We start from the raw sequence: 57,671 nt of genomic DNA, 5'->3' as shown, positions 1-57,671 counted from the left end.
CTATTTTAAAGATTTGGCTTCGGGCGACATGATCACCGACGTGCTTGAAAATACCGAAGGTCGTGTAGTGTGGGCGAACGACAACAAGCATGTGTTCTATATCGCCAAAGATCTAAAAACCTTGCTGGGCTATCAAGTGTATCGCCACGAGCTGGGCACTAAGCAATCGAGCGATGTCTTAGTGTATGAAGAACAAGACGATTCATTTTATATTTCACTTGGTAAAACCTTAGATGAGTCGCAAATTGTGTTGTTCCAAGAAAGCACCACGACGAGTGAAGTGTCTATTCTCGATGCCAGCGAGCCTTTAGGTTTATTCAAGCCAGTATTAGCGCGGGAAGAAGGTCACGAATACAGTGTGTCTAAGCTGGGTGATACTTATTACATTCTCACCAACTGGCAGGCGACTAACTTCCGTTTGATGAAAGTCGCCATTAAAGATGCGGCGGATAAATCTAAGTGGCAAGAAGTGGTTGCGCATAATTCCAATGCCCGTATCGAAGATGAGTTAGTGCTCAAGGATTATCTGATTATTCAGACCCGTGAAAACGGCCTGACGCGGATTAAAGTGATGCCGCTCAATGGTCAAAAGCCCTTCGAGTTGAGCTTTGATGAGCCTGCTTATGTGATGGGTTTAGAGATTAATTCCCAGCAAGACAGCAATAAGTTACGCATATTTTACTCCAGCCTAACGACGCCAGAAGCTGTATACGAATATTCGCTGGTGAATCCCGATAGACGTGATTTATTAAAACAAGATCAAGTCTTAGGCGGCTTCGATGCCGGCCAGTATCGTGCAGAACGGATATTTGTAACGGCCCGCGACGGTGCGAAAGTGCCCGTCTCTTTGGTATATCGCAAAGATAAATTCAAGAAAGATGGCACTAACCCTCTGTATCAATACGGTTATGGATCTTACGGTTACACAGTAGAACCCGATTTTTCTTCATCCGTTATCAGTTTGCTTGACCGCGGTTTTGTGTATGCCATTGCCCATGTGCGCGGCTCAGAAATGCTAGGTCGCCCTTGGTATGACAATGGTAAGTTGTTGAATAAGCAGAATACCTTCAATGATTTTATTGACGTAACAACGGCATTAACGGCGCAAGGTTATGGCGACAAAAACAAGGTTGTTGCCTCTGGCGGCAGCGCGGGTGGTTTGCTAATGGGCGCGATTGCTAATCAAGCGCCGGATAAGTATTTCGCCCTTGCAGCTCATGTGCCTTTTGTTGATGTGGTGACGACTATGCTGGACGAGTCGATTCCGTTGACGACCAATGAGTACGACGAGTGGGGCAATCCGAACGAGAAAACTTACTTTGATTACATGTTGAGTTACTCGCCCTACGACAATGTCACCGAGCAAGAATACCCACACATGTTAGTGACGACAGGCTTACATGATTCCCAAGTGCAGTATTTTGAACCCGCCAAGTGGGTCGCTAAACTGCGCGATGTACAGAATAAGTGGTACAAGATGGACGATAAGGTGTTGTTATTCAATGTGGATATGGAAGCTGGCCACGGCGGTAAGAGTGGCCGTTATCGCCAGTACCAAGACACAGCCCAAGAATATGCGTTCTTCTTGAGTCTATTAGGTATGGCGAAGTAGGTTATTCGCAAGTGACTGAATCAGCCGTCAGCCTAGGCAATACTGACAGAGGCGCTTTACAGCAACATGAGTCACTGGTGGCAGATACACTTGCCCCAGTGGCTAGCGCTGTCGCAACCAAAAATGTTGTTACAGAAGCTTCGCTGAATCCCGTACCATTAAATCCTGCACCACCGAAGCCTACACCCATAAAATCAGCACCCCTCTGGTATTTGTATCTAGTCCGCTGCGCCAACGGGCATTTATACACAGGTGTCACCACAGATGTCACACGACGCTTTAGCGAGCATCAATCGGGTGGTATCAAATCCGCTAAGTATTTGCGCGGTAAAGGTCCGTTAACGCTGATGTATCAAGAGCAGGTTGGTAGTCACGGCGATGCACTGCGCCGTGAAATAGCAGTTAAAAAGTTAAGCCGTAGTCAAAAGTTGGTGTTGATTGAGTCAGGGCGTGAATGACCTTAGTGCTGATAGAGTGTGCATCATGGGTCACGTTGATCTTTTTCGTTATTCTGTAAGGTTTTATAGTTTTACGACAGTAGCAATGATTAAGTACTGTCATTCCAGTGACTCGCCGTAAATATATCCCTATAGGCTCGACGACGGCATCCATGCCGCCAACGGTCACTTCCATGACAGCGCTTAATCCACTTCATCCCTGAGTACACCTGTTCCCAAAGTTATCGATGAGTATCTTTATAAAGTTAATTGTTAAAATTCGGCGGTAAGAGCGCGAACTCTTGATGACCGACTGATGTTATGAAAGGTGATTTATCGATTAACGTGAATCTATTTTGAACAGAAAAGGACATTGACCTTACTAAACTCGAGGCGGCCATACATGTCCTCACTCTTCTTTTTACTGTATGAATGAACAGGTATGTGTGCTATCTTCGTTAACACGCTGATTGAATTAATGTGCTAACCCTAAATGATTTATACTCAAGAGTTGGTGGAAGTTATAGACGTTACTAGTTGGGTTGGAGATGAGCATCATGCAGTTTTCCCTGTGGGCGCTCGTGATAAAGAGATGCTATGGTCCCCAGAGTTAATTGAGGTCGCATATCTTAAACCTAGTTGGCCATATTTATTTAAAGAGTCAATATATCGTTACCCTGATCAATACTGGACAGAGCTAGTAGCATATATTGTGTCTAAGTATCTCGAAGTTGACGTTCCGAGAGTGCTTCCAGCGGTCAAGAAAACTGATGATGGTGTTATTTGTGGCTCGCTAATTGAATGGTTTTATGATGTTAAAACAGAAAGGTTTGTTCATGCAGGTTCCTACTTTAAGCGAATAATTTCTGATTTTGATGATAAGACAGGCAAGCAGCATAACCTCACAGATATGAACTTATTTATACGTGGCTTAGCTATAAATATAGGTTTAGTTACTGATCGTCTAAAGTGGCTAGCTGATATGGCTGTATTCGACTCTTTGATTGGAAACACGGATAGGCACCAAGAAAACTGGGGTGTAGTTTTTCAAAGTGATGAGAAGACCCGCCTCAGCCCATTGTTTGATAATGGAACTGCATTGGGTCATGAGCGTTTCTTAGATAAAGTGCAAGACTGGGATGACAACAAACTTAAAGCGTACTTAAAGAAAGGGTGTCATCACTTGAGAATCTCAAGGGCAGATACTAGAACCAGAATTCAGCACTTTGCTCTAGTTAAAGCTCTCGCGGGCTCTGATGAGACAATCAAAACATATGTACAAAAAAAAATTGAGCGTCTAGATGTAGAAGGTATGTTGGCTGAAATTGAGAGATTGACTGAAATAAAAATTGATGTTCCATTCACTCGCGAGCGATTTGCTTGGATTAAAAGAAATATTATTGCTCGCTTAGAGTTAGTTAAAGAAGAAATAAGAAATGAGAATGATTGAAAACTCAATATATGTAAACACGCTGTTTTTAACTTGGCAGTCAAATAAGGACCGCAATGAACGCCATCTTGTTGGTGCGCTTAAAAGGTTGGATAGTGGTTTTGAGTTTTCATATTTAGTGGAAACTCCAGATTATAATGATGCTTTGGTAAAGGGATTTCAGGGTTACCCTGCATTTCCTTTAAACAAAGGGCCATTTACGAATGATGTTATGGCGACCTTTATGAAAAGGTTGCCACCGCGATCTCGCCGTGACTTTAGAAAATATTTGGTAAATCACCATCTTCCTGAGACATTTGATGGCAGTGACTTCGATTTGATTGCACATACTGGCGTGCAATTGCCAAGCGATGGTTTTGATTTGATTCCAAATCTTGAAGAAGCTGAAGTGCCGTTTGACTATCTCATGCAAGTTGCAGGAACTCGTCACTACTTAACTTATGAACAGGCATCTAAAATTGATCTGTATTCTGTAGTCGAATTAAAACTTGAAGATGATAATAAATTTGATTGCTACGCTGTTGCTGTGTTGGTTGGTGGTGTCGTTATTGGTTATGTGAACAAGCTCTTCTGTGCCACGGTACGTAAGTTAATGGAGCGTAATTTAAAATGTTACATTGCCCAAATCTCTGGCACTCTGGAACGTCCATTAATTTATGTAATGATATCAGCCAATTAAATATTTTTATGAAGAGGTCTATTGCTAAATTGGCTACAGTCATTCTTAAAGGTTAATGAGATTAAGCACTGTCATGGAAGTGACAGTTTGCGGCATGGCCGCTCTTTCGTATCCATGTGATCGCGGCATTTGCACTTCCGTATGCAGCAGATGCCACGGTCGAGCCTATAGTGACACTTCTTGTTAAACGAAAGGGCGGCGAGTCACTGGAATGACAGTGCTTAATAGCTTAACGATTGAATTCAATAATAAATCAATTGGTTACGCTTTAGCTCTCATTTACTGCTCCGCAAAGGTAAGTTTTCCCCAAGTTAAATTCCCACTTAAAATCATTACAGTAATGGTGTTGATTCGTCGCCACCAAAGACTGGTCTGCATTGGGGTTAGAGAAGTAAGAATTAAGAGTTAAAAAAATGCCACTGGCCGGTTTATTGCCGGATTTATTATTGGGGTGAGTCGATGTTTTCTTCTGCTGAGCGATAAGTTTGTCTGCTATTGGTATTCTGAACTCCATTCAACAGATTAAGAATGCCACTTACACAGATCTTTTCACGCTCTCGAACTACATGTCCGGCCTTTTTCTATGCTTAATTTACAATCCCTGGTAGGGCTTCTCTCAAAAGTTCCAACTCCTTTTTGTTTGCTTTAATCCAAAGTTTTTTCAAGTTTGGTATCGAAGCCAAGATTTCTATAGTCTCTTTAGTTTTAATTACATTTGTTTCAACAAGATACAACGAAAAAATATTTTTATTTCCACGTAATTCGTCAATACTGGACAACTGTGGGTTTCCACTGAGGTCTAAAATTTTTACGCTGTCAAGCGTTGAAATGATAGAACCAAAATCTAACTTTTGACATTTATTTAAAGATAAGTAGCTTAAATTCTGGGTGTTTCCGGTAATTTCAGAGAGTTTGCTTGCATGGGACACACTTAATGATTCCACTGAGTCTGAGCATAAATTAATTGACTCTAATGAACGAACAATGGAGCAGTTTAATGAAATTGCGACATCAACTTTTAGATTAATAACTTTGGAGTTGAATATATTTACATGCTTAATCCCGTCAACCAATTCAGATGATTCATTTTGCTCAACATAACCTTTCCGAATGAATGCCATTATGGCTTTCCAATCATCTCGCTGCCACTCAGCGTTATATACATAATCCAATATTGGTAATATAGAATCGAAGGTAGGTAATGAATTTTCCCACCTCTGCCATTCTGAAACATTTTCTGGTGCTAACTTTATATATTTCTTAAAAGATGAAATGTCCATATTATCACTTAATTAAAATTGGGTTGTCGAATTCAGAACGTTGATCTCTTCCGGTATATTTTTGCATTTCTTTTGAGAAACGGCTCTAAATTCTGATGATTTATTCTGTCACGCTATCCCTTTACTCACTCTTATTTGAGCTGACTAAAGCTTTAAAGCGAAGGTCACTCTTGCTCAGAGGGGAAAGTGCCTCGGCTTTGGTGAGATATTGCATAGTGATGTGGATAGCGTCTTGATGGTGACTAAATTCCCTAAAAATACGCTTTGCAATCAGCAGATTTAATTGATGTGCGGCTAATGAGGCATGCTCATGCTTTATCTGTAAAATAACCTCTTCTAGGGAGATAGGTTGAATTTCTCCCAAGGATATAAGAAAGGCTTTTGCGACAGTTCTGGCGTGTGAGAAATAGTCTGAGTGCGCATCTAAGGCGTAAATATGCTTGAAAATGTGTTTGGCTAGGGCTTTATTGCCGTTGCGGTAAAAAGATTCGCCATCAAAACAAATATCCCCTAGTCCTTCCATTATCTGTCTAGGGTTATCTGATAGGGAAAGCGATTCAATTTCTCTTTGGTATTCCGAAAACTGATCCATATTCTCGACCTTACTGGCACTACAGTGTGACTTTTCGACTATTGAAGTGGGAAGGCTGACAATCTTAGCAAATCCACAAGGTTAAAGCGTAACGGTCTGAATAAAATCAATGTCATTTCTGCAAACTCAAGCTTAATTTCGGTATAAAAAAATGCCACTACAAGGGGTTAGTGGCATAAATGCATAAGTCGGGCTTAAGCTTAAAAGGGTGGGTAGAAGACTGACATCTTGGCTGGGAACCGTTGCAACATCAGCCTCTACGCCGGGAAGTGGGTAAAACCTTTGGGAGTAGAGTGGTAAAACGGCGCGTTATTGCATGCTCACTGGGCCGTCGATTTTGTTAAATGTCACATCGCCAGAACCTGCTGCAAGAATCGTTAATCCCTTAGTGTTAAATACATTAATGTTGCCTGAGCCATCTGTGATGGTCACAGCACTTTGCACATTCGCGACCTCTATGTTGCCCGAGCCGTCATCAATTGCGATATTGCCGCGAATATCGGTCACCTTGATGGCACCAGCGCCATCTTCAATGGTTAGGCTGCCGTTGATTTGGCTGATTTCAATATCACCTGAGCCATCCTCTATGTTGATATTGTTACCACCGTTGATAGTGAGTTCACCCGAACCGTCTTTGATGTTCATGTCTGACGTCATCTTGCTGGTCAAAATAGACCCTGAACTGTCATCAATATCCAGTGTAAAGTTCGCAGGGACTTGCAGTTTTAGGTCTATATAGGGCGAGTTATTATTAGCATCTGCTTGCTCAAAGTTGGCCTTGAGCTTGGCCTTATTGGCTTTTTTCTCAAGGGTGAGAATGACTTTGCTGTCATCGTTGCCGTCCTTATTGCTATAGATGTCGGCGACGAGTTTAATTTGGCTGAGGCCTTCGACACCGATAATTTCCAAACTGCCTGCGCCTGTTTCTGCAATCAGGCCTTGTAAATCTTGGCTATCGAGTATGAGTTCGCGTTGTTGGTGGTCTAAGTCTGGCATGCCTGCTGCGTTCACATTAAGAATGCAGCCAGTGAGCGATACCCCAGCAGTAAAAAACACTATAAAAGCGAGGGTGAATATAAATGGGCGTAGTGACATGTTAGCTTCCTTGTTTATCTGGCACTCGATTTTTTGGGTGAGTGCTGAGTAGCCTTGCGATGGGTAAGACACTGCACAGCTTATGCCAATTTTAAGTTTCATTTATAATCAATTAGTTAAGCTAAAAAGTGTCCGAGGCTCACTGTGCGGACATGTCCGCTACATGGGTGATTTACTCATAGATTAGTGAAATTGCTCATTTATTAAGTTAGTTTAAGCTCCGTAAGTCACGCGGAATCAAAAATACAAGAAGGGATGCTGATGGATTATTTAACAACAAACAAAACGGCTTGGGATGCGCGCACTCGGGTACATTTAACTTCTGATTTTTATGATGTTGCGGGCTTTCTTAGTGGTAAGGCTTCGCTGCGGGAAATTGAGCTAGGTGAACTCGAGGTCGCAGGTAAAAGTTTGCTGCATCTGCAATGTCATTTCGGCTTAGACACCTTGTCGTGGGCGCGAATGGGATCCAGAGTCACAGGCGTCGATTTGTCAGAGGTGGCGATTGTTGAAGCGCAAAAGCTGGCAGAACGGACACAGTTGTCCGCCGAGTTTATCTGTAGCGATGTTTACAGTGTGGCGAGTAAGGTTGAGCCTCACGATATTGTGTTTACGTCCTATGGTGCCATTGTTTGGCTGCCGGATTTAACCCTATGGGCGCAGACAGTGGCTGCCTGTTTAACACCCGGCGGACAGTTTTACATGGCCGAGTTCCATCCTGCGCAGCAGTTGTTCGATGGCTATAGCTATTTTAATCGGGGTGAGCCAGACATAGAGCTGGAAGGCACATATACCGAAAATACCGGTGATGATCAGCAAACCTTAATGTGCTGGTCGCACAGTTTATCTGAAGTGATCAATGCGTTATTGCAGGCGGGCTTAGTGTTGGAGTTCTTCCACGAGTTTGATTTCAGCCCCTATAACTGCTTTGAAGGGCTCGAAGCGCAAGCCGATGGTCGTTATGTGTTAACACACCAAGGGCAGAAGGTGCCCTTGGTGTATAGCATCAGTGCGCGTAAGCCCGCTTAATCAATGCCGTTTTGTAATCGCGATGATCAGCGACTACGGTAAACCGGATACTTAAGGTATTGGTTATCGTAGTAAGGGCTGCGTTCATAGAACCAGCGTAGGCGTGCCTCAGGATCGGCGGCAAACTCTGCATTGGTCAGTGCTTTGTCGAACTCAGCTTGTAGCTTAGGAGCATCTTTTAGCATCTTGGCCGCCAGTGGCTCTACCGCATAATCTTCAATGTATTCAGTGCGAGTGAAGATAGGATTGAAGAAACCCCATTGCAGTAAAGAATCAGGTGATTGCGGCTCAAGCAGTAAAATCGCCAGATCGCCTAGCGGTTGATCTGTACTGATTTTAATGGTGCCAGCGGGCAGTGTGGTGCTGACTTTGGTTAACTCTGACTCAGCTTTGACCGTTTGGCGGCCCTCAAAATCCTTAGTGTTAAACACGGGATTGCTGAGAGTATATTGCTGCAATTTCAACTCGGTTGGCTTTTTGAGCGTGGTCATGCGAATGCCATGCACGTTAAGACGATCAATCACTTGAGTCCATTGCGCTGGAATATAGTAAGCACTCGGACGAGTGACCTTAATGTCGGGCACTGTTTCAGCCATCACAGGCAAGTTAGGGTAAAGCTTAGGTTCACCTGTCCAGCGCACAACTTCAGCGCCACTGATGGGGCTCTTTTCAAGTTGATAATCTATGCCTTTAAAATCCCAGCCTTTTTCTAATGGTGCTAATTTCCAAGTAAGGGTGATTAGCGGTGAGGCGCGGTATTTATCTTCTTGAATCGCACTCTTAAGTTTCGTCGCCTGTTCACCCACGGTTTTGAGGGTTTGCGCTAACATCACATAAGTGCCGAGCACCCTTTGCTTAAAGGGCTTTAGGCTGTGGTTTTCAACCAGAATGGTGGGCAAATGGCGAGCATCGCCATAACCGTTAGAGAAGCGCGGGCTTGGATTCCACAGCGACATGCCTTTGTTAATATCGGCGTTATCCACGGCAAAAATCAGTGCGCCGGGAATATGGCCTTGTTCCGTTAATGCGGCTTCAACCGCAGGTCTGTAGCTGTTTTCGAGCCAGCGGTAACTGGCTGGGCTTAAGCCTTGGGCGAGGTTATAACCAAAGGTGACATCGTATTGATAGTCGATGCCGTCAGTAACATGGACATCGATATACAGATCCGGTTGCCATACGTTGATTGCGCGCAGCATGTGCTGCATTTCTAAGCTGTCGGCCTTAGCATAATCGCGGTTAAGGTTGAAATTATTAGCCGTAGTGCGCCAGCCCATATTCACAGGGCCACGTTGATTTACACGATTAAATTCGCCGCTGCGCTCATGGGCATCAACACTAAAAATAGGCACAAACAAGAGGTTGGCTTTATCGAGCAGGGCACTTTTATCGCCTTGGATAATGTCTCGTAGCAGCATCATGCCGGCATCCTTACCGTCGATTTCTCCTGCATGAATTCCCGCCTGCACTAGCACTGTCGGTTTAGTGTTTTGTTTGAGGCGTGCCGATTCATTAATGCCTTCACTGCTGACGATATACATCCAAATATCGCGCCCTTGTGGGCTCTTACCTAAGCTCACCTTTTGTAATTTATCGGTCTCGCCCGCGAGTTTATCGAGCCAAGCGATAGTGGCATCGTAGCTTGGACTTTCAATACCGCCACTTTGCTCAAAGGGAGTCGCCCACTCGCTATCAACACTTAACATGAGCGATTCGCTGGCGCCAGACCAAGTGATGTTTGGCGGTAAAATCGCATCGTTGACAAAGGTGTTGGCTCGTTCAGGAATGGGCGCTGGTTGTGCTTCTGGCGCCGTAACTGTGGTATCGGCCAGTACATTAGTCGCAGTTTCAGTCGCTTGGCTATTCGCTGCTGGACTTGCATCCTGTGACGTTGTGATTACTGGGGAGCCAACTGCCAATGTTTCGGTGGTAGAGGCTTGCGCCATAGTGGCTGCCGGAGTTGTTTGGGTTGTGGTTTTCGCATCATTGGCAAAAGCATTCCCAGGGTACAGATTGCCCGTAGAGAGACAGGCAATGGCGATAACGGAGAAAGAAAACAAGCGCATGAAAAGAGTCCATCTATCGAATTTTTATTAGGACGGTATCTTTTCATTAAACGCCCCGTTAACGCAAGGGCGGCTAAGGGTTATCCGGTATTTCTGACATGGATTTAAGCACTAAGCGGAATGGGACAAATCGACTAAGCCGTTTTGTTGGGCGTTATCTGAGAAGCTGGCCGCTTGTGATAGGCAATGTCGATAATGGCAATGTCTTTATAAAGTGCTTCGACGGCAATCGCGAGCTGATAAATCAGCCAGCTATAACCTGTGAGTGCAAATCCCTGCGGCACTTGGTCGTTTACGGCGGTCACTGGATCAGCGGTTGATGCTTGAGTGGCTGCGACTAGGGCAAGCTGGAGTCTGTGTTGTAATTCTTGATCTAAGCATTCTGGTAGTGTCGGTAATTGTTGAGCTTTACCCGCTACAAATTCTGCAAGTTGTTGCAAATAGAAGGCAAGCTCAGAGGCAACCGCATTAATCTGCAGATAGGCGTCTTTGTCTTCTTCCTGCCAGCGGGTTAAGGGTAAGAGTTCGAGTAAGGTGATTAAGCGCACTTGTTTATTGGCTAACTGCGACAGTAGCACTTTGTGTTTTTTGAGGGTTTGACTTTCCCATTCCAAGGAGAAAAACAGTTTCTTTTGAGTGAGTACGGCCTTCATCGCAGCCTCTAGTCTAGCGCGAAAATCGAGCTCATGATTGGCGGGTGCCTTAAGATGCTCGGCTAATACTTCGGCCATATTGTCGATGGCATGGGTGAGTTGGGAGCGCCAATCTTGTTTAGCTTTAATCGGAAAAATGAACAGTGAGACCAAAATAGCAATCACGCAGCCGGAGAGGATGTTGGCCGTGCGCCATAGTGCCTCAGAGGTGTCATGGTTGGCGTCGCCGACCACGATTATGATGGTAAATCCAGCCACTAAATAGGCATAGCTGTAACGTCCGGCCGAGATAAAACAAATCAAGCTAACGGCTAAGATCAGCAGGCTCATGATTAGCCAATAACTGTCCACTGTGGCAACTAACATCACCCCATAAGCTGAGCCTAAACAAGTGCCTATCGCCCTTTGTAGCGACTTTTCAATCGCGCCGCCTACCTGAGGTAAGCTCATCATAATGATCACTATCGTGACCATGCTCCAAATAAAATGCGGTGGCGCCCAAATGGCATTAATAGTGACAGCAACGAGTAAGGCTAGCCCGAGCTTTAGGGCGTGGATTGAGCGGAAATGGCGATAGATAAAGTCGGCAAAGGGTGTGGCTGGGGCAAATACAGACATAGGGCAAAATTCCTTTGAGCTAACTTAGCGATGTTAATCTGGTGGCAGTATCGCAGAAAAACCGTGTCACTTGCGGCCATAGCGCCATAAAGAAATGTAAATTGCGAAATCTAGCAAATTGAGCTTAGTGGATGGCGCGGGAGAGATCACATTAACACTCAGATTAAATAGGCTTAACTGATGCGTGTAGAGGCAGGCCATTATACCGTGCTGCAGATATAAAAAAGGCTTGAATAAGCATTGCCTATTCAAGCCTATATTTAAAGTGTTTGAGTTAGCTTAAGCTGCGCTCACTATCCGCTTTAACGTCAACTTCTGTGTATTTATCCATGATCAAGGCACAAGCCGCATCGCCAGTGATATTGAGTGCGGTACGGATCATGTCAAAAACCCTGTCTAACGCAAACAGCAAAGGTAAACCATCGATAGGAATTCCCGCAGCTAACAGCACTGCCACTACTAAAAAGGATGGGCCTGGCACACCAGCTTGACCAATTGCACCTAAGGTTGAGGTGAAAATGATGGCCGCATAGGCTGTCATCGATAGATCAACGTTATACATTTGGGCGAAGAACATGGCCACTAAACCATAATAAATCGCGTTGCCGCTCATATTAATGGTGGCGCCTAACGGCAGTACAAAAGCCGTGGTTGCCTTAGAGACTTTAAGATCTTCCTCGCAGGTTTCCATATTCACTGGCAGAGTTGCCATTGAAGAGGCGGTCGATAAGGCCATCACCTGCGGCTTCTTCATTGCCGAAATAAACTGGCGCGCCGACACTCTTGAGAAGAGTTGTACCACTAATGGGAAGAAGATAAAGCCGTAGATCAAAATCGCAGCCACAAACACGGCGAATAACTTAAACACGACTTCTAGTGCATCGAAACCGAAGGTGCCGACAGAATCGGCCATCAAACCAAATACACCGATAGGGGCAATGATCATCACGCAGTTGATCATCCACACAAAGGCATCAACGACTGTGTTGAGTGCGGCCAAAATAGGTTTAGCACCATCGCCTTTAACTTTAGTCAGTGCGATGCCGAAGAAGATACTAAAGACTAAGATTTGTAATATGTTACCGCCGTTCAGCGACTCGAACACATTGGTTGGGATCATGCCGATAAAGGTATCCATTACCCCGGGCAATGCGCCATGTTCCTTGGTTACTTCCATCAAGTCTGTGCTGCTGTGGGCGGTAAAATCAACGCCTGCACCCGGTTGGAACAGATTACCCATCAAGAGTGCAAGCACAACGGCAAAGCCCGACGTGACAATAAAAAAGCCGAAAGTGCCAATGCCAATCTTACCCGCCGATGGGCTGTCACCTAAGCTCGCCGCGCCGCTGATGATAGAAACCAATACCAGTGGTATCACTAGCATTTTGATTAAATGGATGAAAATGGTTCCGAGTGGTGCAAACACACTTGCACTCTCGCCCATGATAAAACCCACCAGTGCGCCGATAATCATGGCAATAACCACTTGCACACCAATGTTACCTAATAAACTCTTGCTCTTCATTCTTGCGAAACTCCCCAGTTGCCGCAGCATTTTGTGTCATGCACAGACGATTTGAACCTAGACGACTCAAGCTTTAATGATTAAGGCTTACTCTAGGCTAAAGGTTCACTCTATGTTAAAGGCAAATGCCCGACATTTTTGACCGAGTAAAGTACCACAATTGCATAGCAGGGGATTGTGAAACATCACTAACCTTGGTTTCAAAATAACCAAAGTCTAAATCACGTTAACGTTAAATGAGGAATGCTTAAATTTATGCGCTTAAAAATGAATAAAGCTTATTTTATTGTGGGATTTTAACTGCCGAATTGATGAATTGTGATTTTTACTTTGATGGGCGCAGATATCCTCTCGTATTCTTTGGGCGGCTTGAGTCGTTGGTCACCCATCTTTTACTTGTATGAATCATGAGAGTGGTTAATAGCTAAAAAACCTCCATGACCATTCAACTCTGTGACTCACTCAGTTTTCCCTATGACAACTCCATTTCGAGGACATTATGAACATCACCTCATTTTTCGGCCCGCCCGAATCGTTACAGTGCTGGATAAGAAAGTGCGTCGAACAACCTGGATTAAGTTATTGGCTGGTTTATCAAGATCTTGATGAAAGTGAATCCCTGCAACTGACCACTCCATTATTCCCGATAGTGAATGATATGAGAGACCTATCGGATGACGAAATCGATGCCTTTGAGGATAGCTTAGGCCGGAGTGACTATGGTTATCTGCTAAACACGGATCAGATTGAGGATGTGATCGATAACCTGATGCAGCAAAAAGCCCTGCCAAGTGAACAGGAACTGCTTGAAGCTATTATCTTTTACTATGAGCGAGATGCGTTTATAGATATTTAAGTGTTTATTTTTATTTTGTTGTTTCTATATAAAATAAAATTACGTGTTGTTAGCGGTAAAATACCGACGGTTAACGTCGGCATTTGCGTTTAAGGCAAGGTAATAAGTTGTGCACCATTTAGTGGTTATTGAGGTATTGAGCGCCTGTTTATGAATTCAATTTCGCAAGCACTCTGAATACCTCTTGAACGCCCTAAGGCATTGCGGGGAAGGAGAGCGAGCTGCCAATCCCTAGAGGCAAGCCTAAGGTCCAATATGCCAGTAAGAAACCGCTCCAAAGTAAAAGAAAACTGATTGAAAACGGTAACATCAGTGCCACTAAGGTGCCGATGCCTGATTCCTTAACGTATTTTTGGCAAAACACCACAATTAACGGAAAGTAAGGCATCAGTGGGGTGATGATATTAGTGGATGAGTCGCCCACTCGGTAAGCGGCTTGAGTCAAATCCGGTGACACACCTAGTTCCATTAACATGGGCACCATAATGGCACCAATTAATGCCCATTTGGCTGAAGCGGAACCCACTAATAGATTGACGAATGCAGTGAGAAACACAATTCCCACCAAAGTCACACCCATAGGAAGGGCTAATTCCTTTAACGCCAACGCGCCTTTAATGGCCATTAATGCGCCTAAATTGGATTGACCAAATGCATAAATAAACTGGGCACAGAAAAAAGCCATGACGATGTAATAACCCATGCCACTCATGGATTTACTCATGCCCTGAATAATGGCTCTGTGGTTGTTTGCCGTGCCAGCGGCATAGCCATACACGATGCCGGGAATGAGGAAAAACACAAAAATAATCGCCACAATGGAGCGCATTAATGGCGCTGAAGCACTGGTTAGGGCGCCGTCAGTAGCACGCCAAGCAGAATGTTCACCATAGGCGGTTAATACTAATCCTAATGCACACAACAACATGGCGGCCATGGCGAATTTGAGTCCGCGGCGCTCATGGGGTTGCAGTTCATCTAGGGTTGGGAGCGTGCTGGGATCGCCATTCACCGCAGTGTTTTTTAGGCGCGGCTCGATAACTTTATCCGTTAAGAACCAGCCAACTAAGATAATTAAAATGGCAGAAGCCGAAGTAAAAAAGATGTTATTCAGTGGGTTAATCGTTAATGTGGCGGCCGCGGGATCGGCTGATAATCTTGCCGCTGCCTGAGTTAAGCCCGCTAACATAGGATCAAGGCTGGATGGCACGCCAACGGTTGCAGAAAAACCGCCGGATACGCCAGCGAAAGCGGCGGCAATACCGGCTAAGGGATGGCGACCAGCGGCATAAAAGATCACCGCGCCGAGCGGGATAACGAGTACATAACCCGCATCAACCGCGACATGGCTTAGAATACCCACTGCTATCAATACCGGAGTGAGTAACATCTTGGGGGTAACAGATAAAATGGAGCGCAGCCCTGCATTAATAAAGCCAGTATGTTCAGCAACGCCTAGGCCCAGCATGGCCACAAGCACCACACCTAGCGGCGGGAAAGTGACAAAGGTCGTGACTATCGCCGAGGTAAAAGCGGTTAACGCACCACCATCAAGCATATTGACGACTTGAATCGGGTTACCAGTACGAGGGTCGATTTCATCAAAACTGACACCCGATAATCCCCAAGAGATCAGCCAGACTAAGCCCAGAAACATCGCAAATAATACCGCCGGATCAGGCAGTTTATTGCCGACGACTTCGACGCCATTGAGAAATCGCTGGAATCCAGTGACAGGTTTATGATTTTCCATTTGGGTGCCGCTTCCTAAAAAATGATGATTGTTATCGGTGATTATAAAAACGTAGCATTAATTTAAGCTTGGTTTAACTAATCGATAAGAAATAAAACATATAAAAATCTATCGCAGTGACTTTAGTGCGGGTGGATTTAATCATCACTAAATCAATTTAGCCGCAAATAAAAAGCGCGGGTTCATGACTGAACCCGCGCTTTTTTATGAAACGATATTTTTGACTAAATAACCGTACCGAACAAATCCACTACGCGCTTATGCTTTTGGGCCTGCATTGCGGATAGCGTCTGACACTTGATACTTAGCGAAGTTTTTAGTGAAAGCTTCGGCCAGCTTCTGGGCATATTCGGCGTATAGCGCTTTATCGCCCCAAGTGTTGATTGGGTTGAGTAAGTTGCTGTCTACGCCTGTGACTGCCACAGGAACGGCGAGGTTCAAGGTGTCTAAGTGGACGGTTTCCACATCTTTCAACTCACCGCTGACAATCGCATCGACGATGGCGCGGGTGGTTGGGATGTCAAAACGTTTACCTACACCGTGTGGGCCACCAGTCCAACCAGTGTTGACTAAGTACACTTGGCTGCCGAAGGACTCAATGCGCTTCATCAACAGTTCTGCGTACACGCCAGCAGGGCGTGGGAAGAAAGGTGCGCCGAAGCACGTTGAGAAGGTGGATTGAATTGCCGAGGTTGAGCCGATTTCAGTCGAACCCACTTTGGCGGTATAGCCAGATAAGAAGTGGTATGCCGCTTGTTCTTTGGTCAGGATAGAAACCGGTGGTAATACGCCAGATACGTCGCAGGTTAAGAATACAACCGCATGTGGCTCAGCGCCGCAGTTGTCTTCTTTACGTTGGGCAATGTGCTCCAGCGGATAGGCTGCGCGGGTGTTTTCCGTCAGGCTGCTGTCTTTGTAGTTAGGTACGCGGTGTTCGTCCATCACGACGTTTTCAAGTACAGTGCCGAAACGAATCGCATCCCAAATCACGGGCTCATTCTTCTGGCTTAAATCGATACATTTGGCGTAGCAACCGCCTTCGATGTTGAATACGCCGCCGGGTGCCCAGCCGTGTTCATCGTCACCGATCAGGAAGCGTTTTGGATCGGCAGAAAGTGTGGTTTTACCTGTGCCAGATAAACCGAAAAACAGCGTAGTGTCGCCATTTTTACCTACGTTGGCCGAGCAGTGCATTGGGAGCACGCCTTGGGCTGGCAGTAGGAAGTTTTGCACTGAGAACATAGACTTTTTCATTTCGCCGGCGTATTTCAGGCCGGCAAGCAGCACTTTACGTTCGGCGAAGTTTAAAATCACGGTCGCATCTGAGTTAGTGCCATCACGTTCTGGTACGCAAACAAAGTCAGGGGCATTGATGATCTGCCAAACTGGTTTGTCTTTACGATTAAATTCTTCAGGAATAATAAATAGATTGCGGGCGAACAGTTGGTGCCAAGCGTATTGCGTAGTAACTCGTACTGGTTGGTAATGTTCAGTGTCGGCACCGACTTCGAGATCAGATACAAACAGTTCTTTATCGGCTAGGTAAGCTTCAACCCGTGCCCATAAACCTTCAAAAGCACCTGGATCGAAAGCTTGATTGACTGTTCCCCATTCGATGTCAGCTTCTGAACTGGGTTCTCTTACAATGAAACGATCGCCAGGTGAGCGACCGCTGCGAGCGCCTGTTTTAGCGACTAGTGCGCCATTGGCTGTCAATTCACCTTCGCCGCGTAGCAGGGCAAATTCGACAAGTTGTGCTGTTGAGGGGTTAAAGTGAACGCGGTTTAATCCATCCGCCATAGTGAGGTCTCCATTTGATTTGTAAGGTTATTTTAATATCGATCGTCTGCCGATTTAATTTTATTTATCGCCTGAGTCGTGCTAGGTGACAAAGTGAGGCGATTGTAGCCTAAGCCGAGTGCAATGTGTGAGGGGATTATAGGTATGAATAAAAAATGGGCGTCAAATAGGGCGCCCATTTTTTAGGGGGAGTCGTTTTACTGCTGGGTTGTTGATGTTTGACCGTTAGCAAATAAGGTTGCTACGTCTATGGCATCAAAGGTGTATTTAGCGTGGCAATATTCGCAACCCATTTCTATCTTGCCATCTTCGGCCAGTATGGCTTCGATTTCTGCTTGATCTAAGGTTTTGATCGCGCCGGCACTGCGTTCATAGGAACAAGTGCATTTAAAGCTCACATCGATAGGATCAAATAAGCGTACTTCTTCCTGATGATAGAGGCGATGTAACACGCTTTCTGCATCAAGAGTAAATAGCTCTTCGGCCTTGATGGTCGACGTCAGTTGGCTCAAGTGTTCGAAGTCGGCGTTGTGATCTTGCTGGCTTGGCAGAATTTGTAGGAACATGCCCGCCGCTTGTTTGCCGTCGGCAAATAACCAAATTCCCGTAGGTAACTGCTCAGATTGATTGAAGTATTCTTCAACACAGGCAGCAAGTGTTGGCTTGTCCAGTGCGACCACACCTTGGTAGCGTTCACCTTCGTCGGGTGTTAAGGTGATGACCATATAGCCTTGGCCGAAGAGTTCTGTGAGGCTAGCATCATCGGCGAGTTCAGCATTCCAGCGAGCCACACCGCGTAACTCTTGTAAATTGTTACCGTTGATCACCGCTAAAGAAACAGGGCCGTTGCCTTGTAACTGTACGCTGATATCACCGCTAAATTTCAATGTAGCGGTTAATAGTGAGGTGGCTGCCATTAATTCACCCAGTAGCACTTGCAGTACGGCTGGGTATTCTTGGGCGCTGATCACTTGTTGATAGCTGTCTTGTAACTGCACCAGTTCACCGCGCACATCGGCATTATCGAACAAGTAGCGGTGTAAAGTATCTTGGTTCATCGTGTATCTCACTGTTAAAGGTCTTTAAAGCGCATGAGCTGGCGTCGTTGCTTTTTATCTGGTTTCTGATCGGGTATCGGGTTATTGAGCATGTGGAGGCGTCGTTGCTCAGCATTAATGGCCCGTTTAGCCAGACTTGTCGCGGTTTCTTCGTACAATTCTTGTGCAATCGAACCACTTTGGCGTAATTGCGATAATTTTTTTATGACTATCTCTTTATCGTCATATCCTTGGCGTATCTTAAGGACGGCGCCTATCTCGGCATTCCTACTAGATTTGGCACGCTGGCCGTTGTAATGTACTTTGCCGCCGTTAATCATTTCTTTGGCGATGGCACGGGTTTTATAAAAACGTGCAGCCCAAAGCCACTTATCGAGTCGAATGTCTGTTTTATCGCTTTGACCTTGAGTCATAGTGTCTCCAGCTAAAAGATCGATGAGTTCACATGCCGAGCAAGAAAATGCGTCAAGAGCATTTCTATTATGTTAAAGGGTGGCGTGCTTCACACCCTTTTATGGCGGGCAAAGTTAGCATAATTGGCCTATTTTCGCCAATTTGAATGCTGTTATGGGCTTGTTGCCAAATGCTGCCTAGGTTAGCATGAGACGGTAATCGCCTAATTATTATAATCAGAACAGAGACCTGTATCGAGGGTCCAGATAAAATATGGATTTATTAGATAAAGTTATCGCAAAAGCCATTGGCATGCCCCATAAGCCCTTAAGCCGGATAGTCTTCTGGTTGGGTTTTATTGTGATCATGTTGTTAGCCGCGCAAATTACATGGAAATTAGTGCCTACTAGCTCATCACCCAGTGCTTGGTCGCCAACGCCCGTTAACCTGACGGGTAAAGGTGCTGGGCAGGTTGATCTTGCGGGTTTACAGCAGCTTGGTCTCTTTGGTAAGGCAGATGCTAAATCTGAAAAGCCAAAAACTGAGGTTGTTGAGACTGTGACCGACGCGCCTAAGACCACACTCTCTATTCAGCTCACTGGCGTTGTTGCATCGACAGCGGATCAGAAAGGCTTAGCAATCATTGAGTCAAACGGCAGCCAAGAGACCTACAGCTTAGGCGATAAAATCAAGGGCACTTCGGCATCACTGAAAGAAGTCTATGCCGACCGTATTATCATCACTAACGCTGGCCGTTACGAGACATTAATGCTCGATGGCTTAGTTTACACTAGCCAAAGCCCAGCCAATCAACAGTTACAACAAGCTAAGACTAATAAGACTGGCTCGGCAGTGAGCCGTGTCGATCAACGTAAAAATGCCGAAATCTCCCAAGAACTCGCCGAATCCCGCACCGAATTGTTAGCCGATCCCAGTAAGATCACCGATTATATTGCCATTTCACCTGTCAGACAGGGTGACGCTGTGGCGGGATATCGCTTGAATCCAGGGAAAGACGCCAATTTGTTTAAGCAGGCGGGTTTTAAAGCTAACGATTTAGCCAAATCGATTAATGGATACGACTTGACCGTAATGAGTCAAGCGTTAGAAATGATGAGCCAATTACCCGAGTTAACCGAAGTTTCTATTATGGTTGAGCGGGAAGGACAATTGGTTGAAATCATGTTTAGTTTGCCGCAATAACACGCGTTAGAGGAAAGAAAAAGAATGAATAACAAAAGGATTCGACGCAAGCTGATTGCTGGGGTTGTTGCGGGTGCAGCCATGTTCTCCTCCCAATTCGCTTGGTCTGAACAGTATGCGGCCAACTTTAAAGGCACGGATATTCAAGAATTTATCAATATCGTTGGTAAAAACCTGAATAAGACCATCATAGTTGACCCGACAATTCGCGGCAAAATCAACGTTCGCAGTTATGATCTGTTGAACGATGAACAGTATTACCAGTTTTTCCTCAACGTTTTACAAGTTTACGGTTATGCCATCGTTGAGATGGAAAATAACGTTATTAAAGTCATTAAAGACAAAGATGCCAAAACCGCTGCAATTCGAGTCGCTAACGATAACGACCCCGGCCTTGGTGATGAAATGGTGACGCGTATTGTGGCCTTGTATAACACTGAGGCTAAGCAATTAGCGCCGTTATTGCGTCAACTTAATGATAATGCGGGTGGCGGCAACGTAGTGAACTACGACCCCTCCAATGTCTTGATGTTGTCTGGCCGTGCTGCTGTAGTGAACAAGTTAGTCGAAATTATCCGTCGAGTAGATAAGCAAGGCGATACCTCGGTGCAAGTCGTGCCGTTAGAATTTGCTTCTGCGGGTGAAATGGTACGAATTATCGATACCCTTTATCGTGCTACCGCTAACCAATCCCAATTGCCAGGCCAAGCGCCAAAAGTGGTTGCTGACGAACGTATCAATGCCGTGGTCGTGAGCGGTGATGAGAAGAGCCGCCAACGTGTGGTCGAGCTTATCCGTCGTCTCGATGCCGAACAAGCCAGCACAGGTAACACAAAAGTTCGTTATCTACGTTATGCCAAAGCAGAAGATTTAGTTGAAGTGCTGACCGGTTTTGCCCAAAAGTTGGAAGGCGAGAAAGATCCGAGCGCTCAGGCTGCAGGTGGTAAACGCCGTAATGAAATCAATATCATGGCGCATACTGAAACCAACGCCTTAGTGATCAGTGCTGAACCCGATCAGATGCGCACTATCGAGAGCGTGATTAATCAACTCGACATCCGCCGTGCTCAGGTACTCGTAGAAGCCATTATCGTGGAAGTCGCCGAAGGCGATAGCGTCGGCTTTGGGGTCCAATGGGCCGCGAAAGCGGGTGGTGGTACTCAGTTTAATAACTTAGGCCCAACCATAGGTGAAATTGGTGCAGGTGTATGGCAGGCGCAAGATCAAGAAGGGACATTCATCACTAACCCGAGCACTGGTCAGGTGATAGGTCAAAACCCGAGTACTAAGGGAGATGTGACGCTACTCGCCCAAGCCTTAGGTAAAGTGAACGGTATGGCTTGGGGCGTGGCCATGGGCGACTTTGGTGCCTTAATTCAAGCCGTGTCGAGTGACACTAACTCAAACGTACTGGCAACGCCTTCTATTACGACCTTAGATAACCAAGAGGCCTCGTTTATTGTGGGTGACGAAGTGCCTATTCTGACAGGTTCTACCGCCAGCTCGAGCAACAGCAACCCATTCCAAACTGTTGAGCGTAAAGAGGTTGGGGTTAAACTGAAAGTGGTGCCACAGATCAACGAAGGCAGCTCAGTGAAGCTGACGATTGAACAGGAGGTTTCTGGGGTTAACGGTAATACAGGCGTGGATATTTCCTTCGCGACTCGTCGCTTAACCACTACCGTTATGGCGGATTCTGGTCAAATTGTGGTACTCGGTGGTTTGATCAACGAAGAAGTACAAGAAAGTATACAAAAAGTACCGTTCTTGGGTGATATCCCTATTCTAGGACATTTGTTTAAATCTTCTTCGAGTAAAAAAACGAAGAAAAACCTCATGATCTTCATCAAGCCAACGATTATACGTGATGGCATCACGATGGAAGGGATTGCGGGACGTAAATATAATTATTTCAGAGCATTACAGCTTGAACAGCAAGAGCGTGGCGTTAACTTAATGCCTGAGACTAAAGTGCCTGTACTAGATGAATGGAATCAGTCTGAGTATTTACCTCCTGAAGTTAACGAGATTTTAGAGCGTTATAAAGAAGGTAAAGGCTTAGATACTCAGATGCGTAAAACGGATCCAACGCTCAAAACGCTCGATGAAAACAAAAACAAAGATAAAACCAATGAGTGAAATTCAACTATCCCAAGTCGATGACCTCAGCCAAGTCTCTAATGAGCTAGGCCTTGAAGCTGAAGGTGATGAGGTATTTCGTTCGAGCAGTAAAGAGCGTTTACCTTTTGCTTTCGCACACCGCCACGATGTGGTGCTCGCGTTGGGTGAAACGGGCGAGTTAAGCTTGTTCTATACGAGTAAAACACCGTTAACGGCTATGCTCGAAGCGCGGCGTTATTCGGGTGTCGATTTGCCTTTGGTTAAGCTCGAAGTGGCGAAGTTTGAGGCCAAACTCACTCAAGCATATCAGGCGAACTCGTCTGAAGCGCAGCAGTTGATGGAAGACATAGGCAACGAGATGGATTTATTCACCCTTGCCGAAGAGCTGCCGCAGACCGAAGACTTGCTCGAAGGTGATGATGATGCGCCTATCATCAAACTGATTAATGCCTTGTTATCTGAAGCGATTAAAGAAGAAGCGTCGGATATCCATATCGAAACCTACGAGAAACAGCTTGTGGTGCGTTTCCGTATCGATGGTGTACTTAAGGAAGTCCTCAAGCCAAACCGTAAACTGTCGTCGCTGTTAGTGTCGCGGATTAAGGTTATGGCTCGCCTCGATATCGCCGAAAAACGTGTGCCACAGGATGGCCGTATTTCGCTGCGAATCGCAGGTCGTGCGGTAGATGTGCGGGTATCGACCATGCCATCGAGCCACGGTGAACGTGTTGTACTGCGTCTGCTGGATAAAAATACTGGCAACCTCGATTTAGAACAATTGGGGATGACAGACAGTATTCGGGTTAAGTTTGAAGATCTTATTCGTCGTCCTCACGGGATCATTTTGGTGACTGGCCCAACGGGCTCGGGTAAAAGTACCACTTTGTATGCGGGTTTGACGGAGATCAACTCCAAAGACACCAACATACTCACAGTAGAAGACCCTATCGAATACGAGTTAGACGGTATTGGTCAGACCCAAGTAAACACTAAGGCTGACATGACCTTCGCTCGTGGTCTGCGCGCTATTTTGCGTCAAGATCCCGATGTCGTGATGATAGGTGAGATCCGTGACTTGGAAACCGCGCAAATTGCGGTGCAAGCATCGCTCACTGGCCACATGGTAATTTCAACCCTGCATACCAACACAGCGTCTGGCGCGATTACACGTTTACAAGACATGGGCGTTGAGCCATTCCTCGTGTCTTCAAGTTTACTCGGCGTGTTGGCTCAACGTTTGATCCGTACTCTTTGTCCTAAATGTAAAATCGAGCATGTGCCCGATGCGCGTGAGCGTGAGTTGCTGGGCATCGCCGCCGATGACGACAGACGTATTTTCCGTGCTAATGGCTGTAAATCCTGTGGTAACAATGGCTACCGTGGTCGAACCGGTATTCATGAGCTATTACTGGTTGACGATAATGTGCGTGAATTGATCCATGGCGGCCGCGGTGAGTTAGCCATCGAAAAGTATATTCGTCAGTTTGTACCGAGCATTCGTCACGATGGCATGAGCAAAGTGCTCGCGGGCATCACCACTCTCGAAGAAGTGCTACGTGTGACTCGCGAGGAGTAATTTATGCCAGCATTTGAATATAAGGCACTGGATGCCAAGGGAAAGCAGCTTAAGGGTGTGATTGAGGCGGATACCGCCAGACACGCCCGCAGCCAACTGCGCGATCAGCGCATGATGCCCTTGGAAATACTGCCTGTTACTGAAAAAGAAGCCAAAGCTAAGAGCAGCAGTTTTTCGTTTTTCAAACGTGGCATTTCAGTTGCTGAATTAGCTTTGATCACCCGCCAAATTGCGACCTTAGTGGCCGCGGGTTTACCGATTGAAGAATCCCTTAAAGCCGTTGGTCAGCAGTGCGAGAAAGATCGTCTCGCGAGCATGATCATGGCGGTACGTTCTCGGGTGGTGGAAGGTTATAGTCTGGCCGATTCCTTGGCTGAATTTCCGCATATTTTCGATGATTTATATCGTGCCATGGTGGCCTCGGGTGAAAAGTCCGGTCACTTAGAAGTGGTGCTTAATCGTCTGGCGGATTATACCGAGCGACGCCAACAGCTTAAATCTAAGCTGACCCAAGCCATGATTTATCCCGCGGTTTTGACCACAGTGGCGATAGGGGTGATTTCAATCCTGCTAGCTGCGGTTGTGCCTAAAGTGGTCGGACAGTTTGAGCACATGGGCGCTGAGCTTCCCGCCTCGACCCGATTTTTGATCTCGGCCTCTGACTTTGTGCAAAACTATGGTGTGTTTGTGGTCATCGCCTTAGTGCTGCTGTTCGCACTCTTTCGGCGCATGTTAAAGTCACCTGCGTTTCGGATGAAGTACGATAATTTTTTATTGAGCATGCCGGTTGTTGGCCGCGTGAGTAAGGGATTAAATACGGCGCGTTTTGCGCGGACGTTAAGTATCTTATCCGCAAGCTCTGTGCCTTTGCTCGATGGTATGCGTATAGCGAGTGAAGTGTTGCAGAATATGCGAGTGCGGGCCGCAGTTGACGATGCGACCGCACGCGTGCGGGAAGGAACTAGCTTAGGTGCAGCGTTGACTAATACTAAGTTGTTTCCGGCTATGATGTTATACATGATTGCGTCGGGCGAGAAGAGTGGTCAACTTGAGCAGATGTTAGAGCGGGCCGCCGATAACCAAGACAGGGAATTCGAAGGTAACGTCAACATAGCATTGGGTGTATTCGAGCCTATGCTGGTGGTCAGTATGGCGTGTGTTGTGCTCTTTATTGTGATGGCAATTTTGCAGCCAATTTTAGCCTTGAATAACTTGATTAGCGGTTAATTTTTGAATTTATGGATTATGACCAAGTCGATTGGCATAGGTTTTTTTAGGAGAAGTAGTCGATGCAAATGAACAAGAAACATCAAGGTTTTACCTTACTCGAAGTGATGGTTGTTATCGTGATTTTAGGGATTTTAGCCTCTATGGTTGTGCCTAACTTGATGGGTAACAAAGATAAGGCTGACCAACAAAAAGCCGTGTCTGACATAGTTGCACTCGAAAATGCCTTAGATATGTATAAGTTAGATAACGGTGTCTATCCATCGACCGAACAAGGCTTAGAAGCATTAGTGCAAAAGCCTACGATTTCGCCTGAGCCACGTAACTACCGTGAAGATGGTTATGTAAAACGTTTGCCAGAAGATCCATGGCGCAATAACTACCTGTTGTTAAGCCCTGGCGAAAACGGCAAGTTAGATATTTTCAGTGCAGGCCCCGATGGTCAACCAGGTACCGAAGATGACATCGGTAACTGGAATTTACAGAATTTCCAATAAGATGCTAAAGCTGCGTCACGCTGGTTTCACCTTAATGGAGGTGATGCTAGTTATTTTGTTGATGGGGCTCACGGCTGCGGCTGTGACTATGTCTATCGGCAATTCTGGGCCGCAACAGGCCTTAGATAGAACGGCGCGGCAGTTTATTGCGGCCACTGAAATGGTGCTTGATGAAACCGTTTTAAGTGGCCAGTTTATTGGTATTGTGATTGAGAAAACCAGTTATCAGTTTGTTTTTTATAAAGAAGGTAAGTGGGAGCCTTTGGATAAAGACAGACTCTTATCTGAAAAGCAAATGGAGCCAGGGGTTGTACTGAACTTAGTGCTCGATGGTTTACCTTTGGTACAAGAGGATGAGAAAGACGATTCTTGGTTCGAAGAACCGCTGATTGAACCCTCTGCCGATGATAAGAAGAAACACCCTGAGCCACAGGTCATGCTATTCCCGAGCGGTGAAATGAGCGCTTTTGAGCTGACGTTTATCGCTAAAACTAACAAAGGCCAGCAGGCCGAAACGTTAGTGGTTGGTGATGCGCTGGGCAGATTAACCATAGGGCGCCCCGATGAAACGCGTTAAGGGCATGACCCTACTCGAAGTGATTGTGGCCCTTGCCGTATTTTCAATTGCGGCCGTGTCTATCACTAAAAGTTTGGGTGAGCAGATGGCAAACATGCCGATTCTGGAATCGCGAACTTTAGCACAGTGGGTGGCTGATAATCAGATGGTCGATGCCAGACTTGATCCACAGTTTCCTGAAATCGGTAAAAAAGAAGGTCAAGTTGAGCTCGCAGGAAAGGATTGGTATTGGCGTAAAGAAGTGGTGAAAACGACGGACGATAATTTTCGTATGATCCGCATAAGTGTGAGTGAAGACGAACGCTATCAGCGTATTGCCGCACAAGTGAGCAGTTATGTCCTTAAAACTAACTAGTGCGCAGCGGGGATTCACCCTGCTGGAAATGCTGATCGCCATCGCGATTTTCGCCATGATAGGTTTGGCTTCTAATGCGGTACTCAGCACAGTGCTGACTAACGATGAAGTGACGCGCGCGTTTTCAACTCGGCTTAAAGCTCTACAACAAGGCTTTGGTGCGATTGAGCGTGATCTCGCGCAAATGGTGGCGCGCACGCCAAGATTACTCGAAGGTGGTCGAGGTTCGACTGTCTTCCAAACGGGCAATGATATCTTAGATTCGGAATCAGAAGCCTTAGTGTTTTACCGTTTAGGCTGGTTAAATCCTGACGGTTTATTACCGCGAGGCAGCTTACAGTCGGTGGCGTATGTGGTGCATGAAGGGCGGCTGGAACGTTGGTATTTTCCTTATCCTGAGCCTGAATTTGGCGCCGAGCCGATTAAGACTGTGATTATCGACAAAGTGCTATCGGTGGAATATTCCTTCTTCATGGAAGACAAGTGGGAGCGCAAGGTCGAGGCGACTAAGTTGCCTAAAGCGATCGCCATGGAGATTGAGATTGAAGGTTTAGGCAAGATCCAACGTAAGTTCTTGTTGCCGCTGGGTGCTGTTGCACCAGAAAAGTCTAAGGATGACGATAATAAAGACGAAAATCCTGACGATACGAACAAAGATAAAGACAAAGATGGTGATGGCGTCGATGATGGCTCGGGGAACGATCCTGGTGACGGTTCTGGTGATCCAGGTGATGGCGACCCTGAAGATGAGGGCCGCGAATGAGAACCCAATCTCGGTCTAAACAGCGTGGTGTCGCACTGATAGTTGTGCTCTTGATAGTTGCCATGGTGGTGATCATCGCGACAAATATCACAGGCCGTAATCAGTTATCCATGCGTCGAACGTTGAACTTGGCCCAGTACGATCAAGCCTATTGGTATGCGATTTCTGCCGAAGAACTGGCGAAGAAGATTTTAAAACAAGATTTAGACGACTCGGAAGGTCGAGTCCACAGGCAACAATATTGGGCCATGGCCGATGTTGTGTTTCCGGCTGAATACGGTGAAATTGCTGGCAAGATCACTGATATGCGCGCCTGTTTTAACTTAAATGCCTTGTCTGTGACTACGAAAGAGGTGGAAAACAGTCAACCTAAGCTGCCGCTGGCGGCGAAGCAATATAAGGCCTTGTTGGTGAGTTTAGGGATGGACGACTTTAGTGCGGACCGTCTGACCCAGACCTTAAAAGATTATATCGATGAAGACACCACTGCTAGCCCTTATGGTGCCGAAGATGCGGAATACGAAGCGCGAAATGTGCCTTACCGTGCGGCCAATACACTGATGAATCATCGCAGTGAATTACGGGCAGTGATGGGATACACCCAAGATATCTATTTGAAACTATTGCCCTATGTGTGCGTTATCCCAGGTAATGACAGACAATTACTGAATGTGAATACCTTGGAAGTAGAGCAAGCGGCACTGTTAGCTGGCATGCTCGAAAATCAGATTTCGGTAGGAGAAGCAGAAAGTATCATTAACCAACGCCCCGGCGATGGCTTTGCCAAGATAGATGACTTTTATGAAAGCTCATCCATGGGAGCGATCAAGTGGGAAGGTGCCATGAAGTCGAGCTTTGTCATCGATAGCCAATATTTTTTATTGGCCTCGGGGGCGAAGGTTGATAACGCCGTATTTAGAATGGAAAGTGTGCTCAAAAAGAGCGGCGGCAATAAAATGGAAGTGCTCACCCGTCAGTTTGGTGGACAAAAATAATGGCAGTGCTCACCCGTCAGGGTTTGATGTTGGTGGCCAAAAATAATGGAAGTGCTCACCCGGCAGAATCTGGTGGACAAAAATAATAGCAACGAGCTCAGTCACGCTTTCTTGACTGGGACTGGTGGAGAAAAACTGTGAGTGAACGGCTATTTATTCGCTTAGGCAGAACAGCAGAGCAAGCGTGCTCTTGGCTCGTTTGGTCGGAGCAAGAACAGGAAATTATCGCCTCTGGCGAGCTCGCCAATGCTCAAGGTTTGTCGACCTTAACCGAGCGTGCGGGCAATCGTCCCGTCGATGTGTTAGTGCCCGCCGCGGCAATGACGCTCACTAGCGTGCATTTGCCCGAAAAAGGCCAACGCCAAGCCTTGAAAGCCTTGCCTTTTATGCTCGAAGAAGCCTTAGCCGATGATGTCGATGCTATGCATTTTACTGTTGGTCCACGTGACGGTGACGCCTTAAGTGTGGTCGCTGTGGCCCATGAGCAAATGCAGACTTGGCTGAGTTGTTTGACCGAAGCGGGTTTAAAAGTGAAGCGCATTGTGCCTGATTGTTTAGCCTTGCCATTGCAAGAGTGCCAATGGGCGGCAATGAATTTTGGCAATGAGCTATTGCTGCGTACCGGATTAGCTTCGGGTCAGAGCTTACCTCTGCCTTGGTTGCCAATTGCGTTAGAACAACTTAAGCCTGCACAGGGCGAGGTCTCTGTCGCCAGTTATACCGAGATGCAACTCGAGGGGGTCGAGCTTAAGCCGCAGTCACTCGAGCTACCTATGTTAGTGTTAGCCCGCGGTATTTTGCATGCGCCAGTGAATTTACTGAGCGGCGTTTACACGCCGAAGCGTGAATATAGCAAACAGTTGATGATGTGGAAAAGTGCGGCCATCGTTATTGCCATCGCTTGTGTGCTGGCCTTAGTGAATAAAGGGCTGACTATACATCAAGTCAATGGTCAGGTTGCCGATCTTAAAGCCCAGAGTGAATCCATTTATCAGCAAGTGATCCCGGGAAATTCGCGCATTGTTAATCTACGTTCGCAGATGGAAAGTCAGTTACGTGCATTGCAGGGACAGGGCAGTGGTGCCGAGTTTTTTGCCATGCTCGATGGTTTACAGGATGCCTTTAAGCAAGTGCCTGAACTTAAACCTAATAGCCTAAGATTCGAAAGCGCGCGTAACGAGATCCGTATGCAAGTGAGTGCGAAAAATTACGCGCAGATCGAGAAGTTTAAAGAGATTGTCGGTCGTCGTTTTCAACTCGATGGCGGCACTATGAATAGCGGTGAAGAGCAAGTCACCAGTACCTTAACTTTGAGGAGCAAATAAGATGGATAATTTGCGGACTTGGTGGCAAGGGCTCGCATCGCGCGAGCAGCAATTAGTGGGCTTTTGCTCGGTATTCTTAGTTATAGGTATTTTTTATTGGGGTGTTTGGACGCCGATTGCCAATGCTGAAGCCGATGCATTACGTAACCTCAATGCACAGCAACAGACGTTGAACTATGTAAAACAAACGGCGAATAAAATAGCGAGTCTTAAGCAGAACGGTGCTAAGCCAACTACGTCGGGCAGTTTAAGCTCAGTGGTTAACCAAACTGCGGGCAATTATGGGTTAGTGATTACTCGCATGCAGCCCCAAGGCGATAAGATCCAAGTGTGGATGGACGATGTTCCTTTTGATGCCTTGTTAGGTTATTTGAGTGAGTTAGTACAGAAGAAAGGACTTTCACTCGAAAGTGTTGATTTGGCTGAGGCCGATGTACCTGGCTATGTCAAAGTGAGACGTATCCAATTAGCGCAATAAATTAAGGTGTAGCTGTGAGTTTGATAAAAAAAGTCATCATAGGCGTACTGATTTATTTAATATTTTTAGTCGTTCTATTCCCCGCTAAGATTGCGATAGCGTTAGCCCCATTGCCCGCGAATATCAGTGTTTCGGGTGTGAGTGGCAGTATTTGGTCTGGCAGCATAGAAACCTTAAGTATGCCGCAGCGTCAGGTAGAGCAAGTGCGTTGGGATCTGAGTCCTTGGGCGCTATTTTTAGGTAAAGTGAAAGTTGATTTTCAAGTGGGCAGCCGCGCAACACCTGTCAGTGCTAAGGGATTAATTTCTTGGTCTATGGGAGGCTTAAGTGCGCAGGGGCTACGTTTCGAAGCGCCGGATAGTTTTTTACTCGGCAATGCAAAACTGCCCTTTAGAACCGAAATTACCGGTGAAGTCAGTTTGTTGGTTGAGACGTTAGAGCAAGGTAAGCCTTGGTGTGAACAGTTGTCTGGTAAGCTGTTTTTGAATCAAACCAATGTTAAGAATCAGTTTGGTAACTATCCTCTAGGTAATATTGAACTCGGACTGAGTTGTGTCGAAGGCAAAGCGCAATTGGCCACAGATGAAACCAAGAACCAGCTTGGTATTGTTGGTACCTTACAGTTAGATGAAGGCAATATGGTGAAGGTTGAGGCTAAGATTAAAGAAACGGCAGAGCAACCAGAAGATATGCGTGAGTCGCTGAATATTTTAGGTAAGCGTGGTGCGGATGGTTATTTCCCTGTGGTATATCAGGGGCGGATCCCTGGGTTATAGCGCTGTTTTAGATGAGCACTTAAACTTAATGTGAGTGCTCAGATGTGAAGGCCGTAATGCGAGAGTTGTGATTAAACGTTCGCTCCTAAAACACGTTATGAATAGAAACGAAGGCACCTTAGGTGCCTTTTTTATGGCTTTTTTATCGTGTTAGATCAGTCAGTAGTGAGTGATAATCGGTAATCGCGGGGAAATCGTGAAAGACTTTGATTGGTTTTTTACTGTCAGGGTTAGCAATCCCCAATTGATGGCCCACGCCAGCAAGTTTAGCGGCTTTGAGTATGGGTTCGCTATCGTCGATAAAGAGACAGCGACTTGGTTCAAGGTTGAATTGCTTAAACAAGGTCAGCCAAAATTGTGGGTGTTCCTTAGGGTAACCTGTCTCGTGGCTAGAAATCATGGCATCGAGCCCTGCTGCCAGCTCGGTATGTTCAAGCTTTAGGGCAAGACTCTTGGGATGCGCATTGGTCACTAAGATGCGCCGTTTACCCGCAGAGGCTAAGGCCGCTAAAAATGGCATGCTGTCTTGGCGCAGTTGAATACGATCCACTAAAGTGCAGTGCAAGCCCATAATGTCGAGCTGCAGTTGCTCCTGCCAATAATCGAGACAGTACCAATCGAGCGTGCCTACGACTTTCTCATAGGCGTTCACAACTAATTGCTGCGCTTCGTTGTGGCTCACACCTTGCTGTCGACTCAATTCCTGCGGTACTAAATTCAGCCAAAAATGATTGTCGAAGTGCAAATCCAATAGGGTGCCATCCATATCGAGCAGAACCGTATCGATAGTCTTCCAGTTAAACATGGGTATTTCCTATTTTTGCAAAACTGAATCACGCTTAGCATTGATTGTTGCACTGCGTAATACTCAGTGATGACGATGATTCGAGTCACTTGTATGCTTAAATCTTTGTGCTAGTCTTGGATTATTAATTATTTTTAGTCTGAAAATTAAGCGGTTGGATATGGATATCTGTTCTTTTGCCCTATTAGCTCAAGTTTCAAACTCCCTTAGTTTACAGCAAGAGTTGAATGCTTTGCTGCAACAAGACTGGTTACCCCATGTAAATCAGCGTGATTATATGGGGGGGTGGGATGTTCTCGTCTTACGCTGTGCTGCAGAGTATCGCGGTGCTCATCCTATCTTGCAAGCCTTCTCAATTTCTACCGGTCAGTACTGGCAAAATTTGCCTCAACTCGAATCGAGCCCTGCGTTATGCCATTTTCTACAATCTTTAGCCTGCCCAGTGAAATCCGTGCGTTTGATGCGCTTACATGCGGGGGCAGAAATCAAACCCCATAGAGATCAAGGACTCTGCCTAGAACAAGGCGAGGCAAGACTGCATTTGCCACTGCAAACGAATGAGCAACTCAACTTTTACGTGGACGATAAACGTGTACCCATGCAGGCCGGAGAGCTTTGGTATATCAATGCCGACCAAGTCCATTGGGTTGAAAATAAAGGGCAGGATGCGCGGATCAATTTAGTGATTGATTGCGAGGTCAATACATGGTTAAGGGAGTTAATCGATGCTGCAAAAATCAGAGCTTGAATTAGGGCATAGTTTGGATGTAGCTGTATTAACTCAGTTTGCTAATGCGCTACTGCTGTCAACCTCAGCAGGGGAGTCTAAACGGCTCATTGATCCCATGCTGAAGCAGTTATGCCAAATAGCGGCAGTGGAGTTACACCCCGAGTCTTTTTTGGATACTGAGGCGAGCCATACGCCTTTTGGTAAGGCTGTGTCACTCACTACCGCGGCGCAGTGTGCCGAAGATCCCGAACGGGGTCGAGTCTTTATACAAGGGATTTATCAAGCAATACAAGATCGTCTAAAGGCTCATCCCGGGCAGATTGTGAACATCCTATATGCGGGGACTGGACCTTTTGCTTGGTTATTATTACCTCTGCTGCCGTTATTTTCTGCGAGTCAAATTCAAGTGACCTTGCTCGACATTCATCAAGCCTCGTTAGATAAAGTCACTAAGCTTATTGAACGCTTTGATTTGGCTGATCGTGTGGTGGAGCGTGTCTGTGCGGATGCCACGCTTTGGCAGCCAAATACAGTCGTAAAGTTTGATGTGATTCTTTCCGAAACCATGAAGCACTTGTTGCAACAGGAGCCGCAAGTGCAAATTTTTACCCATTTACAGGCGTATCTTGCCGATGATGGTGTGCTCATCCCGCAAAATATTGAGTTAGACGCTTGGCTTGAGTGTCGTACTGTGCAGGATTTTGTGGAGACGCATTATTTAGGACCGTTATTCGCGCTCAACCTACAAACAGCGCGCTTACTTGCCAGTGGAGACCGTAGCTTCTTGGCTGGTACTTTACTGCTCCCCGATTTCAGCCCGAGTGCGGTAACGCTTAAGTTCACGACTTCCATTCAAGTCTATGGTAATTCCACGCTGAGCGAAAACCAATCTCAACTCACGTTACCTCGATATCGACGTGAACATTGGCTTAAGCCGCTCTCATGCCTTGCTTTTCGATATGAGCAGGGTACTCATCCCGATTTTGTGTTTGATGTTATAGAGCAAAAACCTGTGCTTGTGTCGAGTGACGATCTGAGCTGCTTAGGCATTTATCATTTGCAGCGGCTTTGGCAAAAGATACAGCTACGCAAACGGGGAGTGCCATTCACTGAACCGGCTAATGAATGGCACTTAGATAAAACCTTGCTGGATCTTTGTGGAATAGGGCTCGAGCCGGGTCTAAGAGCTTTATATCAAAACGATCATCAGTCAGCTTTTGTTGCTTACATTCAGCAAATCGCCAAGCTGACAGCCGCGGATATTGCTGGGATTAATCAGCAATTAGGCGCTATTTCCCATGGATTAATGCCATCGGTCACAGTACCAGAAGTCGAAGACTTAAATTCTACAGAGGTTGAAGACTCAAATCCGGCGGCAGTACTTAGCGAGTCACAACTTAATTTTTGGCAAAATGAAGGCTACTTAGTGATCCCGCAAGTACTCACGGCAGAGCAATGCGCCGCAACACGAGATTTTATTTGGCAGCAGTTAGGAGCCAATGAACAAGATCCCACCACTTGGTATCAACCTCATGATTTTATGCAGAAAATTATGCTGCAACTGTTTCGCCATCCGCAACTGGACGCGAATCGACAAGTCCCCAAAATCCGTCAAGTGTTTGAACAGTTGTGGCAGCGAACTGATTTAGTCATGACAACCGATAGAGTCAGCTTTAATCCACCTGAAACGCCAACTTGGCATTTCCCCGGTCCTGATATGCACTGGGATATGCCGCTACAGCTCCCCGTTAAGTTTGCGACGCAAGGGTTAATTTATTTAACCGACACTGGCGAGGAACAAGGCGCATTCTGTTGTGTCCCCGGATTTCATCTCAAGATAGAGGAGTGGCTTCTCGAACAGAACAAGCCTGATATTGAGCTTCAGCAACAGGATTGGCATCGCTGGCAAGTAAAACCTATAGCGGCTAAAGCGGGCGATTTAATCATTTGGCACCATGCCTTGCCCCACGGCGCCAGTCCTAATCGTGGGACGTTACCGCGTATGGTGCAATACATTAACTTTTACCCTATGGCTTCCTAATGATTGATTTTAAAGAACAACAGCAACGCTATTGGCAATTGTTGCATCAACCAGATTCATTGTTTTTACTGCATCAAGCGAATGATGTTGAGCATTTTATTGCGCTGATGACGGATTTTCTTGCTTGGCCAGAGCTTAGTTTGGAACACATGCTCGCATTTATTGCTTTGCAGCAAGATAGCTTTATTCCAGATTTAGATCGCTTCAGTCAAGCCTGGTTCCCTTGTCGTTATCACTCACAACATAAAACGGTGAGTTGGGTTCCGGCATTTCATAGGTTATCTAAACCCTTCTTAGAGGATGATATCAGTGATGCTCGTCGTTGTTTGCTCGCCAGTTTTATCCAACCTAAAACTTTGCTCGAACCCCTATTATCCCAACGCGAAAGTTTGCCTATCGTAAATCCAAGTTTGATGATTTTTCATTGGTCCCGTTGTGGTTCGACACTAGTGTCGAGCAGCTTTGCTCTGCTAGAAACTTGCCGAGTGCTCTCTGAACCTATGCTATGCAGCGATGTTATGCATGATGACCATTGGCCTTTGGAACTAAAACCTCAGCTCGTCGATTTATGCTTAAGACTACAGGGGCGATTGAGGCTGGGAGAGCGTGAGTTAGTGATCAAGTGGAATGCATGGGATCTGGCCTGCTGGCCCATGTTACTCGAACTTTACCCTAAGAGCCGAGTGTTATGCTTGATACGCAATCCTAAGCATATTATGTTTTCTCATCAACGAGTTGCTGGGAGACATATGGCTGGAGGGAAAAGTTTACTTCCAACTGAACTGCATACTCAACAGATGAAAAATACGGATACTGAGCCTAGCTTAGATGAATTTCGTACCACCGTCTTACAGCATTTTGCGCAATTATCTGCCGCTTTATACCAATCATCTCGAGCTATTCTACTTGATTATCATCAATTAAAAGATTTTAAACCCACAACATTCTCTACCATCTTAGGATGGCCATTATCTGAAGGTGAGATTGAGCGCTGGCAAAACCATTGGTGTTTTGATGCGAAACAGCAGGGGCAACTATTTACACCTGTTGTGTCAAATGAGCTCGTCCCACTCCGTGAATTTCAAAGCCCATCGTGGCAGCAATTATTAATGATCTATAACCAACTTTTACAGCGTTTATATTGGGATAAAAAGGCATGATGCTAGGTGAGTTAAATCTACCAATAGGCTTGAGTGTTAAAGCCGCTAATACAAACGATAGCTTATTTATGGCGCAGCTTTTTTATTCCACAAAAACGTTCTTTTATGAACTTGGTTTGTCCTGTGAAGTCGTTGAAACCATGCTGGAGCAACAATATCGACTGCAGGAGGCCTCTTATCGGGAACAATATCCAAATGCCAACACTTATATCTTGTTTTATCACCAGCAAGCCGTAGGGAAAGTGATGCTCGATATCAGTGAGTATAAAATCCATATTGTTGATTTAATTATTATACCTGGCATGAGAGGACAAGGTTTTGGCTCGGTCATTTTAGAGGCCATTAAGCAAGAAGCGCTGAAACGCCATTTGCTTGTTGGTTTATCTGTGGAGAGCGAAAATACTCAAGCTAAAAAGCTTTATCTACAGTATGGGTTTGAGCTCCAGAGTTGTTCTGACACTCACGAGTTGATGCTATGGGGTGGAGTGAAGTGAAAGTATCTATATTGATTTTTTTTTACCCAATTGTGTTTATCAATTTTTAATGTATGTTTAATTGTAATTAACTTGTTTTATTTTTGGTTTATGTTATCTAGATAGTCCTTTCATCGTGTGATGTGGATGATGTTGCAATCAGCTAAAGGAACTCGCTGTCGATTAAATGTCGTGAGTAATCATTTCGTTGAAAAACGTTAAATAGACAAAATCGTTATTTTAAGGAGAAAAACAATGTCAGATCCATTTATCGGTCAAATTTCTATGTTCGCTGGTAATTTCGCTCCCCGTGGTTGGGCCTTTTGCAATGGGCAATTACTATCTGTTCAGCAAAACTCTGCGCTTTTTGCAATTCTGGGCACCACCTATGGTGGCAATGGCCAAACGACCTTTGCGCTGCCTAATTTACAAGGCCGTGTGCCTGTGCATCAAGGCCAAATCCCTGGCGCCAGTCAATATACCCTGGGACAAACGGGTGGGACTGAAAAAGTGACATTGACTGCCAATGAATTACCCGCTCATAACCATACCGTTGCATTGAGTGGTACTGGAAATGTCAGCGTTGCGCTTGGGGCATCTTCTGCTAACGGTAATGCACCAGCACCGGGACCAACGACAGTACCTGCCAAGGTATCCAGCGGATTAAATGCGCTCAACGCATATAGCACTACTGCACCGGATACCACGCTTTTGCCAGTGAATACCACCACGACCGTTAATGTGACTGGTAATACGGGTGTAGTCGGTAACAACCTGCCAGTTCCTATTGTACAACCTTATGCAGTGGTTAATTTTATTATCGCAACTGAAGGGATTTTCCCTTCGCGTAATTAAATTTACACGAACTAGATAGGGGAATCTGTAAGAGAAATAGTGCGTAAGAAGTACGCACTATTTGCATTTAGGACAAGTTATTTATGGGGAATTATCATGCTTCAACCTGCTTATAAAGCGATACATGCCGTTAAGAATCTTATTGTTAGATTCTGGCATTCTTATTGGACAATACTTATTGTAGGCAGTTTGTTTGCGATGACTTCCCTTAGTGCTAATGCACAAAACCGATCCTATGATTTTACAACTAATGATACCGTTACACTGACTAATGCGGCTTCTGCGCTATCGAACCGGACGACATTTACACTGGAGTTCTGGGCGAAATTTACCAGTGTCAATGGCACCATCAATTTGGTGGATATCACAGGTGGTAACGATGCCGGTGGCCTCATATTGAACGCAGGTAAATTAACTGTCGATTTGGCCTGTGATTTTGGTTGCTTGACGGAAAGTAATGCACTGTCCTTAAGTGCGGGGACCTGGTATCACATTGCAGTAGTATTTGAGAACGGGACTTGGGATTTTTATGTCGATGGAGTAGCACAGGGTATCAATGTTCTTGATCAATCGGCTCTCACTAATGTCCCTGATTATCTGGGCGCGGGAGTTACAAACCTGTTGTTTGGGTTGCAAAACCACCCATCTGTCGATGATTTTGTAGGTAGTATTGATGATATACGTTTGTGGAGTTCGGCACGTACTCAAACGCAAATTCAAAATAACCGTAGCAATGAATTAGTGGGCAATGAATCCGGCTTGCTAGGTTACTGGAAATTGAATGAAGCCAGCGGAACTACAGTCAACGATAGCCAGACCAATACCTCTCTGTTAACAGGTACCAGCAGCGGTATCGGGTATAGCCCAACGGGTGCATTTGTTGTGGATGTTGTTGCTCCGACAGTCAGTTCGGTCACATCCAGCACCGCTAACGGCACCTATAAAGTAGGTTCTCCAATTAGCATCCAGGTAAATTTTGATGAGGTAGTTAATGTAATAGGTACACCACAATTAACTCTGGAAACCGGAACTACTGACCGGACGATTAATTACTCAGGTGGCACAGGCTCAAGTACTCTCACATTTAGCTATACCGTACAGGCGGGCGATGTCAGTGCTGATTTGGATTACACCTCAACTACTGCCCTTGCTTTGAACGGCAGTACTATTCGTGATGCAGCAGGCAACAATGCCACCCTTACACTTGCCACCCCTGGCGCGGCAAACTCTCTGGGTAATAATAAAGCGCTGGTTATTGATGGCGTAGTGCCCACAGTGACATCGGTAAATTCTAGTGAAGCCAATGGAACTTATAAGATCAATGATGCAATCAGTGTACAGGTCAACTTCAGTGAAGCGGTAACCGTGATCGGCACTCCACAGCTAACATTGGAGACAGGTGCAACCGACCGGACAATCAACTATGCGAGCGGTACTGGCACCTCTACGCTGACATTTAGCTATACCGTTCAGGCTGGGGATACTTCTAGTGACCTGGATTATGTAGCTACCAGCTCGCTGGCATTGGGCGGGGGAACTATCAGGGACGCTGCGGGTAATGACGCGACTTTGACCCTGGCTTCACCGGGTGCAGCCAATTCATTAGGTAACAATAAAGCCTTGGTTATTGATGGTGTTGCCCCTTCGGTATCCAGCATTGTGGTAAGCGGGAGTCCAACGGCGGCCGCTACCAGTGTGAATTTCACTGTGACCTTTAGTGAATCGGTGACCGGTGTTTCAACCGACGACTTTGCGTTAGGAATTACTGGAACAGCCAATGGCACCATTGCCAGTGTTTCCGGGTCTGGTTCCAGTTTCACGGTTACGGTGAGTGGTATTGTTGGCAACGGTACTATCAAAGTAAACCTCAATGCATCAACCAATATTGCCGATGCGGCAGGTAATGCTGGTCCTGTGGCTTATACCAGTGGGACAACCCACACAGTTGCGATTCCAACAGTATCTGATGCTCCAACGATTGGTACCGCGACAGCGGGAGACGGGCAGGTTTCTATAGCCTTTACGGCCCCTGTAAATAATGGTGGCTCTGCAATCACAGGTTATACCGTGACCTCTAACCCGGGAAATATCACTGCCGGTGGCAATGGTTTTACAACATCACCGATTGTCGTGACTGGCTTAACTAACGGTACTGCCTATACCTTTACAGTGAAAGCAACAAATGGGGTCGGTGACAGCGTTGTCTCTGTTGCCTCCAACTCGGCTACACCCAAAGGTAATCAAACCATTACTTTTCCTAACCCCAGTGCACAAAACTTTGGTACTGCACCTGACTTGAGTTCAACGGCCAGTGCAACATCCGCACTTGCAGTGAGCTTTACCTCATCCACAACTGGTGTTTGTACTATTACTAGCGGCGGCACCTTGACGTTTGTGACTGCCGGTAGTTGTACTATTGATGCGGTTCAGGCTGGTAATACGGCGTGGAATGCAGCCACTACAGTAACCCAGACTTTTACTGTGAATGCGATAGTTCCTGATGCACCAACCATCGGCACTGCCACTGTAGGTGATACTGAAGCAACGGTGACATTTACTGCACCAGCCAGTACGGGTGGGGCTGCGATTATTGCCAGCGGTTACACCGTCACCGCTAATCCAGGTGGTGCAACCGGTACGGGTTCCAGTTCGCCGATTACTGTGACTGGGTTGACTAACGGAGTGGCCTATACTTTTACGGTAACCGCGACCAACTCAGCAGGGACGGGGGCAGCATCGGTAGCTTCCAACTCGATCATTCCGGCATCACCACAGACGATTACCTTTGCTAATCCAGGAACACGGAACTTTGGTACTTCGCCAATGCTGACCGCAAGCTCATCGGCAGGTGGTGGTTATGTTGTCACTTTCACTTCATCTACCACCAGTGTTTGTACTATTACCAGTGGCGGTGTGTTGACCTTTATAACGACAGGAACCTGTACGGTCAATGCGGATCAGGCGGGCGATTTGTCTTTCCTAGCTGCACCGCAGGTGAGCCAGTCTTTCAGCGTTAGCCCCGTAGTTCCCGGTGCACCAACCATAGGGACTGCAATCGCCGGTGATACCCAGGCAAGTGTTGCCTTTGTTGCCCCAGTGAATATTGGTGGCTCGGCGATTACTGGTTATACAGTGACGGTAAACCCGGCGGATGTCGTTCCTGTACACGGTGGTTCATCTCCGATTGTGGTGACCGGTTTAACCAATGGCCAAGCGTACACCTTTACTGTAACTGCCGATAATGTGGCGGGTACTGGCTCTGCATCGGTTGCATCCAATCAGATAACACCTGCAGCAATCCAGACCATCACTTTTGCTGCCCCAAGTGCACAGAACTTTGGCACTACGCCAACATTAACGGCTACAGCTGATTCAGGCTTAACACCTGTCTTTACTTCATCCACTACGGGCGTTTGTACTATTACCTCCGGTGGTGCGCTGACCTTTGTTACGGCAGGTAGCTGTACTATTAATGCAGATCAAGCAGGTAATAGTAGCTATTTACCTGCTACACAGGTGAGCAGAACCTTTGCGGTAAATGCTGTCGTGGCTGGAGCGCCAACCATAGGAGCCGCAATCGCTGGGGATAGCCAAGCGGTTGTTAGCTTCACTGCACCGATATTTAATGGCGGTTCATCAATTACGGCTTATACAGTGACATCTAGCCCCGGTGGTTTTACGGGTTCGGGAGCAGGATCTCCAATTACAGTTACAGGGCTTTCAAATGGTACGGCCTATACATTTAGTGTTACTGCGGCGAATACTGTGGGAAGTGGTAATGCTTCAAGTGCGAGTAACTCTGTGACGCCAAATGGTGCACCGACTATTAGTGGTTCGCCGATATTAATAGTTAATCAGGATGCTTCGTACCAGTTTACGCCAACAGCGTCTGACTCTGTGGGAGATACACTTAGCTTTAGTATTAGTAATAAACCTACGTGGGCAACGTTTAATACCGCGACAGGCATGTTGTCTGGTATTCCATTAAATCAAGATGTTGGTGTGACTAACGGAATTGTTATCAGCGTTTCTGATGGCACTTTATCCGCGAGTCTACCAGCGTTTAATTTAACTGTGACGAACGTCAACGATGCACCGACGATTAGTTCTATGGCTATGACTGCAGCGACCCAAGATGCAGCGTATAGCTACATCTTTACGGCTGCGGATGCTGATGTGGGCGATGTACTTACGTTAAGCGCGATAACTAAGCCTAGCTGGCTAAGCTTCAACGTCGCGACTGGTGTATTAAGCGGCACGCCTACTAATGCTGATGTGGGTTCTCACCCTGTGACGCTGAGGGTGACAGACACTGATGGCTTAACGGCTGACCAATCCTTCATGGTTATTGTGACCAACGTCAACGATGCACCTGTGATTAGCTCTCCAGCCATCACTACAGCAACTCAAGATATAGCTTACAGTTACACAGTGATAGCTACAGACTTAGATGTGGGTGCTGTGTTAACCCTCAGTGTAGTGACCAAACCGAGCTGGTTGAGTTTCAACTCGGTGACAGGTTTACTCAGTGGTACGCCGAGCAATGCGGATGTAGGTAGTCATGCTGTGTTACTGCGAGTGACGGACGCTGACGGATTAACAGCAGATCAATCGTTTAGTATTACAGTCACTAATAGCAACGACGCACCTACCATCACTTCAACAGCAACTATGGCCGCAGTGCAAGAGGCTGTTTACAGCTATACCTTTGCCGCTACAGATGTCGATGTGGACGACGTACTGACATTTAGTGCGGTGACGATACCAAGCTGGTTGAGCTTCAACGCGGCGACAGGGTTACTCAGTGGCACGCCTGGCAATGCTGATGTGGGCAGTCATGCGGTCACCTTACGAGTGACGGACACGGATGGCTTAACGGCTGAGCAAAGCTTTAGTATCACAGTGACTAACGTTAACGATGCGCCTGTTGCGACGAGTGCAAGTGTGACCTTAGAGGAAGATAGCTCTGTGATGATCACGCTTACTGGGGAGGATGCAGATAGTGATCCTCTTACCTATGAAGTGGTGAGCCAACCTGGGTCGGGCACTTTGGAGCAGCATGGAACTGTGTGGTTATACACACCGGAGAAAGATTTCAACGGTGCAGATCAGATAAGCTTTATTGCTAAGGATGCTGAACTGAGTTCTGAGCCTGCAACTATCACCATTAATGTCACGCCAGTGAATGATGACCCACAAGCTGTCGATGATAATTACACTCTAGCCAGCACCGCGGATGATAAATACACACTAGCTGCGCTAGAGAATGATGTTGATGTGGACGGTGATACTTTGACTATCGATGGCGCGGCAGCAGACATAGGTAGTGTGCAGATTACTGCTGATGGACTCATATTTACTGCCCCTGCAGCTTATGTTGGCCCGGTCGCACTTCGTTATACCATTAGTGATGGTCAGAAAGGGCGCGCAAGTGCAAAAGTCAACTTACTGGTAGAAGGTGGGGAGGCTGACAATTTACCTGTTATTACTGTACCTAGTGATGTTGAGGTTAATGCAACAGGCTTGTTCACTCGGGTGGATCTAGGGTTTGCGAAGGCCGTTGATCGTAATGGTCATCCACTGCCCGTTTCTTTGGTTGATAAGCGTTTATTCTTTGCCCCTGGTAGTTACCTTGCTTACTGGCAAGCCGTAGATCGTGATGGCAACAAAGCGACTAAAGCTCAGAAAGTAAAAGTGCATCCATTAATTTCCTTGAGTAAAGATCAAGTCGTGGGTGAGGGTAATGAGGTTGTTGTTAGTATTCACTTAAACGGTGTAGCGCCTGAGTATCCAATATCAGTTCCTTATACGGTTGCAGGTTCCGCGGACAGCAATGATCATGACTTAGTCGATGCGGTAGTGGAGATTACTTCAGGTACATTGGCCCATATTCACTTTAGAACCATAGAGGATGGGGAAGTTGAGGCTGAAGAAGATGTGTTGATCAGCCTAGATCCAAGTTTGAATTTAGGCAGCAAGAAGCAAACACAAGTGTCGATCACTGAGGCTAACATTGCCCCGAGTGTGACTCTTGAGGTGACTCAAGCGGGTGAACGTCAGTTGATCGTGGCACAAAATGGTGGCGAGGTTCATATTCATGCGCAGATTAGCGATGCCAACATGAACGATACTTTGACATCTGTATGGTCGAGTGGCGCGCTGAACTTGCAGTCCGATGATGCGGGGATGTTCTTCTTGCCGACAGAGGTCTTGCCGGGCATTTATCCTGTGAGCCTGACTGTGACGGATAGCGGCTTACCCGCGCTGTCTACCACGGAGAAAGTTTATATTGTTGTGCGCCCATCTTTGCCACCTCTGACGGGGACTGATACCGACGGTGATTTGATCCCTGATAACCAAGAGGGATTTACCGATACAGACCGCGATGGCATTCCAGATTACTTGGATGCAATCAATGATTGTAACGTGATGCCTGAAGGTGAGTTGCAGCCTGTGTACTTCTTGGCAGAGGGGCAAGCGGGCGTGTGCTTACGCTTAGGTAATATTGCACTGATGCAAGAGCAAAGTGGTATTCAACTATTACCTAATCTGGTTCCTGAAGACAGTATCGCGGCCAATGTGGGGGGGATTTTTGACTTCATTGCTACAGGACTACCGCAACAAGGGCAGAGTTACAGTCTGGTGATACCACAACGTTCGCCAGTTCCTGCCAATGCGGTATATCGTAAGTATCAAGCCCAAAATGGTTGGAAGGATTTTGTGATTGATGCGCGTAATAGTGTCGCCAGTAGTGAAGGTGAGCGTGGTTTCTGCCCTCCTCCTGGAGATAATCGTTGGACTTCTGGACTAACTGAAGGCCATTGGTGTGTGCAGTTAACCATAGAAGATGGTGGGCCAAACGATGATGATGGTGTGGCTAACCGTACTATCGTCGACCCAAGTGGCGTGTCAGTGATACTCAATGGTAACCATTTACCTGTGGCGAACTCAGATACGGCATCTTTACCTTGGAATCAGAGTCTCGATGTCGATGTGCTCGCCAATGATACGGATATCGATGGTGATGCCTTGACGGTAACGCAAGTCACCAGCGAGTTCGGAACTGTAGTTATCTTGGCTAATCAGCAGTTAAGTTACACGCCAGCAACCGATTTCATCGGTACAGATGTGCTGGTGTATAGTATTACCGATGGTAAAGGTGGTACTGCGAGTAGTGAGTTGACTGTGATTGTTAATGGCAATACAGCACCTACGACAGTGAACGATAGTGCTGCCATAGATGACAGAACGAGCTTGTTACTCGATGTGTTGAGTAATGACAGTGATCCCGATGGCAACGTTTTAACCTTAGTCAGCGCAACCGCGCAGCAAGGAACGGTTTCTGTTGAATCTAATAAGCTACGTTATATCCCTAAAACTGGATTTGATGGAGTAGATACTGTGAGTTATCAGATTAGTGATGGATTGGGCGGCGAAGCAACTGGGCAAGCGTTAATCACAGTTAAGGCATACCAAGATGTGGTGATAGATAACAAGTCGGGTGGAGGCAGTATGTCCTTATGGGCATTAGGTTTGATTCTTACAATGGGTTTAATTCGCCGTAAGGAATTACATAAATTAGTCTTGGGCACTGTGTTGCTCGTAGGCTCTGTTAATCAAGCAAATGCGGCTGATAACTGGTATGTCGAGGGATTTGTCGGGCAAGCTCAGGTTGATAGCAGCAGGCGAGATCTACAGCCACAAGCGGGGGCAGGCTTTGTAACATCGGTTGATGATAAAGATACTGCTTTGGGTGTGAGTATCGGTTATCAATGGACTCCCTATGTTGCCATCGAATTAGGCTATGCCGACTTTGGTAATGGGACTGCGAGGATTGAGGGCGCAAGTCTCACCCCTGAGCAATATCATGAGCAGGTCAAAGCCGTGACGCCAGTTCTGGCCGATGGTGTCATGCTGGGATTACGCTTCACTTTACTCCAACATGAAGCTTGGCGGTTCGAAGTACCCATCGGGTTGTTTAGGTGGCAAGCGGATATCAGTAGCACTATGGGCAATAGCCGTTTAACTACAGAGCTTGATGGTACAGATTGGTATGCGGGCGTGCGTTTTAGCTATCAATTTAGTGAGTCATGGTCTGTAGGTTTGGGATATCAATATGTGGATATCGAGCCTAATGATTTCCTCAGTTACCAGCTCAATCTACGATATCAATTTTAAGCGTTAGCATATCAAAAGGGGCATTCGCCCCTTTTTACTATCCAATAAAAACATCATATTTGAGAATATTTTGAAGGTGTTCACTTAAGGCTGGGTTGGGTTTGTGATGCATATCGCAAAGGATTTGTGGCTTACCATTAGGAGCATGTAATAAATTCAGGTTGTAGATTAAAGACAGGATAGTAAGATTGTCACTTACCTTATTTAATTTATCGCTTTTTTATCCAGAGGCAGTTATGTCGCAACGGCAGAATAAGCCGGAAATATTGCATACCGAAGTTGTCGCGAGAAGCCGATTATTTCAAATTGAGCAAGTGCATCTTAAGTTCTCCAATGGTGTAGAGCGCCAATATGAGCGCATGAAAGGCGGTAGTCGTGGCGCTGTGATGATAGTGCCTATTCATCAAGGGAAAATGCTACTGGCACGCGAATATGCTGCAGGAACTGATAATTACGAACTCGGTTTCCCAAAAGGTTTGATCGATCCCGGTGAGACAGCAATAGAAGCTGCTAATCGTGAATTACAGGAAGAAATTGGCTTTGGAGCGAATAAGCTCACCTTACTGAAAGAACTCAGCCTAGCTCCGGGTTATTTCTCTAGTAAGATGCAAATTTTTCTTGCAGAAGATCTGTATGAGAGTCGCCTTGAAGGTGATGAGCCCGAGCCAATTGATGTGGTGCCTTGGGCGCTCGCCGATTGGGAAGCCTTGCTCGATGATGTCGATTTTTCTGAATCCCGTAGTGTGAGTGCGTTGTTTTTGGCGCAAAAATATTTATACCTAAACATCCAGAAGATGCAGGGTTTAAAGGGCATTTAACGCACTGAAACTCGTATATTCAGGTAGCTTGGGTATATAACTTAAATAATCTTTTTCCTTTTAAGCGTTCAGAGTTTGCACGCTTGCAAAACATTCGCTCAGCAGGCGATTGGAGTTGTTATGAAGCCAGAAGAGTTGATCGACGAAGTTATTGCGATTGCGACCGATGCAGGGATAACTATCCGTGATATTTATCTCAAAGGTAATTTTGAGCGAGAAATGAAGTCTGACAATACCCCTGTCACTTCCGCAGATTTAGCGGCGAACAAGATCATTTGTGACCGATTAACCGCCTTAACGCCTGATATTCCTGTGTTATCTGAAGAAGCCGCTGACATTCCGTTGAGTGTGCGTGAATCTTGGAAGCGCTATTGGTTGGTGGATCCGCTCGATGGTACGGGGGAGTTTATCGCCGGCAGTGGTGATTTTTCAGTCATTATTGCGCTGGTGGAACACAATCGTCCCGTGATGGGTGTAGTTTATGTGCCGATGACGCAAGTGTGTTATTACGCTATTGCTGGTTTAGGGGCGTACAAGCGCACGGATAAACAAGAAGTGCGTATTAGCAGTCGCCAAATTGAGCACCGTGAAAAGGTATCCCTAAGATTAGCCGTAAGTCGCCGTCAGGACCCTCAATCTGTGTTGACCCTATTCAACCATCCCAAACACTGCGAGTTAGTCGTGATGGGGGGGGCAGCGTTGAAGAGCTGTCTTGTCGCCGAAGGTCGTGCTGATTGTTATGTACGAGTCGGACCAACGGGTGAGTGGGACACGGGAGCTGCGCAAATTATCGTCGAGGAAGCGGGTGGACAGCTGATGGATACTGAGCTGCAACCGTTAACCTACAATGAGCGCGAGAGCTTAGAAAACCCTAACTTCATCGTAGTTGGCGCACCCAACTTAGAGTGGGATAAGATTTTAATAGGTGAATGATTTTCAAATGCAGTCTATACGTCCGGTATTAAAGTCAGAGTTATTCGCAGTTTATCAGCTCGAACAGGCCATTTTTGGTGAGCACAGCTATCCCGATTTTTTCTTCCGTCAGGGATTTGATTGTTGGCCAGAGCAATTTTTAGTGGCCGTGGATGCAGATAATCAGCTACAAGGCTATTTGCTCAGTGCCCAGAGTAGCGATCCTAGCTGCATGTGGATATTATCTGTCGCAGTGAGTGAAAATGCTCGCGGGAAGGGATTCGGCAAGCGTTTGATGCAACAATGTTTAGCCGAGTTGCCCGTGTCAGTTGAGCGGGTGTGTTTAACCGTTGATCCGAGTAACCCTGCCCATGGCTTATATCAGCATTTAGGTTTCATTGATTCAACTTTTGAGGCCGATTATTTTGGCGATGGCGCAGATAGGGTTGTGATGACTTATCGCAGGCCTTAAATCGCGCGCTTATCTTTGAACCAAAGATTATCCCCAAATAAAAATCACCTTTGAATTAAGAATGATTTTTAAATCAAAATAATGGACGGTGTGCTGACTGAGCGCGCCGTTTTTTATGCTCTTTTAGGTGATGTCATCCCACGGATCCAGTTCGGCTTGCTGAGGGAGTCTAATTCGAGTGCCTATCTTTATCCATCATCTTCAATAATATCCTTCATTATTTACCCTCTTCTGTACGTAAAACAAACTTATTTTGAACGTTGTTTTTTATTTTGACTACTGTTAGTCTCTTGCTATTCAACGGGGGATGAGACCTATGGCCAGACGAAAAGAACACAGCCATGATGAAATTCGCGCGATGGCAATACAAGCGGCAACTGAGTTACTGATAGATCAAGGTGCCATAGGGCTCAGCTTACGCAAAGTGGCCAGCCAAATTGGTTATGTCCCTAGTACCTTGATCAATATTTTCGGCAGCTACAACTATTTATTACTGGCGGTTTCTGAGTCAACGCTTAGGACTTTGCACGATCGATTGACGGGTGTTCGTGCGGCCGACAGTTTAGGTAAAATTATTGCAATGGCTTGGGAGTATAGTCAATTCGCCCATGAGCAGCGCCAAGCTTTTAAGCTGGTTTTTGAGCTGCAATTACTCGATTCTGAACCCTTGCCCGAATCGCAAGGGCAATTGATTGCGGGGTTATTTACTCTGATTGAGCGTGAATTGGCGCAACTATTTCCCGAGGTTACGCAGGCGCAGCATCTCAGTATGAGTCGGGTATTATGGGGTGGAATTCATGGGCTGACCTCTCTGTCACTCGATAATAAGCTCTTCGCTGAGTCATTATCACTGCAGGATTTACTCGAGAGTCACGTACAAGCTTATTTACAAGGAATGGGTTACCAGAAGGAACTATCATGCTGCTAACAAAACGTTTTTTACCCTATTTTGCGACTCAGTGCTTAGGCGCATTAAATGACAACATCTATAAAAATGTGTTGCTGTTATTAGTGACTTTTAGCCAAGTGAAAGACCTACCCATAAGCGTCGATATGTTTGTGAACTTGGCGGCTGGGGTGTTTATTTTGCCATTTTTCCTCTTTTCGGCCCATGCGGGTGTTGTCGCCGATAATATGGATAAGGCTAAACTCATTCGCCGATTGAAACTACTCGAAGTCATCATCATGTTTAGCGCCGCGATTGCGATTCTGAGTGAGAGCTACATGATGATGTTATTACTGTTATTTTTAACGGGTAGCCAGTCAGCATACTTCGGTCCGGTTAAATATTCCTTGTTACCCCAAGCGTTGAAAGAGGACGAGTTAGTCACAGGCAACGCTTGGGTTGAGATGGGCACTTTTCTCTCGATTCTGGTGGGCACTTTGAGTGCGGGGATCTTGGTTTCTGATGAAAACGGTACGCTTTGGTCGGCGATTACTGTTGCTGTATTAGCCTTTGCAGGATATTTATCGAGCCGAGCGATTCCTGCATTACCCCCGCAGGGCGTCATCGAAAAAATACGTTTCAGGCCGTTATCGGGCACTTGGCGTAGCATCAAAAAAGCCCGTCAAACGCCTTCAATCTGGATGGCTATCCTCGCTATCAGTTGGTTTTGGTTTTTAGGCGCGACCTATCTGACTCAGTTTCCTAACTTTGCTAAGCTGCATTTGCATTCTGGTGCGACTGTGGTGTCATTATTATTAGGCATGTTTTCCATCGGGATTGCTGTTGGCTCCTTCGTTTGTGAACGTTTCTCCTACGGCCATGTGGAACTCGGTTTACTGCCATTTGGGGTATTGGGATTAACTATCTTTGGTGTCGATTTGCTTTGGGCTATTCCACCTGCGCCAGTGGATGCTGGTTTTGTCTATGGATTAAAGGTCTTTATTGGCGAGTCCCAACATTATCGCGTGATGCTAGATTTCTTTATGATTGGCGTTAGCGGCGGTTTGTTCATCGTCCCCCTGTATGCGTTTATTCAATCTCGTTCGCCTAAGGGTGAATGTGCTCAGGCGATTGCCGCCAATAACATTATGAACTCATTGTTTATGGTGGTTTCGGCACTGTTATCTATGCTGTTGCTGGGCGTTGCAGGTTGGACTATTCCACAGTTATTCCTGTTGCTTGCCGTGATGAATGCTGTCGTCGCGCTCTATGTTTATTCACAAGTACCAGAATTTACACAACGATTTATCAGTTACTTACTTAGCCATGTTATGTATCGAGTGACAGTCACAGGCCGAGAGAAAATTCCAAAGGAAGGGGCTGGCATCATAGTCTGTAACCATGTGAGTTATGTGGATGCATTGATTATTATGGGAGCGTCGACACGGCCAATCCGCTTTGTGATGGATAAATCCATCAGCGAAATTCCTCTATTGAAGTATTTGTTCCGCCATGCAGGTGTGATCCCTATCTGTTCGCCTAAGCAAAGTGAAGAGACCTATAACCGTGCCTTCGAGGCGATTCATGACGCGCTCGCCAATGACGAGTTGGTATGTATTTTCCCTGAGGGTCGGCTCACACCTGACGGTGAACTTGGCGATTTTCGTCCTGGAATTGATAAGATTTTGGCCAGAGATCCAGTGCCAGTCATTCCTATGGCGCTGCACGGATTATGGGGATCTTACTTTAGCCACAAGGGCGGACATGCCTTGGCTAAAATGCCCAAGCGTTTTTGGTCAAGGGTGTCGGTGGATTTAACGGATGCCGTTGATGGTAAGCTTGCGAATAAGGAATCTTTGAGAGTCCAAGTGGCGAGCCTGCTGGGCAAGTCTTAAATTCGTTAAGGCATGAAATAAAGTGAAGTGATAACCGCGGATCTAATGTTCGCGGTTATCTCATTTATGCGTGGGCAATTTATCGAGTTTGATAACTATCCAACCATTCGTGCATCGCTTGATGTGAGCCTTTAAAAAGAACACGTTCGGACTTTTTCTGTAATTGGTATTGATACATAGGATCGTAATACTTGTGCAATAACAGGTTTATCCAGACTAAATGCTGCGAAGTGTCATTCTGGTTAATTTGCTGATCGAGGGCTTGTTGCATCAAATCTTGCAGTTCTTGATGTTGTTTTCCGCCTAGACGTTTGCGAATGCTCACTAAACTCTGTAATAGATATTCACTGAAAGCCGCAAAACCTGCTTCCGGCCCTAGGCGCTCACAGAAGCCGCTATACATTTTATGCACATATTCATAGCGTAAGCGTTCGAGCCTCGCATCATCCGACTCTTCTAGCACTAAAACATTAGCGGCTTGCATGGCATTGTAAAATGTCTGCGGCAGCGCCGAACGCCCAATCAGGAAGCTTTCATCTTCGAGCAGTAAACACGCCGCGCCACTTGTTTGGTGCTGTAGCAAGGTAATGGCGAGTTGATTTTCAAAGTTAATCTGCGTTGGCTGTGGGTCGATATTCTTTCCAAAACTAGAGCCTCTGTGATTAGCTATTCCTTCAAGATCAACCGCTTCTTTACGGTGTAGTAGAAAATCGGTTTTACCGCAGCCCGTCATCCCGCTCAAACTCAATAACGGCTGTTGAGTCGGTGCCGCTTCAATCACGCCAATCAGATATTGGCGCATGGCCTTATAGCCACCCTGAATATAAGGGACTTCTACACCGGCTTCTTTAAGCCATTGTTGCGTGAGTTGCGAGCGTAAGCCGCCGCGAAAGCAATAAAGGTAGGCGTTGGGGTTGGCTTTCACATAGCTAGCCCAAGCCTCGATTCTCTGTTGCTTGATGGGACCATTCACCAGTGAATGACCTAATTCAATCGCGGCTTGCTGACCAAATTGCTTATAACAAGTACCGACTTTTTCCCTTTCACTATCTAGCATCAAGGGCAAGTTGGTCGAGTTGGGAAACGCGCCCCGAGTGAACTCTATGGGCGCTCGCACATCCATCATCGGATGTTGATTGAGAAAGATCTCCCTATATTGCTCTGCGGCTACAATAGCGGTTGGCATCAGCACAACACCACATTCGCTGCAGTGGTCGGTGTTTCCAGTGACCCAATGCAGATTGGGGTTATGTGGTTCGCATCGAGTAGGGCAATTAATTCCGCTTCAGCTGCGGGCGAGACGGCAACTAACAGGCCACCGCTGGTTTGCGGATCGCACAGAATCGCTTTTTGATGCTCGCTGAGCTCGGGGAGATGCTCGCCATAACTATCGTAATTACGGTGAGTTCCGCCAGGAACACAACCTAAGGCCAAATAATCTAAGGCGCGTGGTAACAATGGCACTGCATCAAATTTAAGCTTCGCAGTGAGGTTGGCGCCTTGGCACATTTCGAGTAAGTGTCCCGCCAGTCCAAAACCTGTGACATCGGTCAGGGCATTTACACCGCTAATTTTTGCAATGGTCGCGCCTATAGTATTGAGTTGGCACATGGCATTTACCGCAATGAGACTATCTTCATCGCGGAGTTTTTTCTGTTTTTGCGCTGTGGTTAAAATACCAATGCCGATAGGTTTAGTGAGATATAAACGATCGCCGGCTTTAGCGGTATCATTCTGTTTTAAATCACTTAAGGCAATTTGCCCGGTAACCGCGAGACCAAAAATAGGTTCGGGTGCGTCTATGCTATGACCACCGGCTAGCATGATCCCCGCTTCCATGCAGGCTTGTCTGCCGCCATCGACCACTTGCTGTGCGATTTCTGCGGGTAGTTTATTGATTGGCCAACCTAAAATTGCAATCGCCATAATAGGCGTGCCGCCCATGGCATAAATATCGCTGATCGCATTGGTCGCTGCGATACGACCGAAGGTGAATGGATCGTCAACAATTGGCATAAAAAAATCGGTAGTGCTAATGATGCCTATGTCATCATTGAGTTTGTACACTGCAGCATCGTCGCGGCTCTGATTGCCAACCAGCAAATTTGGATCGGTAAATACAGGTAATTGCGAGGCTAAGATAGTGCTGAGCACTTTAGGGGATATTTTGCAGCCACAACCTGCGCCATGACTATATTCTGTTAGCTTGATTGATTCTGGGAGTGTAACTGGGGAATCTGACATGATCTCAACAGCCTATTTAAGTGATTAAGGCATCATCATAATCAGATACGGCCACCATGCAAGGTGGCCGTATGACTTTCGGGCAGAATTGTGGCTTAGCTATAAGTTGCGGTCAGGCTGCGCCAATGTTTTTGCTGGACTAAGAAACGCGCCTTTAGCTCTTCAACTTGTTGCAATAGTTGCTGATCGACAAGTTGTTTACGCTTGGCCTCAAGCAAGGTTTTCTGTGCTTGATAGTAATCCATTAAGTGTAGCTTTAATAACTCATACTCTGCTTGGATTTTTTCAATAATTTCATCGGCATTAGGCAGGTTATTAACCTTCCGCTTGGTACGTAATAACTGCATCTGTAAGCGTGCGCTCTCGATACGTTCCTGTGGACTCGTACGCAAATCCTTAGCTAATCCCAACCAAGATAATGACTTAATCAACCATTTGGTTGGATCGTAGTGCCACCATTTAATGCCATTACGATAATCATTTTCGAAAATATGATGGAAATTATGATAACCCTCACCGTAGGTCAACATGGCCAAGAAGCCATTATCGCGGGCGGTATTCTTATCGGTATAAGGCTGACTGCCCCACACGTGGGCTAAAGAGTTGATAAAGAAAGTGCAGTGATGCACCACCACTAAACGCAGTAAACCCGCCATCAATAACATCGACAGCACGTCACCATTGAGCCAACCAAGCAGTGCAGGCAGCCCAATGTTCATTAGCAACACGAGTGCGAGGTAATGTTTGTGTTGCCACATGACAATACGGTCATTTTGCAGATCACGCACATTTTGATAATCGTGATAGCGTTGCGACTGATACTCACGCAGCATCCAACCGATATGGCTGTACCAGAATCCCATTTTGGCTGAGTACGGGTCCTTGTCGTTATCATCTACGTGCTTATGGTGAACTCTGTGATCAGATGCCCAGTGCAATGCACTGTTTTGTAATGCTAAAGCACCACCAAGGGCATATATAAAACGCACTGCCGGATGGGCTTTATAGGCCTTGTGTGACCAGAGTCTGTGATAACCAGCGGTGATCGACAAACCACTGGCAAAGGCTAAAACAATAAAAGCGATCCATTCACTGGCACCATAGCCATGAATAATACCGCGCCATGGAACTAAAATTACCGCACTGAGGAAAGTGATGGCAAACAGACTGACATTAAGCCAGATGATAGGGGGTTTTTTCATTATAGGTTTCCAAAATTCGCTTTTGAGCGTACATCTGTAAGCTAATTTAGCTTAGCTATATTGTTTGGTCAAGGACGATGGGGCTGTGTTTAATGCCTAAAAGCGGTATTATCGCGTTATTACATTCAGTTAGCGGATTTAAGAATGGGTATTCGAGCACAGCAAAAAGAGAAAACTCGTCGAGCTTTAGTCGATGCGGCCTTTAATCAGCTAAGTGCTGAGCGCAGTTTCTCAAGTCTGAGTTTGCGAGAGGTTGCTCGGGAAGCTAATATCGCGCCGACATCTTTTTATCGCCATTTTAAAGATATGAACGAACTTGGTCTTACTATGGTGGATGAGGGCGGGTTAACCCTAAGGCAGATGATGCGTAAAGGCCGTCAGCGAGCTGAAGTGGGTGGCAGTGTGATCCGTATTTCCGTTGATACCTTTATGGAAGTGCTTGATTCGAATCCAAACGTATTCCGTATTTTATTGCATGAACGCTCTGGAACCTCGGCAGCATTCCGTGCGGCAGTTGCCCGCGAAATTGAACATTTTATTTCTGAATTGGCTCATTATACCGAAGCCAAAGCGGGGCGAACCCCCTTGCTAGCCCGTGCACAGGCTGAAGCTTTAGTGACTCTGGTGTTTAATGCTGGCGCTTCAGCATTAGATATGAAACGGGCTGACCGTAAAATTCTTGCCGATCAATTAGTCATGCAATTGCGCATGGTCGCCAAAGGCGCCGAGGCTTTGCAGCATAAGGTTGAACACCGCTAATCTGAGTGAGATGCAGATTCACTAAAATAATGGAGCCTAAGGCTCCATTATTTTTTTAGCGAATTTACGTTTAAGTGTTCTGCAGTCGAGCTCAGTGTATCTGAAGTGATTAACGACGCTCGAGTAGTACACCTGTTTCCATGTGATCTGTGTAAGGGAACTGATCAAACAAGGCAAAGCGGGTCACTTTATGGGTTTCGTTCAGTTGTTGCAGGTTATCTTTTAAGGTTTCTGGGTTGCAGGAAATATACAAAATCCGCTCATAACCTTGGACTAACGCCAGCGTATCAGGATCAATCCCCGCGCGTGGTGGGTCGACAAAAATGGTGTTGCAAACATAGCTGTCAAGATCGATACCTTCTAAACGTCTAAAGCTGCGTTTCTTCGCCATGGCATCGCTAAAGTCTTCGGCTGACATACGAATAATCTGCAGATTATCAATACCATTCACTTCGATATTGTATTGCGCCGCATCGACTGAAGGCTTAGCGAGTTCGGTTGCCAATACGCGATTAAAGTTTTGCGCCAGTGCGATAGAAAAGTTGCCATTACCACAGTAGAGCTCGAGTAAGTCTCCCTTACTGTTTTGAGTCGCATCGATAGCCCACTCCAACATTTTTACGGAAACTTTGGCATTCGGTTGAGTAAAGCTGTTCTCGATTTGCTTATATAAGAAGGTTTTATCATTTACTTGTAATGACTCAACCACAAAGTCTTTATCTAAATCGATTTTTTGCTTACGGGCACGGCCGATGATGTTGACGTTAAACTGGCTACTTAACTTGGCTTTCAATGCAGTCGCATCGGCGCGCCATTGGTCATCAAGCTGCCTGTGATAAAGCAAAGACACTAAGATCTCGCCGCTTAAAGTCGACAAAAAATCCACTTGGAACAATTTGTGCCTTAGACTCGGATTCGGTTTCAGCTCGGCGATTAAGGCCGACATCATTTGATTGATGAGCACGCTGGCTGGCAAGTATTGATCGCAACGTACTTTCTCATTCAATACTTTATCGAACATGTAATAGTATAAGTCGTCACCATCATGCCACATGCGGAATTCGGCGCGCATACGGTAGTTAGCTGGCTCTGAGGCAAAAACTTCAACACTCGGTGTTTCAAATTGGGCAAAGGCTTGTTCTAGCTTGATACGCTTGTGTTCTAACTGCGCATCATAAGTCTGAGGGTCCATTGCTGCTAAGTTCATTGTTTGATTCACCGTTGCTGTAAATTGGGGCGCAAATATTATACTAGGTGACACGAATGTCCAGTATCTTGCTTTTGCGGTTTTCGCAAAGCTATGGGAAAATCCGCGCACTTGAATGTGGTTCTATGGTATTTGGCTGGATTCCGCCAGTAAAGCAGCCATCGAATCGTTAATGCGTCCAATCTGTATAGTTTATTTATATATCCGAAACTGGAGATTCGCTTGTCGCGACCTATATTAGTGTTTGATTCTGGGATTGGTGGTCTATCTGTACTGGCTGAAATCCGCAAGAGTTTGCCCCATAGCGACTATTGCTATCTTTTCGACAATGCTAGGTTGCCCTATGGAGAGTTGGAAGAGCAGGTATTAATTTCTGGCTGTGTCGAATTAGTATGCGATCTAGTGGCTCGTACCAATGCAATGATAGTGGTCGTTGCCTGCAATACTGCAAGTACTGTTGTATTACCGGCATTACGTGCACATCTTACTGTCCCTGTCGTAGGTGTTGTCCCCGCCATTAAACCCGCCGCTCTAATGTCTAAGAGCAAACGTATTGGACTCTTGGCTACACCTGGCACAGTTAAGCGTCATTATACCCATGAACTTATCAGCCAATTTGCTGATGATTGCCATGTCGAACTCTTTGGTTGTTCTGAATTAGTGATGATGGCAGAACAAAAAGTGGCGACTGGAATGTTGGATATGCATAGATTGGCACAGTTACTCGCACCAGTCGTTGCCGCACAATTGGATGTTCTCGTACTAGGTTGCACTCATTTCCCTATGATCAAAGCTGAATTACAACAAGTTCTCGGTGCGGGCGTAAAACTAATGGATTCTGGCGCTGCTATTGCTAAGCGAGTCGTGACTCTTTTAACGCAACAGAATCTTATTGTGGAAGAGCACAGAGTAACAGATGAGAGAGAAGCTGTAAGGGAGTCAGTTATGCAAGCTTTCTATACTAAGGTGGGAATCAGCGAAGGGTTAACAACAACATTAATTGATTGTGGCTTTTCAACTATCGAACGAATCACCACAACCAACTAAATTACAAAATAAAGCAAAACAGTTTAAGCGGTAATGCTACTCGTCTGTCCCTGTACGGTCGGCAGCTTCCGAATCTTGTGTTTTTGCTTCTCTTACTTTTAAGGTTCTTTCTTGGAAACTATAGTCATTCAGTTTAACCATGGCTTTCTGAGCGCCTGATTCTGACATTTCCACAAAACCAAAACCTTTACGACGACCCGTCTTACGATCTCTGACTAAACGCACAGAGTTTACTGGACCAAATTCGCCAAATAATACTTTTACTTCACCCTCATGAACACGATAAGGCAGGTTACCTACATATAAGGTCATAGTAGGGCCAACATATTGTTCTTCTGAAGCATGAGATGATGAAGTCTCTGGAACAAATTTAAAAACAAGACTTGCAATGATAGCGCCAGCGACAAAAGCAATAGCTGATAATGGCGTTGCGAACTGAGATAGTGCTACTGCGCCAATAATGGCGACAATCAAGACAATAAGAAATGACTTTTGCATAAGAATGCTCTCTGATGAATGGGAAATTGATAAATAACTGTTAACAGCAAGTATATGGTAATGAATTATTTACTTTTACACTAGACCATTGCTGAAATATTGAGCGTGAATTATCAATTATTAGATAAAAAACCTTACTTATCTCCGATAAATAGAGCTTATAAGCTAAAAAATGGTCATAACGTTTAAAATATCGACGTGCGATTCAATGATCGATAAAAAGCCCTTGCGGACTTTCTCAATCTCCCTATAATGCGCATCCACTGACACGGCAGACAGCGTAACGCAAGTTAAGCAAAGAAAGCCATGCAGTTCATCGGTTAGCAAGCTAAACGATGAGTGTTGAGAAAGTTGAAAAAACTACTTGACGCACTAACGGGAATGCGTAGAATACGCAGCCCTGACCCGCTGAAAACTCAGTGTGTGGTCAACGCTCTTTAACAATTTATCAAGCAAATCTGTGTGGACACTCACAGGTGTTGAGTTAATCGAAACTGCTTAACCTTCGGGTTGGCAGTCAAAAATTTAAATCAATGTAACAATGAGTGTTCATAGCAATATGTACAGTTTGTTTCTTTAGTTAGAAACAAAAAATCAGAATTCATTGAGCCGCTGAAGTCGCAAGACGGAAGCAACAAAACTTTAATTGAAGAGTTTGATCATGGCTCAGATTGAACGCTGGCGGCAGGCCTAACACATGCAA

General features: G+C 45.9%; 47 protein-coding genes (1 of these 47 running past the window's edge). 31 read left to right on the top strand and 16 right to left on the bottom strand.

Going from position 1 to position 57,671, the window contains the following annotated elements; all coding sequences use genetic code 11:
• The 4 genes from L5L94_RS16255 to L5L94_RS16240 form a co-directional block, all read left to right on the top strand.
• A protein-coding gene (locus L5L94_RS16255; protein ID WP_263164068.1) for a S9 family peptidase crosses the window boundary here: on the top strand, nucleotides 1-1,612 show its 3' portion. 524 nt of this gene lie to the left of the window's left edge; the window shows 1,612 of its 2,136 coding nt (coding positions 525-2,136); its start codon lies off the left edge, out of view; the stop codon is at nucleotides 1,610-1,612.
• A gap of 11 nt (nucleotides 1,613-1,623) precedes the next feature.
• Nucleotides 1,624-2,070: a GIY-YIG nuclease family protein gene (locus L5L94_RS16250; protein WP_263164067.1), complete on the top strand. Its 447-nt coding sequence runs from the start codon at nucleotides 1,624-1,626 to the stop codon at nucleotides 2,068-2,070.
• 472 nt (nucleotides 2,071-2,542) lie between these two features.
• Nucleotides 2,543-3,499 (top strand): HipA domain-containing protein, encoded by a 957-nt coding sequence (locus tag L5L94_RS16245; protein WP_263164066.1) that lies wholly within the window; start codon nucleotides 2,543-2,545, stop codon nucleotides 3,497-3,499.
• The gene (locus L5L94_RS16240; protein WP_263164063.1) at nucleotides 3,492-4,178 is read left to right on the top strand and encodes a hypothetical protein; all 687 of its coding nucleotides are present in this window, start codon (nucleotides 3,492-3,494) and stop codon (nucleotides 4,176-4,178) included. The genes L5L94_RS16245 and L5L94_RS16240 overlap by 8 nt, the downstream gene beginning before the upstream one ends.
• Nucleotides 4,179-4,765: 587 nt before the next feature.
• Here L5L94_RS16240 and L5L94_RS16235 read toward each other — a convergent pair.
• From L5L94_RS16235 to L5L94_RS16225, 3 genes are all read right to left on the bottom strand, one after another.
• Nucleotides 4,766-5,458, bottom strand: a complete 693-nt coding sequence (locus tag L5L94_RS16235; RefSeq protein ID WP_263164061.1) for a hypothetical protein — start codon at nucleotides 5,456-5,458, stop codon at nucleotides 4,766-4,768.
• Nucleotides 5,459-5,579: 121 nt separating this feature from the next.
• A complete protein-coding gene (locus L5L94_RS16230; protein WP_263164060.1) occupies nucleotides 5,580-6,050 on the bottom strand; it encodes a hypothetical protein in 471 nt (156 codons plus the stop codon).
• Nucleotides 6,051-6,359: 309 nt separating this feature from the next.
• Complete coding sequence (locus L5L94_RS16225; RefSeq protein ID WP_263164058.1) at nucleotides 6,360-7,145, bottom strand: carbohydrate-binding domain-containing protein; 786 nt, start codon at nucleotides 7,143-7,145, stop codon at nucleotides 6,360-6,362.
• A 261-nt stretch (nucleotides 7,146-7,406) separates the two neighbouring features.
• Between L5L94_RS16225 and L5L94_RS16220 the strand changes: the two genes are divergently transcribed.
• Nucleotides 7,407-8,174, top strand: coding sequence for a class I SAM-dependent methyltransferase (locus tag L5L94_RS16220; protein ID WP_263164056.1), 768 nt, complete (start codon nucleotides 7,407-7,409; stop codon nucleotides 8,172-8,174).
• A gap of 26 nt (nucleotides 8,175-8,200) precedes the next feature.
• Here the strand turns inward: L5L94_RS16220 and L5L94_RS16215 are convergent, their stop codons facing one another.
• The 3 genes from L5L94_RS16215 to L5L94_RS16205 form a co-directional block, all read right to left on the bottom strand.
• Complete coding sequence (locus tag L5L94_RS16215; protein ID WP_263164055.1) at nucleotides 8,201-10,237, bottom strand: M14 family metallopeptidase; 2,037 nt, start codon at nucleotides 10,235-10,237, stop codon at nucleotides 8,201-8,203.
• Between the two features lie 134 nt (nucleotides 10,238-10,371).
• On the bottom strand, nucleotides 10,372-11,508 hold the full coding sequence (locus tag L5L94_RS16210; protein ID WP_173242572.1) for an FUSC family protein: 1,137 nt from the start codon (nucleotides 11,506-11,508) through the stop codon (nucleotides 10,372-10,374).
• 274 nt (nucleotides 11,509-11,782) lie between these two features.
• Complete coding sequence (locus L5L94_RS16205; RefSeq protein ID WP_105250986.1) at nucleotides 11,783-13,033, bottom strand: dicarboxylate/amino acid:cation symporter; 1,251 nt, start codon at nucleotides 13,031-13,033, stop codon at nucleotides 11,783-11,785.
• 499 nt (nucleotides 13,034-13,532) lie between these two features.
• Between L5L94_RS16205 and L5L94_RS16200 the strand changes: the two genes are divergently transcribed.
• Nucleotides 13,533-13,889 (top strand): hypothetical protein, encoded by a 357-nt coding sequence (locus L5L94_RS16200; protein ID WP_263164047.1) that lies wholly within the window; start codon nucleotides 13,533-13,535, stop codon nucleotides 13,887-13,889.
• Between the two features lie 193 nt (nucleotides 13,890-14,082).
• On the opposite strand, the gene L5L94_RS16195 is transcribed toward L5L94_RS16200, so the two are convergent.
• The 4 genes from L5L94_RS16195 to hslR all read right to left on the bottom strand — a co-directional run bounded on the left by L5L94_RS16195 (nucleotide 14,083) and on the right by hslR (nucleotide 18,913).
• Complete coding sequence (locus L5L94_RS16195; protein WP_263164046.1) at nucleotides 14,083-15,642, bottom strand: AbgT family transporter; 1,560 nt, start codon at nucleotides 15,640-15,642, stop codon at nucleotides 14,083-14,085.
• Nucleotides 15,643-15,900: 258 nt separating this feature from the next.
• On the bottom strand, nucleotides 15,901-17,442 hold the full coding sequence (locus tag L5L94_RS16190; RefSeq protein WP_263164043.1) for a phosphoenolpyruvate carboxykinase: 1,542 nt from the start codon (nucleotides 17,440-17,442) through the stop codon (nucleotides 15,901-15,903).
• A 197-nt stretch (nucleotides 17,443-17,639) separates the two neighbouring features.
• Nucleotides 17,640-18,500: an Hsp33 family molecular chaperone HslO gene (gene hslO, locus L5L94_RS16185; RefSeq protein ID WP_263164041.1), complete on the bottom strand. Its 861-nt coding sequence runs from the start codon at nucleotides 18,498-18,500 to the stop codon at nucleotides 17,640-17,642.
• Nucleotides 18,501-18,514: 14 nt separating this feature from the next.
• A complete protein-coding gene (gene hslR, locus L5L94_RS16180) occupies nucleotides 18,515-18,913 on the bottom strand; it encodes a ribosome-associated heat shock protein Hsp15 (protein ID WP_105250991.1) in 399 nt (132 codons plus the stop codon).
• A 253-nt stretch (nucleotides 18,914-19,166) separates the two neighbouring features.
• On the opposite strand from hslR, the gene gspC reads away from it, so the two are divergent.
• The 12 genes from gspC to L5L94_RS16120 all read left to right on the top strand — a co-directional run bounded on the left by gspC (nucleotide 19,167) and on the right by L5L94_RS16120 (nucleotide 30,786).
• Nucleotides 19,167-20,096 (top strand): type II secretion system protein GspC, encoded by a 930-nt coding sequence (gene gspC, locus L5L94_RS16175; RefSeq protein WP_131525237.1) that lies wholly within the window; start codon nucleotides 19,167-19,169, stop codon nucleotides 20,094-20,096.
• A gap of 24 nt (nucleotides 20,097-20,120) precedes the next feature.
• Complete coding sequence (gspD, locus tag L5L94_RS16170) at nucleotides 20,121-22,235, top strand: type II secretion system secretin GspD (protein WP_263164038.1); 2,115 nt, start codon at nucleotides 20,121-20,123, stop codon at nucleotides 22,233-22,235.
• On the top strand, nucleotides 22,228-23,793 hold the full coding sequence (gene gspE / locus L5L94_RS16165) for a type II secretion system ATPase GspE (protein ID WP_105250994.1): 1,566 nt from the start codon (nucleotides 22,228-22,230) through the stop codon (nucleotides 23,791-23,793). Before gspD ends, gspE begins: the two co-directional genes overlap by 8 nt.
• Nucleotides 23,794-23,796: 3 nt before the next feature.
• The gene (gspF, locus tag L5L94_RS16160; RefSeq protein WP_105250995.1) at nucleotides 23,797-25,020 is read left to right on the top strand and encodes a type II secretion system inner membrane protein GspF; all 1,224 of its coding nucleotides are present in this window, start codon (nucleotides 23,797-23,799) and stop codon (nucleotides 25,018-25,020) included.
• A 62-nt stretch (nucleotides 25,021-25,082) separates the two neighbouring features.
• On the top strand, nucleotides 25,083-25,517 hold the full coding sequence (gene gspG / locus L5L94_RS16155; protein WP_105250996.1) for a type II secretion system major pseudopilin GspG: 435 nt from the start codon (nucleotides 25,083-25,085) through the stop codon (nucleotides 25,515-25,517).
• A gap of 1 nt (nucleotide 25,518) precedes the next feature.
• Nucleotides 25,519-26,094 carry a type II secretion system minor pseudopilin GspH gene (gspH, locus tag L5L94_RS16150; RefSeq protein ID WP_113941577.1) on the top strand — a complete coding sequence of 192 codons (576 nt, stop codon included), beginning with the start codon at nucleotides 25,519-25,521 and terminating at the stop codon, nucleotides 26,092-26,094.
• A complete protein-coding gene (gene gspI, locus L5L94_RS16145) occupies nucleotides 26,081-26,449 on the top strand; it encodes a type II secretion system minor pseudopilin GspI (protein ID WP_105250998.1) in 369 nt (122 codons plus the stop codon). The genes gspH and gspI overlap by 14 nt, the downstream gene beginning before the upstream one ends.
• Nucleotides 26,430-27,212, top strand: coding sequence for a type II secretion system minor pseudopilin GspJ (gene gspJ / locus L5L94_RS16140; protein ID WP_105250999.1), 783 nt, complete (start codon nucleotides 26,430-26,432; stop codon nucleotides 27,210-27,212). Before gspI ends, gspJ begins: the two co-directional genes overlap by 20 nt.
• Nucleotides 27,209-28,207 (top strand): type II secretion system minor pseudopilin GspK, encoded by a 999-nt coding sequence (gene gspK, locus L5L94_RS16135; protein ID WP_263164036.1) that lies wholly within the window; start codon nucleotides 27,209-27,211, stop codon nucleotides 28,205-28,207. The genes gspJ and gspK overlap by 4 nt, the downstream gene beginning before the upstream one ends.
• Nucleotides 28,208-28,344: 137 nt before the next feature.
• The gene (gene gspL / locus L5L94_RS16130; RefSeq protein ID WP_168826965.1) at nucleotides 28,345-29,532 is read left to right on the top strand and encodes a type II secretion system protein GspL; all 1,188 of its coding nucleotides are present in this window, start codon (nucleotides 28,345-28,347) and stop codon (nucleotides 29,530-29,532) included.
• 1 nt (nucleotide 29,533) lies between these two features.
• Nucleotides 29,534-30,010, top strand: a complete 477-nt coding sequence (locus tag L5L94_RS16125; RefSeq protein ID WP_105251002.1) for a type II secretion system protein M — start codon at nucleotides 29,534-29,536, stop codon at nucleotides 30,008-30,010.
• A 14-nt stretch (nucleotides 30,011-30,024) separates the two neighbouring features.
• Nucleotides 30,025-30,786, top strand: coding sequence for a type II secretion system protein N (locus tag L5L94_RS16120; protein ID WP_173497004.1), 762 nt, complete (start codon nucleotides 30,025-30,027; stop codon nucleotides 30,784-30,786).
• Between the two features lie 142 nt (nucleotides 30,787-30,928).
• Here L5L94_RS16120 and yrfG read toward each other — a convergent pair whose 3' ends face one another.
• Complete coding sequence (gene yrfG / locus L5L94_RS16115; RefSeq protein ID WP_263164033.1) at nucleotides 30,929-31,591, bottom strand: GMP/IMP nucleotidase; 663 nt, start codon at nucleotides 31,589-31,591, stop codon at nucleotides 30,929-30,931.
• Between the two features lie 160 nt (nucleotides 31,592-31,751).
• Here yrfG and L5L94_RS16110 point away from each other — a divergent pair, with 160 nt between their 5' ends.
• The 11 genes from L5L94_RS16110 to L5L94_RS16060 all read left to right on the top strand — a co-directional run bounded on the left by L5L94_RS16110 (nucleotide 31,752) and on the right by L5L94_RS16060 (nucleotide 50,011).
• Complete coding sequence (locus L5L94_RS16110; protein WP_263142170.1) at nucleotides 31,752-32,339, top strand: aspartyl/asparaginyl beta-hydroxylase domain-containing protein; 588 nt, start codon at nucleotides 31,752-31,754, stop codon at nucleotides 32,337-32,339.
• A complete protein-coding gene (locus L5L94_RS16105; RefSeq protein WP_263164031.1) occupies nucleotides 32,317-34,362 on the top strand; it encodes a phytanoyl-CoA dioxygenase family protein in 2,046 nt (681 codons plus the stop codon). The genes L5L94_RS16110 and L5L94_RS16105 overlap by 23 nt, the downstream gene beginning before the upstream one ends.
• Nucleotides 34,362-35,522 (top strand): hypothetical protein, encoded by a 1,161-nt coding sequence (locus L5L94_RS16100; RefSeq protein ID WP_263164029.1) that lies wholly within the window; start codon nucleotides 34,362-34,364, stop codon nucleotides 35,520-35,522. The genes L5L94_RS16105 and L5L94_RS16100 overlap by 1 nt, the downstream gene beginning before the upstream one ends.
• Nucleotides 35,519-36,016 (top strand): GNAT family N-acetyltransferase, encoded by a 498-nt coding sequence (locus L5L94_RS16095; protein ID WP_263164026.1) that lies wholly within the window; start codon nucleotides 35,519-35,521, stop codon nucleotides 36,014-36,016. The genes L5L94_RS16100 and L5L94_RS16095 overlap by 4 nt, the downstream gene beginning before the upstream one ends.
• 234 nt (nucleotides 36,017-36,250) lie before the next feature.
• The gene (locus L5L94_RS16090; protein WP_263164023.1) at nucleotides 36,251-36,850 is read left to right on the top strand and encodes a phage tail protein; all 600 of its coding nucleotides are present in this window, start codon (nucleotides 36,251-36,253) and stop codon (nucleotides 36,848-36,850) included.
• A 96-nt stretch (nucleotides 36,851-36,946) separates the two neighbouring features.
• Nucleotides 36,947-45,028: an Ig-like domain-containing protein gene (locus L5L94_RS16085; RefSeq protein ID WP_263164021.1), complete on the top strand. Its 8,082-nt coding sequence runs from the start codon at nucleotides 36,947-36,949 to the stop codon at nucleotides 45,026-45,028.
• A 236-nt stretch (nucleotides 45,029-45,264) separates the two neighbouring features.
• On the top strand, nucleotides 45,265-45,846 hold the full coding sequence (nudE, locus tag L5L94_RS16080) for an ADP compounds hydrolase NudE (RefSeq protein WP_131525220.1): 582 nt from the start codon (nucleotides 45,265-45,267) through the stop codon (nucleotides 45,844-45,846).
• A gap of 120 nt (nucleotides 45,847-45,966) precedes the next feature.
• Nucleotides 45,967-46,779, top strand: a complete 813-nt coding sequence (gene cysQ, locus L5L94_RS16075; protein WP_011848162.1) for a 3'(2'),5'-bisphosphate nucleotidase CysQ — start codon at nucleotides 45,967-45,969, stop codon at nucleotides 46,777-46,779.
• A gap of 7 nt (nucleotides 46,780-46,786) precedes the next feature.
• Nucleotides 46,787-47,230 (top strand): GNAT family N-acetyltransferase, encoded by a 444-nt coding sequence (locus tag L5L94_RS16070; RefSeq protein WP_263164019.1) that lies wholly within the window; start codon nucleotides 46,787-46,789, stop codon nucleotides 47,228-47,230.
• 316 nt (nucleotides 47,231-47,546) lie between these two features.
• Nucleotides 47,547-48,158, top strand: coding sequence for a TetR/AcrR family transcriptional regulator (locus L5L94_RS16065; protein ID WP_263143472.1), 612 nt, complete (start codon nucleotides 47,547-47,549; stop codon nucleotides 48,156-48,158).
• Nucleotides 48,149-50,011 (top strand): MFS transporter, encoded by a 1,863-nt coding sequence (locus tag L5L94_RS16060; protein WP_263164016.1) that lies wholly within the window; start codon nucleotides 48,149-48,151, stop codon nucleotides 50,009-50,011. Before L5L94_RS16065 ends, L5L94_RS16060 begins: the two co-directional genes overlap by 10 nt.
• A gap of 79 nt (nucleotides 50,012-50,090) precedes the next feature.
• Here the strand turns inward: L5L94_RS16060 and mnmH are convergent, their stop codons facing one another.
• From mnmH to L5L94_RS16045, 3 genes are all read right to left on the bottom strand, one after another.
• On the bottom strand, nucleotides 50,091-51,197 hold the full coding sequence (mnmH, locus tag L5L94_RS16055; protein WP_263164014.1) for a tRNA 2-selenouridine(34) synthase MnmH: 1,107 nt from the start codon (nucleotides 51,195-51,197) through the stop codon (nucleotides 50,091-50,093).
• Nucleotides 51,197-52,255, bottom strand: coding sequence for a selenide, water dikinase SelD (gene selD / locus L5L94_RS16050; RefSeq protein WP_263164012.1), 1,059 nt, complete (start codon nucleotides 52,253-52,255; stop codon nucleotides 51,197-51,199). Before selD ends, mnmH begins: the two co-directional genes overlap by 1 nt.
• Before the next feature lie 95 nt (nucleotides 52,256-52,350).
• Nucleotides 52,351-53,457, bottom strand: a complete 1,107-nt coding sequence (locus L5L94_RS16045; protein WP_263164009.1) for an acyl-CoA desaturase — start codon at nucleotides 53,455-53,457, stop codon at nucleotides 52,351-52,353.
• A gap of 144 nt (nucleotides 53,458-53,601) precedes the next feature.
• Here L5L94_RS16045 and fabR point away from each other — a divergent pair, with 144 nt between their 5' ends.
• Nucleotides 53,602-54,216: an HTH-type transcriptional repressor FabR gene (gene fabR, locus L5L94_RS16040; protein WP_105251021.1), complete on the top strand. Its 615-nt coding sequence runs from the start codon at nucleotides 53,602-53,604 to the stop codon at nucleotides 54,214-54,216.
• A 109-nt stretch (nucleotides 54,217-54,325) separates the two neighbouring features.
• Here the strand turns inward: fabR and trmA are convergent, their stop codons facing one another.
• Entirely contained in the window at nucleotides 54,326-55,423 is a 1,098-nt protein-coding gene (trmA, locus tag L5L94_RS16035; RefSeq protein ID WP_263147028.1) for a tRNA (uridine(54)-C5)-methyltransferase TrmA, read from the bottom strand.
• Nucleotides 55,424-55,645: 222 nt separating this feature from the next.
• Between trmA and murI the strand changes: the two genes are divergently transcribed.
• Nucleotides 55,646-56,470: a glutamate racemase gene (gene murI, locus L5L94_RS16030; RefSeq protein WP_263164006.1), complete on the top strand. Its 825-nt coding sequence runs from the start codon at nucleotides 55,646-55,648 to the stop codon at nucleotides 56,468-56,470.
• A gap of 36 nt (nucleotides 56,471-56,506) precedes the next feature.
• Here murI and L5L94_RS16025 read toward each other — a convergent pair whose 3' ends face one another.
• Nucleotides 56,507-56,968, bottom strand: coding sequence for an RNA-binding protein (locus L5L94_RS16025; RefSeq protein ID WP_113941557.1), 462 nt, complete (start codon nucleotides 56,966-56,968; stop codon nucleotides 56,507-56,509).
• Nucleotides 56,969-57,671: the final 703 nt, after the last annotated feature.

Source organism: Shewanella sp. SM21 (genome assembly GCF_025654335.1).
In the GTDB taxonomy this organism is placed as follows: domain Bacteria; phylum Pseudomonadota; class Gammaproteobacteria; order Enterobacterales; family Shewanellaceae; genus Shewanella; species Shewanella oncorhynchi.
This window is presented reverse-complemented; position numbering and strand designations above follow the sequence as displayed.

Bases quoted from the DNA above. Each gene is read 5' to 3' on its own strand.
- L5L94_RS16245 (WP_263164066.1), top strand. From the start codon at position 2,543: ATGATTTATACTCAAGAGTTGGTGGAAGTTATAGACGTTACTAGTTGG.
- L5L94_RS16240 (WP_263164063.1), top strand. From the start codon at position 3,492: ATGATTGAAAACTCAATATATGTAAACACGCTGTTTTTAACTTGGCAG.
- L5L94_RS16235 (WP_263164061.1), bottom strand. From the start codon at position 5,458: ATGGACATTTCATCTTTTAAGAAATATATAAAGTTAGCACCAGAAAAT.
- L5L94_RS16230 (WP_263164060.1), bottom strand. From the start codon at position 6,050: ATGGATCAGTTTTCGGAATACCAAAGAGAAATTGAATCGCTTTCCCTA.
- L5L94_RS16225 (WP_263164058.1), bottom strand. From the start codon at position 7,145: ATGTCACTACGCCCATTTATATTCACCCTCGCTTTTATAGTGTTTTTT.
- L5L94_RS16220 (WP_263164056.1), top strand. From the start codon at position 7,407: ATGGATTATTTAACAACAAACAAAACGGCTTGGGATGCGCGCACTCGG.
- L5L94_RS16215 (WP_263164055.1), bottom strand. From the start codon at position 10,237: ATGCGCTTGTTTTCTTTCTCCGTTATCGCCATTGCCTGTCTCTCTACG.
- L5L94_RS16210 (WP_173242572.1), bottom strand. From the start codon at position 11,508: ATGTCTGTATTTGCCCCAGCCACACCCTTTGCCGACTTTATCTATCGC.
- L5L94_RS16205 (WP_105250986.1), bottom strand. From the start codon at position 13,033: ATGAAGAGCAAGAGTTTATTAGGTAACATTGGTGTGCAAGTGGTTATT.
- L5L94_RS16200 (WP_263164047.1), top strand. From the start codon at position 13,533: ATGAACATCACCTCATTTTTCGGCCCGCCCGAATCGTTACAGTGCTGG.
- L5L94_RS16195 (WP_263164046.1), bottom strand. From the start codon at position 15,642: ATGGAAAATCATAAACCTGTCACTGGATTCCAGCGATTTCTCAATGGC.
- L5L94_RS16190 (WP_263164043.1), bottom strand. From the start codon at position 17,442: ATGGCGGATGGATTAAACCGCGTTCACTTTAACCCCTCAACAGCACAA.
- hslO (WP_263164041.1), bottom strand. From the start codon at position 18,500: ATGAACCAAGATACTTTACACCGCTACTTGTTCGATAATGCCGATGTG.
- hslR (WP_105250991.1), bottom strand. From the start codon at position 18,913: ATGACTCAAGGTCAAAGCGATAAAACAGACATTCGACTCGATAAGTGG.
- gspC (WP_131525237.1), top strand. From the start codon at position 19,167: ATGGATTTATTAGATAAAGTTATCGCAAAAGCCATTGGCATGCCCCAT.
- gspD (WP_263164038.1), top strand. From the start codon at position 20,121: ATGAATAACAAAAGGATTCGACGCAAGCTGATTGCTGGGGTTGTTGCG.
- gspE (WP_105250994.1), top strand. From the start codon at position 22,228: ATGAGTGAAATTCAACTATCCCAAGTCGATGACCTCAGCCAAGTCTCT.
- gspF (WP_105250995.1), top strand. From the start codon at position 23,797: ATGCCAGCATTTGAATATAAGGCACTGGATGCCAAGGGAAAGCAGCTT.
- gspG (WP_105250996.1), top strand. From the start codon at position 25,083: ATGCAAATGAACAAGAAACATCAAGGTTTTACCTTACTCGAAGTGATG.
- gspH (WP_113941577.1), top strand. From the start codon at position 25,519: ATGCTAAAGCTGCGTCACGCTGGTTTCACCTTAATGGAGGTGATGCTA.
- gspI (WP_105250998.1), top strand. From the start codon at position 26,081: ATGAAACGCGTTAAGGGCATGACCCTACTCGAAGTGATTGTGGCCCTT.
- gspJ (WP_105250999.1), top strand. From the start codon at position 26,430: ATGTCCTTAAAACTAACTAGTGCGCAGCGGGGATTCACCCTGCTGGAA.
- gspK (WP_263164036.1), top strand. From the start codon at position 27,209: ATGAGAACCCAATCTCGGTCTAAACAGCGTGGTGTCGCACTGATAGTT.
- L5L94_RS16125 (WP_105251002.1), top strand. From the start codon at position 29,534: ATGGATAATTTGCGGACTTGGTGGCAAGGGCTCGCATCGCGCGAGCAG.
- yrfG (WP_263164033.1), bottom strand. From the start codon at position 31,591: ATGTTTAACTGGAAGACTATCGATACGGTTCTGCTCGATATGGATGGC.
- L5L94_RS16110 (WP_263142170.1), top strand. From the start codon at position 31,752: ATGGATATCTGTTCTTTTGCCCTATTAGCTCAAGTTTCAAACTCCCTT.
- L5L94_RS16105 (WP_263164031.1), top strand. From the start codon at position 32,317: ATGCTGCAAAAATCAGAGCTTGAATTAGGGCATAGTTTGGATGTAGCT.
- L5L94_RS16100 (WP_263164029.1), top strand. From the start codon at position 34,362: ATGATTGATTTTAAAGAACAACAGCAACGCTATTGGCAATTGTTGCAT.
- L5L94_RS16095 (WP_263164026.1), top strand. From the start codon at position 35,519: ATGATGCTAGGTGAGTTAAATCTACCAATAGGCTTGAGTGTTAAAGCC.
- L5L94_RS16090 (WP_263164023.1), top strand. From the start codon at position 36,251: ATGTCAGATCCATTTATCGGTCAAATTTCTATGTTCGCTGGTAATTTC.
- L5L94_RS16085 (WP_263164021.1), top strand. From the start codon at position 36,947: ATGCTTCAACCTGCTTATAAAGCGATACATGCCGTTAAGAATCTTATT.
- nudE (WP_131525220.1), top strand. From the start codon at position 45,265: ATGTCGCAACGGCAGAATAAGCCGGAAATATTGCATACCGAAGTTGTC.
- cysQ (WP_011848162.1), top strand. From the start codon at position 45,967: ATGAAGCCAGAAGAGTTGATCGACGAAGTTATTGCGATTGCGACCGAT.
- L5L94_RS16070 (WP_263164019.1), top strand. From the start codon at position 46,787: ATGCAGTCTATACGTCCGGTATTAAAGTCAGAGTTATTCGCAGTTTAT.
- L5L94_RS16065 (WP_263143472.1), top strand. From the start codon at position 47,547: ATGGCCAGACGAAAAGAACACAGCCATGATGAAATTCGCGCGATGGCA.
- L5L94_RS16060 (WP_263164016.1), top strand. From the start codon at position 48,149: ATGCTGCTAACAAAACGTTTTTTACCCTATTTTGCGACTCAGTGCTTA.
- mnmH (WP_263164014.1), bottom strand. From the start codon at position 51,197: ATGCCAACCGCTATTGTAGCCGCAGAGCAATATAGGGAGATCTTTCTC.
- selD (WP_263164012.1), bottom strand. From the start codon at position 52,255: ATGTCAGATTCCCCAGTTACACTCCCAGAATCAATCAAGCTAACAGAA.
- L5L94_RS16045 (WP_263164009.1), bottom strand. From the start codon at position 53,457: ATGAAAAAACCCCCTATCATCTGGCTTAATGTCAGTCTGTTTGCCATC.
- fabR (WP_105251021.1), top strand. From the start codon at position 53,602: ATGGGTATTCGAGCACAGCAAAAAGAGAAAACTCGTCGAGCTTTAGTC.
- trmA (WP_263147028.1), bottom strand. From the start codon at position 55,423: ATGAACTTAGCAGCAATGGACCCTCAGACTTATGATGCGCAGTTAGAA.
- L5L94_RS16025 (WP_113941557.1), bottom strand. From the start codon at position 56,968: ATGCAAAAGTCATTTCTTATTGTCTTGATTGTCGCCATTATTGGCGCA.